Origin of the sequence: Streptomyces enissocaesilis, from assembly GCF_039533765.1 — a bacterium.
Classification (GTDB): domain Bacteria; phylum Actinomycetota; class Actinomycetes; order Streptomycetales; family Streptomycetaceae; genus Streptomyces; species Streptomyces enissocaesilis.
This window is the reverse complement of sequence record NZ_BAAAUD010000008.1, coordinates 57,672-114,796: the sequence shown is the minus strand read 5'-3', so window position 1 is coordinate 114,796 and position 57,125 is coordinate 57,672. Positions and strand designations below refer to the sequence as shown.

At 72.0% G+C, this 57,125-nt stretch carries 47 protein-coding genes and 4 pseudogenes (2 of these 51 cut by a window edge); 19 read left to right on the top strand and 32 right to left on the bottom strand.

Annotated elements, in window-relative coordinates; all coding sequences use genetic code 11:
• On the bottom strand, positions 1 to 39 hold the start of the coding sequence (locus ABD374_RS02805) for an acetoacetate--CoA ligase (protein ID WP_344490009.1). The gene continues 1,938 nt to the left of window position 1, outside the view; the window shows 39 of its 1,977 coding nt (coding positions 1-39); its start codon is at positions 37 to 39; the stop codon falls past the left edge of the window.
• Between the two features lie 216 nt (positions 40 to 255).
• Between ABD374_RS02805 and ABD374_RS02800 the strand changes: the two genes are divergently transcribed.
• Positions 256 to 2,613, top strand: a complete 2,358-nt coding sequence (locus tag ABD374_RS02800) for a glycoside hydrolase family 31 protein (protein WP_344490006.1) — start codon at positions 256 to 258, stop codon at positions 2,611 to 2,613.
• A gap of 20 nt (positions 2,614 to 2,633) precedes the next feature.
• Here ABD374_RS02800 and ABD374_RS02795 read toward each other — a convergent pair whose 3' ends face one another.
• Positions 2,634 to 3,230, bottom strand: a complete 597-nt coding sequence (locus ABD374_RS02795; RefSeq protein WP_425577114.1) for an NUDIX domain-containing protein — start codon at positions 3,228 to 3,230, stop codon at positions 2,634 to 2,636.
• On the opposite strand from ABD374_RS02795, the gene ABD374_RS02790 reads away from it, so the two are divergent.
• The 4 genes and pseudogenes from ABD374_RS02790 (at position 3,229) to glpK (ending at position 7,140) form a co-directional block, all read left to right on the top strand.
• Positions 3,229 to 4,032: a M15 family metallopeptidase gene (locus tag ABD374_RS02790; RefSeq protein WP_344490000.1), complete on the top strand. Its 804-nt coding sequence runs from the start codon at positions 3,229 to 3,231 to the stop codon at positions 4,030 to 4,032. The genes ABD374_RS02795 and ABD374_RS02790 overlap by 2 nt on opposite strands.
• A 128-nt stretch (positions 4,033 to 4,160) precedes the next feature.
• Complete coding sequence (locus tag ABD374_RS02785; protein ID WP_344489998.1) at positions 4,161 to 4,508, top strand: Mpo1-like protein; 348 nt, start codon at positions 4,161 to 4,163, stop codon at positions 4,506 to 4,508.
• Between the two features lie 339 nt (positions 4,509 to 4,847).
• Positions 4,848 to 5,567: pseudogene (locus ABD374_RS02780) on the top strand (MIP/aquaporin family protein).
• Between the two features lie 40 nt (positions 5,568 to 5,607).
• Entirely contained in the window at positions 5,608 to 7,140 is a 1,533-nt protein-coding gene (glpK, locus tag ABD374_RS02775; protein ID WP_344489995.1) for a glycerol kinase GlpK, read from the top strand.
• Positions 7,141 to 7,276: 136 nt separating this feature from the next.
• On the opposite strand, the gene ABD374_RS02770 is transcribed toward glpK, so the two are convergent.
• The 4 genes from ABD374_RS02770 to ABD374_RS02755 are packed head-to-tail and all read right to left on the bottom strand — an operon-like array spanning position 7,277 to position 11,432.
• Positions 7,277 to 7,882, bottom strand: a complete 606-nt coding sequence (locus ABD374_RS02770) for a GTP-binding protein (protein ID WP_344489992.1) — start codon at positions 7,880 to 7,882, stop codon at positions 7,277 to 7,279.
• Positions 7,863 to 8,261 (bottom strand): DUF742 domain-containing protein, encoded by a 399-nt coding sequence (locus ABD374_RS02765; RefSeq protein ID WP_344489989.1) that lies wholly within the window; start codon positions 8,259 to 8,261, stop codon positions 7,863 to 7,865. Before ABD374_RS02765 ends, ABD374_RS02770 begins: the two co-directional genes overlap by 20 nt.
• A 10-nt stretch (positions 8,262 to 8,271) precedes the next feature.
• Positions 8,272 to 8,712, bottom strand: coding sequence for a roadblock/LC7 domain-containing protein (locus ABD374_RS02760; protein WP_344489986.1), 441 nt, complete (start codon positions 8,710 to 8,712; stop codon positions 8,272 to 8,274).
• Complete coding sequence (locus ABD374_RS02755) at positions 8,709 to 11,432, bottom strand: sensor histidine kinase (RefSeq protein ID WP_344489983.1); 2,724 nt, start codon at positions 11,430 to 11,432, stop codon at positions 8,709 to 8,711. The genes ABD374_RS02760 and ABD374_RS02755 overlap by 4 nt, the downstream gene beginning before the upstream one ends.
• A gap of 422 nt (positions 11,433 to 11,854) precedes the next feature.
• Between ABD374_RS02755 and ABD374_RS02750 the strand changes: the two genes are divergently transcribed.
• A complete protein-coding gene (locus ABD374_RS02750; protein WP_344489980.1) occupies positions 11,855 to 12,346 on the top strand; it encodes a hypothetical protein in 492 nt (163 codons plus the stop codon).
• A gap of 88 nt (positions 12,347 to 12,434) precedes the next feature.
• Here the strand turns inward: ABD374_RS02750 and ABD374_RS02745 are convergent, their stop codons facing one another.
• The 4 genes from ABD374_RS02745 to ABD374_RS02730 form a co-directional block, all read right to left on the bottom strand.
• Positions 12,435 to 17,240, bottom strand: coding sequence for a hypothetical protein (locus ABD374_RS02745; protein WP_344489977.1), 4,806 nt, complete (start codon positions 17,238 to 17,240; stop codon positions 12,435 to 12,437).
• A gap of 81 nt (positions 17,241 to 17,321) precedes the next feature.
• Positions 17,322 to 18,281, bottom strand: a complete 960-nt coding sequence (locus tag ABD374_RS02740; protein WP_344489974.1) for a hypothetical protein — start codon at positions 18,279 to 18,281, stop codon at positions 17,322 to 17,324.
• Between the two features lie 256 nt (positions 18,282 to 18,537).
• The gene (locus ABD374_RS02735) at positions 18,538 to 20,064 is read right to left on the bottom strand and encodes a hypothetical protein (RefSeq protein WP_344489971.1); all 1,527 of its coding nucleotides are present in this window, start codon (positions 20,062 to 20,064) and stop codon (positions 18,538 to 18,540) included.
• 92 nt (positions 20,065 to 20,156) lie between these two features.
• Positions 20,157 to 20,870, bottom strand: a complete 714-nt coding sequence (locus tag ABD374_RS02730) for a GntR family transcriptional regulator (protein WP_344489968.1) — start codon at positions 20,868 to 20,870, stop codon at positions 20,157 to 20,159.
• Between the two features lie 174 nt (positions 20,871 to 21,044).
• Here ABD374_RS02730 and ABD374_RS02725 point away from each other — a divergent pair, with 174 nt between their 5' ends.
• The 5 genes and pseudogenes from ABD374_RS02725 (at position 21,045) to ABD374_RS02705 (ending at position 24,922) form a co-directional block, all read left to right on the top strand.
• Positions 21,045 to 22,322 carry an MFS transporter gene (locus tag ABD374_RS02725; protein ID WP_344489965.1) on the top strand — a complete coding sequence of 426 codons (1,278 nt, stop codon included), beginning with the start codon at positions 21,045 to 21,047 and terminating at the stop codon, positions 22,320 to 22,322.
• 129 nt (positions 22,323 to 22,451) lie between these two features.
• Positions 22,452 to 22,646, top strand: a pseudogene (locus ABD374_RS02720) (D-glutamate cyclase family protein); the annotation flags it as partial.
• Between the two features lie 22 nt (positions 22,647 to 22,668).
• On the top strand, positions 22,669 to 23,433 hold the full coding sequence (locus ABD374_RS02715; protein ID WP_344489962.1) for a LamB/YcsF family protein: 765 nt from the start codon (positions 22,669 to 22,671) through the stop codon (positions 23,431 to 23,433).
• Between the two features lie 5 nt (positions 23,434 to 23,438).
• Positions 23,439 to 24,056, top strand: coding sequence for a 5-oxoprolinase subunit B family protein (locus tag ABD374_RS02710; protein ID WP_344490030.1), 618 nt, complete (start codon positions 23,439 to 23,441; stop codon positions 24,054 to 24,056).
• Entirely contained in the window at positions 24,053 to 24,922 is an 870-nt protein-coding gene (locus ABD374_RS02705; RefSeq protein ID WP_344489959.1) for a 5-oxoprolinase subunit C family protein, read from the top strand. The genes ABD374_RS02710 and ABD374_RS02705 overlap by 4 nt, the downstream gene beginning before the upstream one ends.
• Positions 24,923 to 24,960: 38 nt before the next feature.
• On the opposite strand, the gene ABD374_RS02700 is transcribed toward ABD374_RS02705, so the two are convergent.
• The 3 genes from ABD374_RS02700 to ABD374_RS02690 all read right to left on the bottom strand — a co-directional run bounded on the left by ABD374_RS02700 (position 24,961) and on the right by ABD374_RS02690 (position 31,183).
• Positions 24,961 to 28,569: a hydantoinase B/oxoprolinase family protein gene (locus ABD374_RS02700; protein WP_344489956.1), complete on the bottom strand. Its 3,609-nt coding sequence runs from the start codon at positions 28,567 to 28,569 to the stop codon at positions 24,961 to 24,963.
• Between the two features lie 547 nt (positions 28,570 to 29,116).
• Entirely contained in the window at positions 29,117 to 30,535 is a 1,419-nt protein-coding gene (locus ABD374_RS02695; RefSeq protein WP_344489953.1) for a HEAT repeat domain-containing protein, read from the bottom strand.
• Between the two features lie 255 nt (positions 30,536 to 30,790).
• Positions 30,791 to 31,183 carry an ankyrin repeat domain-containing protein gene (locus ABD374_RS02690; protein ID WP_344489950.1) on the bottom strand — a complete coding sequence of 131 codons (393 nt, stop codon included), beginning with the start codon at positions 31,181 to 31,183 and terminating at the stop codon, positions 30,791 to 30,793.
• A gap of 262 nt (positions 31,184 to 31,445) precedes the next feature.
• On the opposite strand from ABD374_RS02690, the gene ABD374_RS02685 reads away from it, so the two are divergent.
• Both ABD374_RS02685 and ABD374_RS02680 read left to right on the top strand, forming a co-directional pair.
• Entirely contained in the window at positions 31,446 to 31,640 is a 195-nt protein-coding gene (locus ABD374_RS02685) for a hypothetical protein (RefSeq protein WP_344489947.1), read from the top strand.
• A gap of 37 nt (positions 31,641 to 31,677) precedes the next feature.
• The gene (locus ABD374_RS02680) at positions 31,678 to 33,258 is read left to right on the top strand and encodes a hypothetical protein (RefSeq protein ID WP_344489944.1); all 1,581 of its coding nucleotides are present in this window, start codon (positions 31,678 to 31,680) and stop codon (positions 33,256 to 33,258) included.
• A gap of 41 nt (positions 33,259 to 33,299) precedes the next feature.
• Here the strand turns inward: ABD374_RS02680 and ABD374_RS02675 are convergent, their stop codons facing one another.
• A complete protein-coding gene (locus ABD374_RS02675; protein WP_344489941.1) occupies positions 33,300 to 34,799 on the bottom strand; it encodes an SCO1417 family PLP biosynthesis transcription factor in 1,500 nt (499 codons plus the stop codon).
• Between the two features lie 110 nt (positions 34,800 to 34,909).
• Here ABD374_RS02675 and yczE point away from each other — a divergent pair, with 110 nt between their 5' ends.
• The 4 genes from yczE to ABD374_RS02655 all read left to right on the top strand — a co-directional run bounded on the left by yczE (position 34,910) and on the right by ABD374_RS02655 (position 38,414).
• Complete coding sequence (gene yczE, locus ABD374_RS02670) at positions 34,910 to 35,557, top strand: membrane protein YczE (protein WP_344489938.1); 648 nt, start codon at positions 34,910 to 34,912, stop codon at positions 35,555 to 35,557.
• Complete coding sequence (locus tag ABD374_RS02665) at positions 35,554 to 36,324, top strand: glycerophosphodiester phosphodiesterase family protein (RefSeq protein WP_344489935.1); 771 nt, start codon at positions 35,554 to 35,556, stop codon at positions 36,322 to 36,324. Before yczE ends, ABD374_RS02665 begins: the two co-directional genes overlap by 4 nt.
• 58 nt (positions 36,325 to 36,382) lie before the next feature.
• Entirely contained in the window at positions 36,383 to 37,774 is a 1,392-nt protein-coding gene (locus ABD374_RS02660) for an MFS transporter (RefSeq protein ID WP_344489932.1), read from the top strand.
• A 265-nt stretch (positions 37,775 to 38,039) separates the two neighbouring features.
• Positions 38,040 to 38,414 carry an RNA polymerase-binding protein RbpA gene (locus ABD374_RS02655; protein ID WP_014044757.1) on the top strand — a complete coding sequence of 125 codons (375 nt, stop codon included), beginning with the start codon at positions 38,040 to 38,042 and terminating at the stop codon, positions 38,412 to 38,414.
• Positions 38,415 to 38,587: 173 nt separating this feature from the next.
• Here ABD374_RS02655 and fxsA read toward each other — a convergent pair whose 3' ends face one another.
• From fxsA to ABD374_RS02635, 4 genes are all read right to left on the bottom strand, one after another.
• Complete coding sequence (gene fxsA / locus ABD374_RS02650; protein ID WP_344489929.1) at positions 38,588 to 39,160, bottom strand: FxsA family membrane protein; 573 nt, start codon at positions 39,158 to 39,160, stop codon at positions 38,588 to 38,590.
• A gap of 46 nt (positions 39,161 to 39,206) precedes the next feature.
• Positions 39,207 to 39,974 (bottom strand): polyprenol monophosphomannose synthase, encoded by a 768-nt coding sequence (locus ABD374_RS02645; RefSeq protein ID WP_344489926.1) that lies wholly within the window; start codon positions 39,972 to 39,974, stop codon positions 39,207 to 39,209.
• Between the two features lie 560 nt (positions 39,975 to 40,534).
• Positions 40,535 to 42,181: an amidohydrolase gene (locus ABD374_RS02640; RefSeq protein WP_344489923.1), complete on the bottom strand. Its 1,647-nt coding sequence runs from the start codon at positions 42,179 to 42,181 to the stop codon at positions 40,535 to 40,537.
• Positions 42,182 to 42,237: 56 nt separating this feature from the next.
• Entirely contained in the window at positions 42,238 to 42,678 is a 441-nt protein-coding gene (locus ABD374_RS02635; protein ID WP_344489920.1) for an Lrp/AsnC family transcriptional regulator, read from the bottom strand.
• 204 nt (positions 42,679 to 42,882) lie between these two features.
• On the opposite strand from ABD374_RS02635, the gene ABD374_RS02630 reads away from it, so the two are divergent.
• Entirely contained in the window at positions 42,883 to 43,296 is a 414-nt protein-coding gene (locus tag ABD374_RS02630; RefSeq protein WP_344489917.1) for a hypothetical protein, read from the top strand.
• Between the two features lie 367 nt (positions 43,297 to 43,663).
• Here ABD374_RS02630 and ABD374_RS02625 read toward each other — a convergent pair whose 3' ends face one another.
• From ABD374_RS02625 to ABD374_RS02580, 11 genes and pseudogenes are all read right to left on the bottom strand, one after another.
• A complete protein-coding gene (locus ABD374_RS02625; RefSeq protein WP_344489915.1) occupies positions 43,664 to 44,836 on the bottom strand; it encodes an acyl-CoA dehydrogenase family protein in 1,173 nt (390 codons plus the stop codon).
• A gap of 310 nt (positions 44,837 to 45,146) precedes the next feature.
• Entirely contained in the window at positions 45,147 to 45,299 is a 153-nt protein-coding gene (locus ABD374_RS02620) for an SCO1431 family membrane protein (RefSeq protein WP_344489913.1), read from the bottom strand.
• Positions 45,300 to 45,371: 72 nt separating this feature from the next.
• A pseudogene (locus tag ABD374_RS34520) lies at positions 45,372 to 45,515 on the bottom strand (peptidase C39 family protein); the annotation flags it as partial.
• Positions 45,472 to 45,819: pseudogene (locus tag ABD374_RS02615) on the bottom strand (helix-turn-helix domain-containing protein); the annotation flags it as partial. The pseudogenes ABD374_RS02615 and ABD374_RS34520, both read right to left, overlap by 44 nt.
• Positions 45,820 to 45,938: 119 nt before the next feature.
• Positions 45,939 to 46,460 carry a transposase gene (locus tag ABD374_RS02610; RefSeq protein ID WP_344489911.1) on the bottom strand — a complete coding sequence of 174 codons (522 nt, stop codon included), beginning with the start codon at positions 46,458 to 46,460 and terminating at the stop codon, positions 45,939 to 45,941.
• On the bottom strand, positions 46,457 to 46,972 hold the full coding sequence (locus ABD374_RS02605) for a winged helix-turn-helix domain-containing protein (RefSeq protein WP_425577110.1): 516 nt from the start codon (positions 46,970 to 46,972) through the stop codon (positions 46,457 to 46,459). Before ABD374_RS02605 ends, ABD374_RS02610 begins: the two co-directional genes overlap by 4 nt.
• Positions 46,973 to 47,331: 359 nt before the next feature.
• The gene (locus ABD374_RS02600; protein ID WP_344489908.1) at positions 47,332 to 48,483 is read right to left on the bottom strand and encodes an NAD(P)/FAD-dependent oxidoreductase; all 1,152 of its coding nucleotides are present in this window, start codon (positions 48,481 to 48,483) and stop codon (positions 47,332 to 47,334) included.
• Positions 48,484 to 48,548: 65 nt separating this feature from the next.
• Positions 48,549 to 48,692, bottom strand: coding sequence for a hypothetical protein (locus ABD374_RS02595; RefSeq protein ID WP_344489905.1), 144 nt, complete (start codon positions 48,690 to 48,692; stop codon positions 48,549 to 48,551).
• Between the two features lie 14 nt (positions 48,693 to 48,706).
• Positions 48,707 to 50,170 carry a SagB family peptide dehydrogenase gene (locus ABD374_RS02590; protein WP_344489902.1) on the bottom strand — a complete coding sequence of 488 codons (1,464 nt, stop codon included), beginning with the start codon at positions 50,168 to 50,170 and terminating at the stop codon, positions 48,707 to 48,709.
• Between the two features lie 41 nt (positions 50,171 to 50,211).
• Positions 50,212 to 52,050, bottom strand: a complete 1,839-nt coding sequence (locus tag ABD374_RS02585) for a TOMM precursor leader peptide-binding protein (protein ID WP_344489899.1) — start codon at positions 52,048 to 52,050, stop codon at positions 50,212 to 50,214.
• Positions 52,043 to 53,836, bottom strand: a complete 1,794-nt coding sequence (locus ABD374_RS02580) for a hypothetical protein (RefSeq protein WP_344489895.1) — start codon at positions 53,834 to 53,836, stop codon at positions 52,043 to 52,045. Before ABD374_RS02580 ends, ABD374_RS02585 begins: the two co-directional genes overlap by 8 nt.
• A 243-nt stretch (positions 53,837 to 54,079) precedes the next feature.
• Here ABD374_RS02580 and ABD374_RS02575 point away from each other — a divergent pair, with 243 nt between their 5' ends.
• Positions 54,080 to 54,409: a hypothetical protein gene (locus ABD374_RS02575; RefSeq protein WP_344489892.1), complete on the top strand. Its 330-nt coding sequence runs from the start codon at positions 54,080 to 54,082 to the stop codon at positions 54,407 to 54,409.
• Positions 54,410 to 54,559: 150 nt separating this feature from the next.
• Here ABD374_RS02575 and ABD374_RS02570 read toward each other — a convergent pair whose 3' ends face one another.
• The 3 genes from ABD374_RS02570 to ABD374_RS02560 form a co-directional block, all read right to left on the bottom strand.
• Positions 54,560 to 54,781 carry a hypothetical protein gene (locus ABD374_RS02570; RefSeq protein WP_344489889.1) on the bottom strand — a complete coding sequence of 74 codons (222 nt, stop codon included), beginning with the start codon at positions 54,779 to 54,781 and terminating at the stop codon, positions 54,560 to 54,562.
• Positions 54,782 to 55,119: 338 nt separating this feature from the next.
• Positions 55,120 to 55,827, bottom strand: coding sequence for a ferritin-like domain-containing protein (locus ABD374_RS02565; RefSeq protein ID WP_344490024.1), 708 nt, complete (start codon positions 55,825 to 55,827; stop codon positions 55,120 to 55,122).
• A gap of 83 nt (positions 55,828 to 55,910) precedes the next feature.
• Positions 55,911 to 57,125: the 3' portion of a peptidase C39 family protein gene (locus ABD374_RS02560; protein ID WP_344490021.1), read on the bottom strand. The gene runs 159 nt beyond the window's last position; only the last 1,215 of its 1,374 coding nucleotides appear in the window; its start codon lies off the right edge, out of view; the stop codon is at positions 55,911 to 55,913.

Below are 57,125 nucleotides of genomic sequence, written 5' to 3'. Positions count from 1 at the left end.
CGGCTGCCAGAGAGGCGCGGTGTTCGCTGCTGAGGACATGGGGCGGCTCCCGGGCTGTACGCGTGGTGTGCGTGTGTCGCGCGCACGTGCGAAGGGTGTGCGCACGAGGCGGCTGAAAAGGACGATGCCACGTGATCGTCTTGCGCACCAGAGCGGGCCTCCCACAGCCGGGCGTCCGGTCATGTGCGCGTACCACGGGTGAACGGCAGTTGAACGCCCCCCGTGCGTCTGCGTCCGGATGGCAGGGTGAGCCGCATGGACGGTCGTGACCTGGTGCGCTCGGTGAAACTGGTCGGCACGGTACAGGGGCTGCGCGTCGCGCGCTCCGCGTGGCGGCGGCGTCGTACGGACGCCTGGGGACTGGAGCCGCGGGGAGCCGAGCGCGCCCGGGTGCCCGGCGCGGTGACCGGTGCGGAGCCGCAGCGGGGCGGCGGGGTGGTCCGTTTCGCCCGCTCGGAGCTGCGGGTGATGGTCGCGGCGGGCGGGGCGGTCTTCTGGGGCTGGGACGGCTCGGATCCGGAGCCCTCGTACGCGCTCGCGGGTACGTGCCCGGAGCCGGACCTCAGGGCGGAGCTGGAGCCCGACAAGGACGGCGGCTGGCAGGTGGTGTCGGAGCGGCTCACGGTCGCCGTTTCGCGGCACGGTGCCGTGGAGGTCCGTACGCCGGGGGGCGTGGTGCTCCGCCGGGAGCTGCCACCGCGCTGGTGGGAACCGGACGCCGCCGGGCCCGCGCGCTGGTTGCAGCGCAGCGAGGTGCCGGCGGACGCGCGGTTCTTCGGTCTCGGCGGGCGGTCTTCGGGGCTCCGGCTGCGGGGCGGCACGTACCGCCTGTGGAACACCGGTCCGGGCGAGAGGCGTGCCCCGGGCGACGAACCGCTCTCCGTCACCATGCCGGTGCAGTTGGTCGTCTCCGACGCGGGAACGCATCTCGTCTTCCACGACAACACGTGGGAGGGCCGGGTGACCCTGCGGGAGGGCGAGGAGGGGGCGGGGTCGGGTCATGACCGGCCGGGGACGAGTGAGCTGCGCATGGACGGCGGGCCGCTGCGCTGCTGGGTCGTGGCCGGTACTCCGGCGCGCGTGCTGCAGGGCTGGGCCGCGCTCACGGGTTCGCCCGCGCTTCCTCCGTCGTGGGGGCTCGGTGCGCAGCACGCATGGTGGGGTCCGGGCGGTGAGGGGGAGGTCCGGCGGGTCGTCGCCGGTTATCAGGAGCGGGGGCTTCCCCTGTCCGTACTGCACCTGGGGCCGGGGGCGGGGCTGGACACGGACCACCGCGACCGGTGTCAGGCCTTCGCCGCTGACCGTGAGCGTCTTCCTGGTCTTTCCCGGCTTGCCGCGGATCTCAGGGCGTCGGGGGTGCGGTTGGTTTCGACGGTCGGTCCCGCCGTCAGGGCTGAGCCCGGCGCCGCGCTGTACGACAGCGGAAAGGCCATGGGGGCGTTCGTACGGGACGCGCGGGGGAACGAGGTGCGCGGGCCGGGCAGGTCCGGGGAGCGTGTCTACCCGGATTTCACCGATCCGCGCGTGCGTGCCTGGTGGGCGTCGCTGTACGAAGAGCTGTCTGCCCGGGGCCTCAGCGGGGTGGGGCACGAGACGAACGAACCGGTGGCCTTCTCTCCCTTCGGTGATCCGTCGTTGCCGCGCTCCGCGCGGCACAGCATGGAGGGCCGCGGTGGCGATCACCGGGAGGCGCGCAATGTCTATGGGCTGGGGATGGCGCGTGCCGGCTACGAAGGACTGCGGAAAGTGCGTTCCGGGGAACGGCCGTTTCTCTTCTCGCGCTCCGGGTGGGCCGGCGTGCAGAGGTACGGCGGCATCTGTTCCGGGGGGACGGAGACGGGCTGGTCCGGCCTGCGTGCCTCGCTCTCCCTTGTGCTCGGCCTCGGGTTGTGCGGGGTGCCGTACTCGGGTTCCGATGCCGGCGGGTTCGACGGCGTGCCCTCTCCCGAGCTGTATCTGCGCTGGTTGCAGCTGAGCGCCCACCTTCCGCTGTTCCGTACACATGCGGCGGCCACCGCGGGCAGCGGGGAGCCCTGGCAGTTCGGTCCGCAGGTGCTCGAGCACGCAAAGGCCGTGTTCGCCGAAAGGGAGCGGCTGCTGCCGTACTTCGTGACGCTGTCCCATCTGGCCCGCCTCACCGGTGCGCCTTATGCGCGTCCCGTGTGGTGGGGTACGCCCGAGGACCGGGCCCTGCGGGAGTGTGAGGATGCTTTTCTTCTCGGGGACTGCCTGCTGGTCGCTCCCGTGCTGGAGCACGGTGCGGACCGCAGAGCGGTGCGGCTGCCGCGCGGGCGGTGGTACGACACGGCGACCGGTGAGGCGTACGAAGGGCAGGGCCAGGTGCTGCTCGACGCGCCCTTGTCGCGCGTCCCTGTGCTGGCGCGGGCCGGCGCCGTGATTCCCGTGCGGGGTGACGACGGCGGGCCGGCGCTCGAGGTGTGGGCACCGGCTGCCGGGCGGACCGGAGGAGGGCTGCTCGTGAGGGACGCGGGTGACGGCTGGGAGCGGGCGGAGGTCGAGCGGTTCACGACGCGGGTGGCCAGGGGCCGTGTGCTGGTGGAGCGGGAAGGCGGCGGGGAAGTGGGGCTTCCGGTGCGGGTGCGGGGCTGTTGAGACGACGTTCCCGGGAACGTTCATTTCGCGTGGCTGTAGCTTACCGCGAACCATCGGTGCACCGCTTCGGTGTGCAGGGGGAAGGCGAGCTCGGCGGGCTCGCGCAGGAGGTGCCAGCCGGTCGTTTCGTCAGTGGGCGCGGACGGCGGCAGGCCGGCGACGTCGCGTTCGGGGAGCAGTCCGAAGAGGAGAAGGTGGCCGGCCGGGGAGCTCAGCGCGTCGGCGAGACGTACTTGCTCCGCCGCGGCTTCGATGCCCGTCTCCTCGCCCAGTTCGCGTACGACGGCCTGCTGCCAGTGCTCTGCGTGGTCGACGAAACCGCCGGGCAGTGCGGTCCCGCCGCGCTGTGGCTCGATGGCACGGGTGATGACGACGAGTCCGCAGCCCTGTGTGTCGCGTGCGGGCAGCAGGGCGACGGCGACGGGCAGGGGGTTGCGGTAGGCCGTGTCGCCGCAGACGGCGCAGGTGCGGGGCCAGTCACCGGCCGGCCGGTACGGCGCTCCGCAACTGGAGCAGTGGGAGTGCCTCACGGGCTTCTTCGCGGGTAGGGACACGCGCGGACTGTATCGGACCACCCTTCCCTCCCGGGCTGTCGACCTGATAGATGGAGGGTCCATGACACGACTTGCTCCCGCGCTGCGCACCCTGGCCGCCGCCGTCGCCCTGCTCGCCGTCACAGCCGCCCCCTCCACGGCGCGGGCCGAACCCGAACCCAAGGCGCCCGGGGAGTTCGTGTCCCTGCGGTCCGTGGACCCGACGATCATTCAGGAGATGCGTTACACCACCGCGCACAATTTCATGGGCGTGCCGGTGGACGGCTACCGCCAGCCGGTCTGCATCCTCACCAGACCTGCCGCGAAGGCCCTGCACGAGGCGCAGACGGAACTGCTGGGCCGCGGCTACTCACTCAAGGTGTACGACTGCTACCGGCCGCAGCGGGCAGTCGACCACTTCGTACGGTGGGCGAAGGATCTTGAGGACGAGACGATGAAGGGGGAGTTCTATCCCCATGTCGACAAGTCACGACTGTTCGCGGACGGCTACATCGCGGAGAAGTCCGGGCACAGCCGGGGCAGCACCGTCGACCTGACGATCGTGAAACTTCCCGCGGAGGCCACCAGGCCGTACGTCCCCGGTGAAGAGCTCGTCCCCTGCTACGCGCCCAAGAATGAGCGCTTCCCGGACAACTCAGTCGACATGGGGACTGGTTTTGACTGCTTCGACACGCTGTCTCACACCGAGGACCCTCGTATCCAGGGCGTACAGCGCGCCAACCGGCAGCTGCTGAAGGGGCTGCTCGGTGAGCTCGGTTTCGTGAATCTCACCGAGGAATGGTGGCACTTCACCTACAAGCCGGAGCCGTTCCCGGACACCTACTTCGACTTCCCGGTCACCCGACGGTCGGTCGCCGGGCACTGACGCGTGGCCTCCCGGCAGGGCCGGGCGACCGGAGCCACCCCCGTGGGTCCCGGCCGTCCGCCCTGTTCTCTCCTTTCGGACGCGGTACAGCCGTATCCGGTTCTCCGCCGGGCCATTACCGTGCGCCCATGGAGCAGCGGACTTTTGATTCGTACGAGGAATTCTGGCCCTACTACGTCGCGATGCACTCCAGGGCCGCGACCCGGTGGGTCCATCTCTCCGGCACCCTCACCGGCCTCGCGGTCAGCGCGTACGGCCTGGCGCGCGGCCGGAAGCGGTATGCCGCCGCGCTGCCGCTCATCGGGTACGGCGCCGCCTGGCCCGCGCACTTCCTGATCGAGAAGAACAATCCAGCCACCTTCGGGCACCCTGTCCGGTCGCTGCGGGGCGACGTCCAGATGATCCGGACGATGCTGGCCGGCCGTGACCGGGAACTCGCGGAGACCGCCGCCAAGTGGCTCACGGAGAACCGCTGATGCCGGGGTCCGCCCTGCCGTCCGGTTCCGGGCGCAACGTTCCCGGGAGCCGTTGCTGTCCATGACCTTGACGCTCCCTCACCACCGGTGAACACTTCCCGTTGTCAGTCGGCGTCGCCGTACGACGGCTCCCGGCAACACGGAAAACGAGTCTGTTCCCGGGGTCCCCCCTGGTGCGGTTCAGGGGCCTCCCCCACGGGCGATTCCACCGGCTCGGCATGCTCGTCACGGACGCCGGACAGGGCACGGCAACCCCTGCCTCCGGCTCACCCGCCATGGGAAACGCACCCTGCACTTCAGGACCGGGGCCCGGCCCCGGGCGAGGGCCTAGGAGCCGCCATGAGCAACGGGGACATCTTTGCCGGTGAGGTCATCGGCACCGCCGTCCTGATCCTCTTCGGCGCCGGTGTGTGCGCCGCCGTCACTCTCCACCACTCCAGGGCGAAGACCTCGGGGTGGATCGTCATCTCCTTCGGGTGGGCATGGCCGTGCTGGCCGGGGCGTACACCGCCGCCCCGCTGTCCGGCGGGCACCTCAACCCCGCTGTGACCGTGGGCATCGCCGTCGACACCGACGAGTGGGGGAAGGTCTGGGTGTACGCGCTCGGGCAGATGACCGGTGCGATGCTCGGAGCCGTACTCGCCTATCTGGCCCACTACGCCCAGTTCGCCGCCAACAAGGACGAAGAGACCGCACTGCCGACGCTGGGCATCTTCTCCACCGTTCCGGAGGCGCGCAGCCCTGTCGCCAACCTCCTCACCGAGATCATCGCGACGGTCGGCCTGGTACTGCCTGGCGTTCGGGATGACCAAGGGGCTCGGGGAGTCCGGCACCCAGGTGCTGATCGTGGCGCTCCTGGTCGTCGGCATCGGTCTCTCGCTCGGCGGCCCCACGGGGTACGCCATCAATCCGGCCCGCGACCTCGGGCCGCGCATCGTCCATGCCGCGCTGCCGATCCCGAACAAGGGCACGTCCGACTGGGGGTGCGCCTGGGTGCCGGTGGCGGGGCCGCTGATCGGCGGGGTGTTGTCGGGCCTCGTCTGCAACGCAGCCTTCTGAGCACTGAGAGCTTTCAGCCGAGTTCGGACGAGGGGACGCCATGACGGAACAGACCGGGCACGCCGAGAAGTACGTCGCCGCAATCGACCAGGGCACCACCTCCAGCCGCTGCATCATCTTCGATCACAGGGGCGCGATCGTCGCCGCCGACCAGCGTGAGCACCGCCAGATCTTCCCCAGGCCGGGGTGGGTGGAACACGACGCGGCCGAGATCTGGTCCAAGGTGCAGGCCGTGGTGGCGGGCGCGCTCGCCAAGGCGGGCCTGCGTGCCGGGCAGCTCAGCGCGCTCGGTATCACCAACCAGCGCGAGACGACGGTGCTGTGGGACCGGGCAACGGGCAAGCCGGTGCACAACGCGATCGTCTGGCAGGACACGCGTACCGCCGCCCTCTGCCACGAACTGGGCGGCGCGGACGGCCAGGACCGCTTCAGGGAAGCGACCGGGCTGCCGCTCGCCAGCTACTTCTCCGGGCCCAAGGCCGCCTGGCTCCTCGACCACGTTCCCGGGCTGCGGACCCGCGCCGAGCGGGGCGACATCGCCTTCGGGACCATCGACTCGTGGCTGATCTGGAATCTCACCGGTGGCACGGACGGCGGCGTACACGTCACGGATGTGACGAACGCCGGGCGCACCATGCTGATGAACCTGCGAACGCTCCAGTGGGACCCGGCGATCCTCTCCGCGATGAACGTTCCCGAGGCCGTACTGCCGGAGATCAGGTCGTCGGCCGAGGTGTACGGGACGGCCGTCGGGCGGCTCGCGGGTGTGCCGGTCGCCTCCGCGCTCGGTGACCAGCAGGCAGCTGTCTTCGGGCAGGCCTGTTACGACGCGGGAACAGCGAAGAACACGTACGGGACAGGCAGTTTCCTGCTCCTCAACACCGGCGGCCGGCCGGTTCCCTCGAAGAACGGCCTGCTCACCACCATGGGTTACAAGATCGGCGACGAGGCGCCGGTCTACTGCCTGGAGGGATCGATCGCGATCACCGGGGCGCTGGTCCAGTGGTTCCGGGACCAGCTGGGGATCATCCGTTCCGCGGACGAGATAGAGACGCTCGCGGGAAGCGTCGACGACAACGGCGGGGCGTACGTCGTGCCGGCCTTCTCGGGGCTGTACGCGCCCCACTGGCGCTCCGACGCACGCGGTGTGATCACCGGCCTCACCAGGTACGTCACCAAGGCGCATCTGGCGCGGGCGGTCCTGGAGGCCACCAGCTGGCAGACCAGGGAGGTCGTCGACGCGATGTACCAGGACTCGGGCGTGGCGATCACGACGCTCAAGGTGGACGGCGGCATGACCGGGAACCATCTGCTGATGCAGCACCAGGCCGATGTCCTGGGTGTTCCTGTCATCCGGCCGAAGGTCTCCGAGACGACCTGCCTGGGCGCGGCGTACGCCGCCGGGCTGGCGACCGGTGTCTGGTCGGGCCTGGACGAGCTGACGTCGCACTGGCAGCGCGACGTCGAGTGGTCGCCGCGCATGGAGGCCCGGGAACGCGACCGGGAGTACCGCAACTGGCGCAAAGCCGTGGAGCGGAGCTTCGGCTGGGACGAGGAGGGCGGCCAGGGCTGACAGAGCCGGTCCGGACCCCGCGACCGCGGTCCGTACCCCTGTCGGCGGGGGTACGGGCCGCTCGGGGCCGCGTAGCACTGCGGACTGCTGCTCTGATCCGTTCCGCGGATCGCTCGGAGTCCGTTCCCGGGAAGGCTCAGGTCGTCGCGGTCTGCCGCCGGTCGGCGGAGCGGGCCAGCGCGTGCTCGACCACCGCGATGAGCACTCCCTTGACGGTCTCCCGGTCCCGCGCGTCGCACAGCAGCAGGGGCACGCCCTCGTCGAGGTCGAGGGCCGTACGCACCGTCTCCGCCGGATAACGGGTGGCGCCGTCGAAGCAGTTGACGGCGACGGCGAAGGGGATGTCCCGACGCTCGAAGTAGTCGATGCCGGCGAAACAGTCCTCCAGGCGGCGGGTGTCGGCGAGCACGACCGCGCCGAGCGCCCCCTGCGCCAGCTCGTCCCAGAGGAACCAGAAACGGTCCTGGCCGGGCGTACCGAAGAGGTAGAGCACCAGGTCTTCGCGGAGCGTGATGCGGCCGAAGTCCATGGCCACAGTGGTGGTCTTCTTGCTCTCGACGCCGGCGGTGTCGTCGACCGGGCGGCCCGCTTCGGTGAGCGCCTCCTCGGTGCGCAGTGGCCTGATCTCGCTGACCGCGCCCACCAGGGTGGTCTTGCCCACCCCGAAGCCACCCGCGACGAGGATCTTGAGCGTCACCGGTTCGACCGGTCGCTTCTTGCGGCTAGAGCGCCCGAAGACCATTGATTACCTCGCGAAGAATGCTCTCGTCCGGCAGCTCCGCCGGCGGTACGGGTCGGGTCACGTGCACCAGCTCTTCCTCGACGAGGTCGCCGACGAGGACTCTGACCACCCCCACGGGGAGGTCGAGGCCCGCGGCGAGCTCGGCGATCGACTGCGGCGTCTCGCTGCAGAGCTCGACGATCTCGACGTGCTCGGGAGCGAGCGTCTGGTCGCGCCCGGGATCGTCGGCCGCGGGCTCGGGAACGACGAGCGCGATCAGGTCGAGCCGGTGCCGGATCGCACTGCTCGTACGGCCACGCGTCATCGCGTACGGGCGCACCACCGGGCCCGCTTCGTCGTCGAACCAGTGCGGCGATCCCTGTCGGCCTGCTTCGCTCATGTCAGCCCACTCACCCTCCGGCGGGCAGACCGGAGCGGGGCGCGGTCGTCAGGTGGGCGCCGACCCGCTTGACCATCAGCGTCATCTCGTACGCGACCTGGCCGACGTCGGAATCGGAGTCCGACAGGACGGCGAGGCAGCTGCCGTCACCCGCAGCGGTGACGAAGAGGAAGGCGTCGTCCAGCTCCACCACGGTCTGCCGGACACGGCCCGCGTCGAAGTGACGGCCGACGCCCTTGGCGAGGCTGTGGAAGCCGGAGGCTACGGCGGCGAGGTGTTCGCCGTCCTCGCGTGTCAGGTCCTTGGAGGCGCCGGTGGGGAGCCCGTCGCTGGAGAGCACCAGGGCCTTGCGGATGCTGCCGACGCGGTCGACGAGTTCGTCGAGGAGCCAGTTGAGCTCCCCCGAGCCCCGGCCCGTGGTGTGGTGTGCTGTGGCGTTCGGTGCGGTCATCGACCGTCCCTCTCTGGTGTCGTTCCTGGTGCCGTCTCGCCAGGGCCCGGCCCGTCCTCGGCGTTCTGCCGACGGCCGCGCTGCCAGCCGCGTTGGAGCGAGGCCATACGGCTGCGCACTTCCTCCGCTTCGCGCTCGGCCTCCTGCGCGGTGGCCGGTGCGTCGGGCGCGGGTTCGGTGCGGTCTGCGACGGCCTCGCGCAACTGCGGGGCGAGGTTGGCCTGGCGGACACGGCGGGGCAGTCCGGCCTGCGGGAGGCCCGGAGCCTGCGGGAGGCCCGGAGCCCTGTCCTCGGTGGACGGTTCCCGTGCGGGCGGTGTGGTGGACGTGATGGGGGCGCGGTCGCGACCGCCGACACGGCGGCCGTGATCGGCGACGAGGGTCGGGGCCTTGCGGAGGGGCAGCGGAACGGGGGCTCCGGGGCGCGCGCTTTCGCCGTTCCCGGGAACGTGGTCGAAGGCCTGCTGGTGCTGTTCACCGGTGGCTTCCCGGGAACGGTCCCGGAAGCGTTCCCCGGAACGACCGCGGAAGCGTTCCCCGGAGCCTTCCCGGGCGCGGAACAGACCGCCGCGCTCGCTCTCCGTGTCCTCGATGTCGGCGACGCTGTCGAGTGAGCCGAGTGAGGCATCCTCGAGGCCCAGTGCCCCCAGAGGCGGTTCGAGTTCGACAGGGCCGTCCAGTATCGCCTGAGCGGCGAGCTCGGCAGGCAGACGCGAGAGCGTCGTCAGGGACTTGCGGCGTCCGTTGTTTCCCGCCGCCGTTCCGGACCCTGCCTCGCCGGCGGAGTGCTTGCGGTCGAGCCGGAAGCCGGTGCCGTTCGTCTCGGGCGCGTCCGTGAGCAGGGCTGCCGGAACGAAGACGACCGCGGTGGTTCCGCCGTACGGCGACTGCTGGAGCGAGACCCGGACGTTCTGGCGCTGGGCGAGCCGGCTGACCACGAAGAGGCCGAGCCGGTCGGTGTCCGACAGCTCGAACTCGGGAGTCTCGGCGAGCCGCAGGTTGGCGTCGAGGAGGGCTTCGGGCGTCATGCCGAGGCCACGGTCGTGGATTTCGAGGGTGAAGCCGTTGGCGACCCGCTCGCCGTGCACCTGCACCGCGGTGTGCGGGGGCGAGAACACCGTGGCGTTCTCCAGGAGTTCGGCGATCAGGTGGGTGAGGTCGGCGACGGCCGGGCCGCCGACACCGATGCGCGCCAGCCGGCGTACCTCGATGCGCTCGTAGTCCTCGACCTCGGCGACGGCGGCCCGTACGACGTCCATGAGCTGGACGGGCTTGCGCCACTGGCGGGACGGGGCCGCGCCCGAGAGGATCACCAGACCCTCCGCGTGGCGGCGCATGCGGGTGGTGAGGTGGTCGAGACGGAAGAGGTCGGCGAGTTCGTCGGTGTCCTCGGTGCGGCGTTCCATGGTGTCGAGGAGCGTGAGCTGGCGGTGGAGCAGAACCTGGTTGCGGCGGGCCAGGTTGACGAAGACCTCGGAGACGCCGCGCCGCATGTCGGCCTGCTTGACGGCCGATTCGACGGCCGCGCGCTGAAGGGTGTTGAGGGCCTGGCCGACCTGGCCGATCTCGTCCTTGTCGTACTCCAGACGCGGTGCCTCGGTCTCCACGTCGACCTCCTCGCCGGCGGCGAGTCTGCGCATGACGCTGGGCAGCCGTACACCGGAGACCTCGTGGGCCTCCCTGCGGAGGCGGGAGAGGTCGCGGACGAGGCCGCGGCCGATCCGTACGGACAGGACCAGCGAGACGATCAGGGCGACGAAGCCGAGCACGCCGGCGGCGCCCGCTTTGACGAAGACACCGAAAGCCACCGGGTCGACACGGTCCTGATAACGGTCGCCCGCCTCCTTGTCCTCACGGGTGAAGTGGTCGAGTACGCCGGTCGCGGCCTCGTTCCAGCTCTTCGCGGTGACGGCGCGCGGGCCCTTGGTGACACCCTCGGTGATGAGGTGTTCTTCGGCGGTACGGAGGGCCTCGGTGGCCGGGCTGTCCCAGTAGTCCGCGAAGGCCTCGCGCTCGGTCGCGGGGAGGAGTTCGAGGTTGACGTCGTACAGCAGTTCACGGTTCGCGGCCAGGGCCGAGATCTCGCGCAGCTCGGGCGGGTCGAACCGGCGGGCGACGAGGCCGGATGCGACGAGGGCGTCCTCGCGGGAGAGCATCTCGTGCGCGCGGGCGACGCCGACCAGGGCACGGCCCTGTTTGTCCAGCTCCACGTCTTCGAGGACGTGGAGGGCGGTGAGGAAGGAGTAGCAGGGATCGACGAGCCGGTTGTAGCGGTCGAGGGCCTCGCGTCTGGTGACGGTGCTGTTCTCGACGGAGCGGCGCAGCGTCTCGATGTCCGCGAAGGCCCTGAGGAGGGAGGTCAGGCGCTTGGACGCCGAGGGCCGCATGTCGTCGCGCACTTCGGGGTTCTGTGCCTGGGCCCTGATCTTCGCGACGGACTCGTCGGTGGTCTCGCGCTCACGGCGGAGGGCGGCGAGGGCGTCGGAGGCCCGGGGGTCCGCCAGATAGATCAGCGTCTGCCGCCGTTCCTGCTGGATCACCCTGACCGCGTCCTCGACGGGTCGGCCCACCTGCTCGACGGTGTGGGCCATCTCCAGCATCCGGCCTGCCTCGCGACCGGTGATCACGGTGGCGAATCCCCAGAGCGAGGTGAGGGACACGAGCGGCACCAGCAGCAACGCCACGATCTTCCTGCGGATGGACTTCCCGCGAAAGCGCATGGCCTCCCCCAGCTCGCCCCCGCCGGGCAGGGGGGTGTTCCGTCAATAAACGGCGTGAGCCTACTACTCTCACTCGCGCAACTCGAAGGCACGTCCGGGCGATTTTCGGCCGCTCCAAGGGGAGTTGATCACGAGTTGTCACGCAATTCCGGGAGCTGGCAGGCGCTGTTGTGGCGAAGGACACGCGTACGTACGGTTCCCACCCCGCCCGGGCAGATGGCTGGAATTCTACGTTCCGCGGGGATCTTCGAGGTGTGCCGTTCGTCCTGCTGTACGAGGGGCGGACCGGACGCGGCCATACATGCCACCTTCGGTTCGGGGTAACGGCGTAAAGGGGCGCAAGGCGGGCAGCCACTCGTGAAAGCGGGCGTCGCGCGCCCGAGTTGAGTGCACGCCAGGCGGTGGTGGGGAGTGAAGGTCCGATGGATACGGAAGAGCGCCGTACGGCGTCCAGGGCGTCTGCGGCGCCCGTGACGTTCGAGGTCGCCGAGGATTTCCCGGAGCCCGAAGCGGCCGGAGCTCAACGGCGGTTGTGGGTGGACGAGCCCGCGGTACGGCCGCGGCTGCCCGATCCGGTCCGTACAGCCGCCGTCCGCTCCGTCCTCATCACGTCCCTGACGCTGATCCAGGCGATGGTGGCCTATTTGTCCACGCTCGCGGGGTCGTGGCTGGCGTTTCCGATGGTGCTGAGCAGCGTGGGCAGCACCGTGGTCGCCACCTGGGGCGTCCTGGACGTATGGGTCACCCGACAGGTGTGGAACCAGCGCCACGGCGTGGTCTCGGTCCCGAGCAGTACGGCGCGCCGGCTGCGACGCGAGCGGCGGAAAGCCCGCCGGACGGCCCGCAGGTCCGCGCGGACACAGCAACGGGAGGAGCGGACCCGGCGGGGAGCGGGCCGGCTCTCCCAGGCCTGAACCCCGGGCAGGACCGGGCGGGACCCGGCAGGACCGGGATGCCTGGGGACCGGAGCCGCGCCGAGCCCGCCCCTCGCGGACGTCGCCGCTACTCGGCCCGCTCCGGCGTGCGCTTGAACATCCGCGTCGCCGTGATCTCGCCGTGCACCGTCTCGCCGTCCGGGTCCTGCTGCGGCAGGCCCGGCCTCAAGTGCTCCTCCACGCTGATGTACTTCAGCCCCGCCCTGAGGTCGGCGTCGTTGCGCAACCGGATGACCAGGGGGAACTCGGCGAGCGCGGTCGTGTCGAACAGCCCGGTCGTGTAGAGCAGCTGGACGCCGAGCGCGTCGGACACCGCCCGCTGGAGCTCCAGCAGGTAGGTGGCGTTGGCGCGGCCGATGGGATTGTCGAGGAACAGCGTCCCCGCGTGCCGGTGCTTGTCACGGCCCCGGTCGTTGCTGCGCAGCGCGGCCATCGTGCAGTAGAGCGCGATCGCGGCCGTCAGCAGCTGGCCGCCCGAGAAGACGTCGCCCATCTGCCCGACCGGCACCCGCTCGGCGCGCAGCACGGCGTCCGGCTTGAGGATCTCGACCGAGACGCCCTTCGGCTGGAGCGCGGCCTGAACACCCCGCAGCAGGAGTGACATTCCGTCCCTGCGCAGGTCCGAGTTCTTCTTGACGGCCGCGCTGGTCGCCTCGTCGATGACCTCGCCGAGCCGCTCGGTGAGCGTCACCTGGTCCGGCTCCTCGAAGCGGATCCGCAGGAACTCCTGGCCGGACCACTCGCCGAGGCCTTCCGGCAGCTGGGAGAGGCGCTGGGCCGAGCGGAGTGTCGCCAGGGCCGACTCCACGAGGCCCCGGAGCCGGTCGACGATGCTGTCGCGGTTGCGCTCCAACTGCTCCAGCTCGTCGGTCAGTACGCGCAGCCGGGGCGCGAACGCCGCCGCCCACGCCGCGGCGTGCTCGGGCAGCGCGGCGGCCGGCAGCTCGCGGATCTGCTGGCGCGCGGGGGTGCGTACCTGCTCGTACCGCGTGGAGTTGGCATGCCGTACGAGCACGTCGCTCGCCTCGCGCACCGATGCCTCGGCGGCGGACAGGTCGGCCGAGCAGCCGCGCAGCGAACGGCGGGACTCGGCGGCCGACTGCCGGGCCTCCTCCAGACTGCCCGGGTAGGGGTCGGGTCCCTCGGCGGCCTCGTCCTCCTGGTGGTAGTCCCTGAGCAGGTCGCGCAGCAGCGCCGCCGTCTCGTCGAAACCGCCCGCCGCGTCCTCGGCCGCGCGGTGCGCCCGCAGCAGTTCGGCGTGGGCCGCGCGGGCCGAGTCCAGGGCGTCGGTGCGGGAGGCGAGTTCGGAGGTGGCGGTGCGCAGCAGCGCCTGCGCGTGCTCCGCGTCGGCGGGCACGAGGTCGTCGGGCAGTTCGGTGTGCGCCGTGCCGTCCTGGGGGGCGAGGCGCTCGGCCTCACCGCGGAGCCTGCCGAGCTGCTCGCTCGCGGCGGACGCCCTCGACTCCAGCATCTGTACGAGGGATTCGGCGCGGGCGACTGCGGCCTGGCGGGACGGGCCGTCGGCGCCGTCCGTGCCCTCCAGCATCAGGGCGGCCCTGGTGCGGACCTTGTTGGAGAGCCGGTTGAGCTCGGCGAGGGCGGCGCTCTCCTCGCTCTCCGCCCTGGCCTGCTCGGCGCGCAGATCGGCGCCGACACCGACCTTCTCGTACAGCTGGGACGCGGCACGGTACGCCTCGCGCAGCGCGGGCAGCGCGATACGCGGTGCGTCCTGGTCCGGCTCCGGCGACGTCTCGGGAGCGCCGGCGATCTCGGCCCGCTCGGCGCGCAGCGTGCGCGCGGTCCGGTGGGCGTCGTCGGCGGCGCGCTGGGCGGCGCGGCGGTCCTCGTCGGCCGCCTTGGCGCGCTCCAGGCAGACCGCGGCACTGGCCTCCAGCTCCGCGGCCTCCTCGGTCAGCTCGCGCACCTTGACCTGCCAGCCGGCGCGCTCCCGCAGGCGGTACGCGAGGCCCGCGAGGGCGTCGGCGACGCGGCGGGCGCGCTGGGCGGCGTCCTGCCGTTCGTCCCTGACGCGCGCGGCCTCGGCCGCGGCCTCGTCGGCCTCGGCGCGGACCGTACGGGCCTCGGCGAGCGCGGCTTCCGCGGTCTCGGCCGCTTCGCCCGCCCTCCTGGCCGCCTCCGCCAGCTCGGCGAGCATCCCGGGCGGGCAGTCGGCGCGCCAGGAACCGAGGCGGGCCGCGAGCGTACGGTCGCCGGTCAGCCGGGCGGCGAGCCCGCGGATCTCCTCGTCGCGGGCGGATGCCCTGGCCCGCAGCGCCTGGCGCTCCTCGTCGGCCGCGTGTTCGTCGTGCATCGCCGGGTTCGGCGGTACGAGGAAGACGTCGGCGCGGCCCGACGGGGCGGCACCGGGGGCGGGTACGGGCGCCAGGAGCGCGGCGGCGGTGCCGACGGCGACCGCCGAGCGGGGCAGCAGCGCGGCGCCGACGAGGGCTTCCCGGGCCCTGACGTGCGCCTCGGGGTCGGTGATGACGACGCCGTCGACCAGCTCGGGCCGGGCCGCGAGCACGGCGGCGTGGTCGGCGGGGTCGACGGCCTGCGCCAGGTAGCGCCAGCCCGGCAGGGCGGGGATGCCGTGCTCGCCGAGGAACTCGACGGTGGCCAGGACGTCGGGGCCGGGGGGCAGCAGCCCTCCGTCGCCGAGTGCCCCGAGGATGCGCGCGTCGTCGGCGGCGGCGGTACGCAGCTCGAAGAGCTGCCGCTCGGCGGAGGTGATGCTCTGGTCGAGCAGAGTGAGGAGGTCCTCGGCGTTACGGTCCAGCTCCTCGACCGTGAGCGGGCCCTCGGCGGCGCGGCGGGGGACGCGGACGGACCGGGACTGCGCGGATGCGGACGCGGCGGGCCGGCCGAACGCGTCCGTGCGGGCGTCGGCGTCGCTGTCCGCCGGGCTCGTGCCGTCGGCGGTTGCGGGGGCCGTGCCGTCCGGGCCTGGCGCCGCAGTGGCGGCGGTGCCGTCCGGCGGTGTTCCGGCCGTGCCCCGGCGGGGCTGCGGTACGGCGGCGGCCGGATGGGACGCCGGCAGGCTGAGCAGCTCCGCCAGGCGGTCCTCCGCCGCCAGCGACTGCGCCGCGCGGCGCTCGGCTTCGTACGCGTGCTGCGCGCCCTGCGCGGCGTCCGCCGCGCGGGCCGCCGCCAGTTCGGCGCGGGCCTCCGCGCCGGCGGCCTCCTTCGCCTGCTCCCCCGTCGCACGGGCCGTTTCACGGGCCGTGTCCCAGGCGGCGACCGCCGCCTTCTCCGCGTCGGTGGCGGCCAGCGCCGCCCGCGCCGGGTCGGCGTCCGGAGCCGTGTCGTCGAGCCAGCCGGCGCGTACCGCTTCCGCCGTCTCCTGTTCGACCTCGGCGAGGCGCTGGCGCAGGTGCCCGGCCTCGCTGCGGGCGCGCTGCGCCTGGGTGGCGGCCGTGGTGGCGTCGCGGTGCGCCGCCTCGCCCGCCTCCTGGAGGGCGGCCGAGCGCTCTTCCTCCTCGGCGGCCACGCGTTCCCCGTCCTCGGCCGCCGCGTGCAGGGCCCGTACGAGCTCGCCCGCGGCCGTGGCACGGGCCGCCAGCGCCGGGGCGGCGTCCCGCTCGGCCTCGCGGATGGCGACGGCCACGCGCGCGGAGCGGTCCGCGGCGGCGCGGTGGCGCAGTACGGCCTCGGCGGCCTGCCAGGCGGCGTGCAGCGTACGGGCGTCGGCCAGCTCGCGGCGCTGCGCGCCCGCCGCCTTCTCCGCGGCGGTGAGGGCCAGCGAGGCGTGCCGGTAGGCCAGCTCGCTGGCGATGAGGGAGCTGCGGCTGCGGGCCTGCTCGGCCTCGGTGACGGTGTGCGCGGCGGCGGTGACCTGCTGGGCGAGTTCGGCGGTCCGGCCGCGCTCCTCGGCGGCGCGCGCGGAGAGCCTTCGGGCGAGCGTACGGGTCCTCCGCTCGGCGCCCGCGTGGACGTCGCGGGCGCGCACGCGCGTCCCGGCCGCCTCGACGATGCGTCCGAGCAGGTCGACGGAGCCCGCCGTGAAGTCCCGCTCGGCGGTGAGCTCGGCCCGGCGGCCGAGCTTGTTGCCGAAGCCGTGGACGAGGTCGGCGAGGCCGTCGGTGTCCCTGGTGTCGGTGACGGCACGCAGCAGCAGGTCGGTGAAGTCGGAGTCCTTCTTGACCGCGAAGAGGCCGGCCGCCTCGCCCTCGTCCGCGTTCATCTCTCGCTGGTAGCGGAAGAGCTCGGGGTCGAGGCCGAGGTCTCCGAGGTGCTCGTTCCAGCGGTCGTGGATCTCTTCCCAGTGGATGTCGAGGTGCGGGTACACCTTGCCCGCTTCGGTGATCGCGTCACGGAAGCCCTTCATGGTGCGGCGGCGGCCCTTCGCGCCCGAAGCGCCCTCGCCGGGCGTGCGGACGGCGGTGGACTCGGCGACCGGCAGCGAGTCGAGGCTGAGACCGGGGCCGGGGCGGAAGGAGTACCAGGCCTCCGCGAACCTCCGTGGGTCGTTGGACACCTGCCGCCCGCGCCACTCGCTCACCTTGCCGACGACCACGCACTCACCGGTGAGCGTGTGCTGCCACTCCAGTGCCACGTGCCCGCAGTCGTCGGCGAGCAGGAACTTGCGCAGCACGCCGGAACTCGCGCCGCCGAGCGTATTGCGGTGGCCCGGCAGCATCACCGAGAAGATCAGCTTGAGCAGGACGGACTTGCCGCCGCCGTTCTCCAGGAAGAGCACGCCGGCGGGCGCGGGCCTGCGCGGCGGGCCGACCGGGTCCTCCTCGAAGAACTCCGCCTGGGTGGGGGCGGGGTGGGGGACGGGCTTGCCGACTCCGCGCAGGTCAAGCACGGTGTCGGCGTAGCGCGCACCGGCGGGCCCGATGGAGTAGAGGCGGACCCGGGACAACTCGTACATGGCGGCGGACTCTCGTCGTAAGTCGTGAAGCGGCAGGTGTGCGATGACCGGCCGGCCGGAGACCGGCCGGGACCGGCTGGATCAGGCGTGGAAGGGGAGCCCTGCCTCGGCGGTCAGTTCGAGGTCGTCGGCGTCCGGCGGCGGCACGAGCGTCGCGCTGCCGTCGGTCACCGGCACCACGCCCAGTTCCAGCAGCTCGGCCATGGCGGCACTGCCCGCCATGTCGCGGACCTGCAGCTGGTAACGGGCGGTGGTGCGGTACGCCCCTCCGGCGTCGTCACCCGTGCGGTGCAGGAAGCCGGAGTCGGTGAGGAAGGCAACGGCCTTGCCGACGATGCCGGTGGTGGAGCCGGCCAGTCGCCGCGCGTCCTTGGTGGCGCCGGTCGCGCTGCGACGGGCGTATATCCGCCAGGCCGCTTCGAGGCCGGGGGCGTCGGTGGCCGGGTCGGTGTTGTCGCCCTCGGCGTCGGCGCGGTCCTCGAGACGGCGGCAGGCCTGCCGTACGAAGGCGTCGACGCCGTTGACCGTGATGCGGCCGATGTAGTGGTCGTCGGCGAGGTCTTCGGGGCGGGGGAACGCCAGCGCGGCGACAGCCAGGTGGGCGAGGCCGTGCAGGAACCGGTCGGCGGAGTCGGCGGAGGCACGCCGGGCGTAGTCGCCCATGCGTACGGCGAAGACGGAGTCCTCTCCGGCGGAGACCGCCATGCCGGCGCGTGTGGAGACTTCGAGGACGACGAGCCCGAGCCCGGTCGCGACGGCGTCGGCCAGCCGGGCGAAGGCGGGCTCCTCGCGGTAGCGGCGGAGGAGGTCGGCGTACTCGATGTCGCGGGCGGGCAGCAGCTTGGGCTGCAGCCCGAAGGACACGAGCCGGGCGGCGTCGGCGGCGTCGGCGGGCGTGACCGCGCCGTTCGCGACGGGCGGGGGAGGTGAAGGAGCGGTCGCGAACGTCTCGGCAGGCTCGGCGGCGGTGGCCGCGTCGTCCGCGTCACCGACGGGTCGCTCCCTCCACGCGTCGGCGTGCTCTGCGTGGTGGTCACTCACGGCTGCTGCTCCTCGGTACGGAAATTCTCGGTTTCGGGTACGGACGGGGTGGCGCGCCCGGCGCCCGGGGTACCCGGGCCTGCGGCAGCGACGGCACGGTCACCGGGCGGCGCCTGCCGGTACGGCGCACGGACAGTGCCGTGGAACACTGCTGCCGGGCCGGTGGCGGCGGAGGAGGCCGGTTCCGGACGGGCGGGTGGCGGCGGAGCCGGGGTACCGGCCCGGGGCAGGGCGGTCCGGCCTCTCGTATTCATGTTCATGCCGTCTCCTTCCGGTCCGCGGTCATCCCGGCCGCGTCCAGCAGGGCCATGCCCACGATCAGGTCGGCGCCGCCGAACTCCGGGTCGTCGAGCTCGGTGCCGTCGTCGACGGCGAACAGCAGCCGTTCCTCGCCCTGCCGGTACGCGGTGCCGACCGGCGGGCTCGCCGCGTGCACCGCGAGCAGGGCGACGAGGTACGGGAGCTCGGGGTCGCGGCGCCGGGCGTCCACCAGCAGCCCGGACAGCCTGCGCGGTGCGTCGTGCGGCAGGTCGAGCAGCTCCATCGCGCTCGCCAGCTGCTCCTCGCTGAAGCGGCTGTCGTCGGGGGTGGCGATCAGGTCGGGCTCCGGCATCTCGGCGCCCAGGTGCTCCCGCTCCACCGGCGGCGTCAGCAGTATGTCGACCAGGTCTCCGACGCGTACGGCGACGGGCGTGCGCAGCCCGGTGCCGCGCGCGAAGAAGGCGTCGGTGACCCGGATCGCCTGTTCGACCGGCAGCGGCAACAGCGGGGCGACCAGCTGGCCGTACAGATCGAGCCCCGACCGGGCCGTGGGCGTGGCGAAGGCCTGGCGGTCCTGCTCGGCGCGGAACAGCGGTCCCGCTTCCAGCAGCCGGGACTGCAGCTGCGTGTGCCTGCGGATGCAGTCCTTGACGATGTCGACGAGCTCGGCCGCGCGCCGCTTGTTCTCCGGGCCCTCGGCCTCGTCGCGCGCCTTGCGGATGTTGGTGAGGATCGCGTTCTCGTGCCGGTAGCGGTCGGCCACGTGGTCGAGCGCCTCGGCGATCATGTCGGGCACGGAGTTGAGCCAGTCGACGGCGCGCACATTGCGCCGGGTGGCCTCCAGGGTCCTGCGGAGCGTCTCGGCGTACTGCACGGTCCGGTAGCGGGCCTGCTCGGCGGCGAGCTGGGCGTCGGCGAGCCGGCCCCGGCTGATCAGGACTTCGAGCTTGACCTCGGCGGCGATCTGCGCGCTGGTGACATCCGTGTCGAGGGCGCCGACGAGGACGTTGACCGCCTCGTCGGTGGTCCGCAGGTAGACACTGCCGCCGTGTCCGGGGACCTCCTCGATGAGCTTGAAGTCGTAGTCCCTGCGCACATAGGCGCCGTCCGGGCCGAACGTGCCGTAGACCGCGCGGAAGCCGCGGTCCACGCTTCCCACGTTGATCAGGTTCTCCAGGACCCAGCGGGCGACGCGTTCGTGCTCGGCCAATGGGCGGTGCGGGGCCTGGGCGGCGACGCGCGGGAGCAGTCTGGCCACTATCTGCTCATGGTCGGCACCTGTGTCGAAGTCCATGTTGAGGGTGACCAGATCGATCGCGGCGAGGGCGACTTCCGCCATCGCGTAGACCGAGTACTCGCCTGCGAGATTCGCCTTGCGGACGTCGAGATCATGGAGCGGCGCCGTGCAGGCGAGCGCACGGAGCCGTCGCGCCAGCCCCTCGTCGGCGGCCGGGCCCTGGGCGGGCCGCGGCCCCGCGCTGAGCTGGGGCGGAACCAATTCCGTCGATGCAGGCGAAGTCACGTGGCCCAGATTAGGTCCTCGCACTGACACCGGTCGAAACGGCGCAGAAGCGACCCCTGCGGGCGGGCCGGGGCAGAGGGGCCGGCAGGCGCTCAGGCTCCCCAGTTCCCGGTCTCGATGTGACGCGCGTACACCTCGGCGAGCTGGGTGCGCGAGTCGTCGAGATAACCGGCGAGCAGTTGTTCACCGGCCGCGTTGTCGCCTGTCCGCAGGCATTCCAGAATCTGCCGGTTCCGTACGAGATAGGGCTCGTGCAGCCTGCGTGGGTCCGCCACCACGTGGAAGGCGAGGCGCAGTTCGGCCAGGACACCACGCATCAGCTCGTCGGTGCGCGGGCTGCCGGCGAGGGCGACGAGTTCGCGGTGGAAGTGGATGTTGGCCGTCGACACCCCCTTCCACTCCCATCGGCGGGCCGCCCGCTCGCCGTCGGTGACGGCCTTGTCGAGGCCGCCGAGGGGGAAGGGAGGCGCGCCCAGGCCGCGGACGACGGCACATTCGACCAGCCGTCTGGTGCGGTAGATGTCCTCGACGTCCTCGACGGCCAGGACCCGGACGAAGACGCCGCGGTTGAGCTGGTGGACGAGCAGCCGCTCATGGGTCAGCAGCCGGAACGCCTCGCGCAGGGTGTTGCGCGAGACGCCGAGCGCCTTGCCGATGCTGTCCTCCGAAAGGCGCTCCCCCGGCGGGAAATAGCCCTCGGCGACACGGGTGCGGAGGATGTCCGCGACGCGCTCCGCCGTACTGGTGCGGCCCAGCAGCGGGCGGTCGTCCGCCAGCCCTCCGGCCTCGGACTCCGTCGTGCTCACAGCACCCTCTCCCTCGGTCCTCCCGCGCCGGCCGCTCCTGCTGACGCGCGGTGTCCATCGTAGAAGCAGGAACGAGCCGACATGAGTCTTGTCGGATCGTTCAACAATCCCCTACCGTGACGTCACCGCACGGTCCCAGCGCACTCCTCCCTCCTCCCCTTCTGCGAGGTGCAGATGAGTACCACCCAGGCACAGCCGGAGCAGAACGAACTCCCCGACGACAACGGAGCGTTCGCCTGGCTGCGCGCCCTCGGGCCGCGCGGCCGCCGCGCGTTCGGCGGAGCGTTCGGCGGATACGCCCTCGACTCCTACGACTTCTTCACGCTGCCCCTGAGCATGGTCGCGATCTCCGCGTACTTCGGTCTCAGCACCGGGCAGACCGGCCTGCTCACGACCGTCACCCTGGTCGTCTCCGCGATCGGCGGCGCCATCGCGGGCATCGCCGCCGACCGCATAGGCCGGGTGAAGGCACTGATGATCACGGTGATCACCTACGCGCTGTTCACCGTCCTGTGCGGGTTCGCCCCCAACTACGAGACGCTGCTGGTCTTCCGTGCCCTCCAGGGCCTCGGTTTCGGCGGCGAGTGGGCGGTCGGCGCGATCCTGGTCGCCGAGTACTCCTCCGCCAGGCACCGCGGCCGTACGCTCGGCGTCATCCAGAGTTCCTGGGCGGTCGGCTGGGCGCTCGCGGTCATCGTCTACACGGTGGTGTTCCAGTACCTGGACCCGGACACGGCCTGGCGCGTGATGTTCTGGACCGGTGCGCTTCCCGCGCTCCTGGTGGTCTACGTACGGCGCCACGTCAGCGACGCGCCGGAAGCGGCCGAACGGCGTCTCGCGAGCAGCAACAAGGGATTGTTCACGGCGATCTTCAAGAAGGACCTGCTGCGCACCACCCTTTTCGGTGTGCTCCTGTCCACCGGCGTCCAGGGCGGCTACTACACCCTCGCCACCTGGGTGCCCACCTACCTCAAGACGGAGCGGGGCCTCAGCGTCGTCGGCACCGGCGGCTACCTGGCGTTCCTGATCTCGGGTGCGTTCATCGGTTACCTCACCGGCGGGTACCTCACCGACAGGCTGGGCCGCAAGAAGAACATCGCGCTCTTCGCGTTCCTCTCCGCCGCCTGCATCCTCGCCTATACCAACATCCCGTCCGGGGCGGACGACGTGGTGCTCGTCCTGGGCTTCCCGCTGGGGTTCTGCATGTCGGCCATCTTCAGCGGCTTCGGTTCGTTCCTCAGTGAGCTCTATCCGACGGCGGTTCGCGGGACCGGCCAGGGGTTCACGTACAACACGGGCCGCGCCGTGGGCGCGTTCTTCCCGACCCTCGTCGGCTTCCTGGCGGGAAGCTGGGGAGTCGGGGGCGCTCTCATCTTCGGTGCCATCGGTTACGGGCTCGCCGTAGTGGCGCTGTTCGGCCTTCCCGAGACGCGCGGAAGGGAGCTCCGGTGAACGGCATCACGACGGCCAGGAGCCCCCGGGAAGCACGCGATCTGCTCCGCACAGGGGTCGGCGTGACGACCGGGGGTCCGGACCACCCCGCCGGGCCCGGCACCGATCCGTGCACTGGTCTGCCCGGTCATCGGCATCATGGACCTCGGGCAGCCGGGCTTCGGCGGTACCGTCGAAGCGCAGCCCGGTGGGATTCCGGTGTTCCGGGCCTGCGGAGTGAGGCCGCAGACGGCCGTGACGGCCTCAGGTCCGCCCTTCGCGATCACCCACGCACCGGGCCGGATGTTCATCACCGACGCCCGCGACGAGCAGTTCCGTGTGGCCTGGACAGGAGACGGATCCGTACATGACCTCGGCATCGATCGACCTCAACGCCGACCTCGGGGAGGGTTTCGGGCGCTGGCGGCTGACCGACGACGAGCAGCTGCTGTCCGTCGTCACCAGTGCCAACGTCGCCTGCGGCTTCCACGCCGGTGACGCGGTGACCATGCGCCGCGTCTGCGACCTCGCCGCCGAGCGGGGGGTGCGGATCGGCGCGCAGGTCTCGTACCGCGATCTGGCAGGCTTCGGACGACGCGCGATGGACGTCCCCGCGGACGAACTCGCCGCCGAAGTCGCCTACCAGATAGGCGCACTGGAGGTGTTCGCGCGAGCGGCGGGTTCGCGCGTCTCGTACGTCAAGCCGCACGGCGCGCTCTACAACCGTGTGGTGCACGACGAGGAGCAGGCAGCCGCCGTCGTCGGCGGTGTACTGCTCGCGGGCGGACAGCGGCCGGTTCTCGGGCTGCCGGGGTCACGGTTCCTCGACATCGCCTCGAAGGCCGGGCTGCCGGTCGTCGCCGAGGCGTTCGCGGACCGCGCGTACACGGCGGAAGGAACGCTCGTTCCGCGCGGGCAGGAGGGCGCCGTCGTCACCGACGAGGTGACGGTCGTCGAACGCTCCGTCTCGATGGCCCGGTCCGGCGTCGTCACCTCGCGCTGCGGCAGGCCGGTCGGAGTGCGGGCCCGCTCGCTGTGCCTGCACGGGGACACCCCGGGCGCCGTCGAGCTTGCCCGCCGCGTACGGGAGCGCCTGGAGGACGCGGGCGTCCGTGTGGAGGCCTTCGCATGAGTGCCATGAGGGCGCTGCCGGCCGGCGACCGTGCCCTGCTGGTCGAATTCGGCAGCGGCGAGGAGGCGGAGGCGTTCCACGCCGAGCTGCTGCGCCGCCGTGCGCAGGGCACGCTCCCCGCCGTGCGGGAGATCGTGCCGGCGGCGCGCACGGTACTGCTCGACGGCCTCGACGGCCCCGGGGACTTCGCGCAGCGGCTGGCGGGCTGGGAGATCCCGCCGCTCGCGCCGGGCGTCGGGGGGGCGGTCGAGATCCCGGTGCGTTACGACGGCCCCGACCTCGCGGCGGTGGCCGAGCTGTGGGACGTACCGGAGGGCGAGGTGGGGCGGATTCACGCGGCGACCGTGTTCCGGGTGGCGTTCTGCGGGTTCGCCCCCGGGTTCGGCTATCTGACCGGCCTCGACGAGCGGTACGCCGTACCGCGCAGGGCCACGCCGCGCACGGCGGTCCCCGCGGGCGCCGTCGCGCTGGCCGGTGCGTACACGGGGGTGTATCCGCGCGTCTCCCCCGGCGGCTGGCAGCTCATCGGTTCGACGGAGGAAGTGCTGTGGGACCACACCCGGGAACCCGCCGCGCTGCTCACACCGGGGACCCGGGTGCGCTTCGTACCGGAGCGGCCGTGACGGACCGGGCTTTCGCGGTCGTACGGGCCGGGGCGCTGACGTCCGTACAGGACCAGGGGCGGCCCGGCCACGCCCATCTGGGAGTGCCGCTCTCGGGCGCGCTGGACCGGCCGGCGAGCGCTCTCGCGAACCGGTTGGTCGGCAATCCGCCGGAGGCGGCTCTCCTGGAGACGACCCTCAACGGGTGTGCGGTACGGCCGCGTTGCGCGGTCACCGTGGCGGTCACGGGTGCGCCGTGTCCCGTCACCGTGGACGGGCGGCCCGCCGCCTGGGGCGCACCGGTGCGCGTGGCGGCGGGATCCGTACTGGAGCTGGGGCATGCGGTGCGCGGCGTACGGAGCTGTCTCGCGTTCGCCGGCGGGGTCGCCGCCGAGCCCGTGCTGGGCAGCCGTTCCACCGATCTGCTGTCGGGACTCGGCCCCGCGCCGCTGACCGACGGTGCGGTGCTGCCGCTGGGGGACGAAACGGGGCCACCGGTGTACGCCGATGCCGTGCCCTGGCAGGGCCCTCCGGGGGAACTGGTGCTGCGGGCCGGCCCCGGGCCCCGGAGGGACTGGTTCACCGGGCGGGCGCTGCGCACCCTGGCCACGGCGGTCTACCGGGTCTCCTCCGCGAGCAACCGCATCGGGCTGCGTACCGACGGTCCGCCCCTGGAGCGCGCCGCGGCCGGTGAACTGCCGAGTGAGGGCATGGTGCTCGGCGCGGTGCAGGTGCCGCCCGACGGGCGCCCCGTGGTGTTCCTGGCCGACCACCCCACTACGGGCGGCTACCCGGTGATCGCCGTCGTCGGGGAACGGGATCTGGCCGCGGCGGCGCAGGCCGCACCCGGTACGCCCATCCGCTTCGTCCTGACCGGCGGGCGCTGAGAGCCCGCAGGGAAGCTCTCGGGCGTCCTCGGGCGTCCTCAGCTGCCACCAGGGCTGCCGTAGCCGCCTCCGCCGGGCGTACGGACCACCAGCGTGTCCCCCGGTCCGACTTCGACTGTGTCACACCCCTCCAGCGGCGTGACGGTGCCGTCGGCGCGCTCGACGAAGTTGCTGCCGGTCGCTCCCGGTCCGCCGCCCGCCATGCCGTACGGCGGGACGCGGCGGTGGCCGGAGAGCAGCGCCACCGTCATCGGCTCCAGGAAGCGGATCCTGCGCTCCGCGCCGCGGCCGCCCCGCCACCGGCCGGCTCCCCCGCTGCCCTCCCGCACGGAGAAGCTCTCCAGGCGCACCGGGTAGCGCCACTCCAGCACCTCGGGATCGGTGAGACGCGAGTTGGTCATGTGGGTCTGCACGGCGTCGGCCCCGTCGAACCCGTCGCCCGCCCCCGAGCCGCTCGCCACGGTTTCGTAGTACTGCACGCGGTCGTTGCCGAAGGTGACGTTGTTCATGGTTCCCGAGCCCTCGGCCTGGACACCGAGCGCGGCGTACAGCGCACCGGTCACCGCCTGCGAGGTCTCGACATTGCCTGCCACGGTCGCCGCCGGGTGGGCGGGCGCGAGCATCGAGCCCTCGGGGACCCGTACCTCCAGCGGTTCGAGGCAGCCGCTGTTGAGAGGGATCTCCTCGGCGACGAGTGTTCTGAAGACGTACAGAACGGCCGCCATGACCACCGACTTGGGGGCGTTGAAGTTCCCCGGCTGCTGCGGTGCCGTTCCGGTGAAGTCCAGCACCGCGCTGCGCGCCTCACGGTCCACCCGCAGTGCCACCTGGATCACGGCCCCGCTGTCGGTCTCGTAACGGTACGAACCGTCCCGCAGCCCGGCGACGATCCGCCGCACGGACTCCTCGGCGTTGTCCTGCACGTGCCGCATGTACGCCTGGACCACCTCCAGCCCGAACTGGTCGGTCACGCGCCGCAGTTCGGCGATTCCCTTCTCGTTGGCGGCGATCTGGGCGCGCAGGTCGGCCAGGTTGGTGTCCGGGTCGCGCGACGGATACGGGGCGGCGTCCAGCAGCTCGCGCGTCTCGTCCTCACGCAGCCTGCCGTCCCTCACGAGGAGCCAGTTGTCGAAGAGAACGCCCTCTTCGTGCACCGTACGGCTGAAGGCGGGCATGGAACCGGGGGTGATTCCGCCGATCTCGGCGTGGTGTCCGCGCGAGGCCACCAGGAAGCGCAACGGCCCTCCGTCCGCGTCGAACACGGGTGTCACCACGGTGACGTCGGGCAGGTGTGTGCCGCCGTGGTACGGATCGTTGATCGCGTACACGTCGCCGGGCCGCATGCTCCCCTCATTGCGCCGCAGCACCTCCTTGATGGACTCGCCCATCGAACCGAGGTGCACGGGAATGTGCGGAGCGTTGGCGATCAGGCCGCCGTTCGTGTCGAAGAGCGCACAGGAGAAGTCCAGCCGCTCCTTGATGTTCACGGAGTGGGCGGTGTTTTCGAGGCGTACGCCCATCTGCTCGGCGATGGCCATGAAGAGGTTGTTGAACACCTCCAGCATGACGGGATCGGCGTCCGTGCCGACCGCCGTCCTGCCGGGGCGCGGGCGCACGCGCGTGAGCAGCAGATGTCCGCGCTCTCCGGCGGCCGCCTGCCAGCCCGGGTCGACCACGGTGGTGGCGTCGTCCTCGGCGACGACGGCGGGCCCCTCTACGGTGTCCGTCGGCCGCAGGTCGTCGCGTCGGTACAGCGGGGTGTCCTGCCGGCGCCCTTCCGTGAACATCTTTACCGTCGCACGGGGTGCCGGCGATCCCGGGCGCGTGTTCTCTTCGGTGGCGTTCCGTGGAACGTGCGGTCCGGCCGTGCCCACGGCTTCCACCGAGACGGCTTCGACGACCAGCGGCTTGTCCATGGTGAAGCCGTACCGCGCGCGGTGGTCCGCCTCGAAGGCCGCGGTCATGTCCGGGACGCCGCCCAGTGCCACCGGCAGGCTCGCGTCCGTACCGGCGTAGCGGATCAGCACGCGCGCGTGGGTACTGATCGCCGCGTCCGCGATGCCGTCGGCGCGCAGTTCCGCACGGGTACGTCCGGCCAGCCGGTCGCACAGTTCGCGTACGCCCCCGAGCGACGCCTCGTCGAGCTCCGCCTCGACCGACTGCTCGCGCATGGCGGTGGCGTCGGCCAGTCCGATGCCGTACGCGGAGAGCACGCCGGCCAGCGGCGGCACGATCACCGTGCTGATGCCCAGGGCGTCGGCCACGGCACACGCGTGCTGCCCGCCGGCGCCGCCGAAGCTGGTAAGGGCGTACCGGGTGACGTCGTGACCGCGCTGCACGGAGATTTTCTTGACGGCGTTCGCCATGTTCAGGACGGCGATGTCGAGGAAGCCCGACGCGACCTCCTCGGGGCTGCGCCGTACACCGGTCGCTTCGGCGACGTCGTCGGCGAGCCGCGCGAACCCGCGGTGCACGGCCCCGGCGTCCAGGGGCTGGTCGCCGTGCGGTCCGAAGACGGCGGGGAAGTGGTCCGGCTGGACACGTCCGAGCATCACATTGGCGTCGGTGACCGTGAGCGGGCCGCCGCGCCGGTAGCAGGCGGGCCCCGGGACGGCGCCCGCCGAGTCGGGGCCGACCCGGTAGCGCCGGCCGTCGAAGTGCAGCACGGAGCCGCCGCCCGCCGCGACGGTGTGGATGTCCATCATCGGGGCGCGCATGCGTACGCCCGCGACCTGCGTGCCGAAGTCCCTTTCGAACGCGCCGGCGTAGTGCGACACGTCGGTGGAGGTGCCGCCCATGTCGAAACCGATGACGCGCTCGAACCCGGCCTGCTGCGAGGTACGGGCCATTCCGACGACGCCGCCCGCGGGGCCGGAGAGCACGGCGTCCTTGCCGCGGAAGTGTGCCGCCTCGCGCAGTCCGCCGTTGGACTGCATGAACATCAGGCGGACGCCTTGGAGTTCCTCGGCGACCTCGTCGACGTAGCGGCGAAGGACCGGTGAGAGGTACGCGTCCACGACGGTCGTGTCGCCGCGCGGCACCAGCTTGATCAGCGGACTGACCTCGTGCGAACAGCTCACCTGGGTGAATCCGAGCCGACGTGCCTCGGCCGCGACGGCGGACTCGTGCGCGGGATGCCGGTAGCCGTGCATCAGCACGACAGCGGCACTGCGGAAACCGTCGCTCCGCGCGGCGCTCAACTGCCCGGTGACGGCGGCGAGGTCCAGCGGCCGTACGGTCGCTCCGTGCGCGTCGACCCGTTCCGGGACCTCGACGACCCGCTCGTACACCGCCTCGGGCAGGGCGATGTGGCGGTCGAAGAGCCGGGGGCGGTTCTGGTAGGCGATCCGCAGGGCGTCCCGGAAGCCTTCGGTGACGACGAGCACGGTCGGCTCGCCGCGCCGTTCCAGGAGCGCGTTGGTGGCGACCGTCGTGCCCATCCTTACGGTGTCGATCCGGTCGGCCGGGACCGGCTCGTCCGCTCCGAGCTCCAGCATCAGCCGGATTCCGGCGACGGCCGCGTCCCGGTGGCGCTCCGGGTCGTGCGAGAGCAGTTTGCGGGTGACGAGCCTCCCGTCGGGGCGCCGGCCCACCACATCGGTGAAAGTGCCGCCACGGTCGATCCAGAATTCCCAGCGCCCGCTCATTCCCCCAGTCTGGCAAGGAGCGGCGCAGTCGGCGCGGATACGGCGGCGAGCGCGGCCGAGAACACCCGGGAAGCACGCGGATCGAGCCGCGCACCGGTCCCGCGTGGCCCGTGCCGTACCTCCCCGGCCGCCGGACCCAGCAGCTGCGGCAACAGGCCGGTGGACCGGTGCGCGGCCGGCCGGTGCGCGGCGCCAGAAGCCACGGGAGGGGGGTGCGCGGGTGGGCGGGGGCCGCTCGGGTTCGCGTCCCGGCGGTTCTCCGGTCGCCGGCCCCTCGGCGGCCGGCAGGGCGTGGAAACGAGCGGCGATCAGCCGGTGCCCGCGCTCGCCCGGGTGCGGCCCGCCAGGGTTCCAGAGGCCGCGGTCGGCCGTCCAGGGTCCCTCGGCGATGTGCGGGTGTACGACGCCGTAGTGCCGGCCGACGTGGACCTGTCCGGCCGAGGAACGTCCTACGGGCGTTCGGTCCCCGCGCCGGTCAGGCCGCCCCTCGTACCCACCCGGACAGCCGCCGTCACGCCCGGTCAGACGGCGGGCGCGTCGGGTCCGGTCAGAGAGCGGGCGCGTCGGGCCCGATCCTGCTGCGCACGGCGGTCTGCACCTCGGCCTCCTCGGCCGGATCGGCGGCGAGCCGCCGCAGTCTCTCCGCCACGCGCGCGTCGCCGGTCTCGGCGTGCAGCGCGGCCAGTTCCCTGGTGGTCTCCTCGCAGTCCCACAGACACTCGACGGCGAAGCCGGTGGCGTACGACGGGTCGGTGGCGGCCAGGGCCCGCGCCGCGCGGCCGCGCAGGTGCGAGGAGGCCGTCTCCCGGTAGACGTGGCGCAGTACGGGCGCCGCGGCGCAGATGCCCAGCCGCCCCGCGCCGTCCACGAGGGTCCACAGGAGCGGTGCGTCGGGCCCGTCCGCCCGTACGGTCTCCCGCAGCGCGCCGAGCACGAGCGGGGCGTCCCCGGCCTCGCCCCGGCAGGCGAGCACACCGGCGGCCGACGCCCCCAGGGCGTCGGGGCGGTGCACCCAGCCGCGGGCCCGGTCCACCGCGTCGGCGTCGCACATCCGCTCGAAGGAGGCCACAGCGGCTTCCGCGACGGTGCGGGAGGGGCTCTGCGCCGCCGCCTCGATGAGGTCGAGCGCGGCAGGATCGCGTGATGCGGCGAGGTAGTGCAGGGCGGTGCTGCGCGCGCCGTCCTGGCCGCTGCGGGCGGCCTCGACGATCGCGGACCGGTCCGCGGGTCCCGCGACGGCTGTCAGACACCGGGCGGCCGGCACATGGAGCGGCGTACCCCGGTCCAGGCCCTGCTGGGCCCAGTCGAACACCGCCTGGACGCTCCAGCCGGGACGGGGCCCGGACGGTCGCATCTGCCGCTGCCAGCGGGCGAAGGACCCCTGTTCCTGGGCCGCCCGCACGCGGGCGCCGACGCTTTCGCGCGGGTCCTCGGACCACAGCCGCCAGGGCCGGGGCTCGAAGGCGTCCCGTACGGCGGAGGCCAGTGCGGCCTCGCCCCCGGGGGTGGCGGGGAACCGGGCGAGCACGGGCAGGGCGAGGCCGCGCAGCCCCGTGTCGTCGTCGCGCAGGGCGAGCTCGTCGAGGGCCCAGGTCCAGTTGGTCCCGGTCCTGGCGTACCGCCGCAGCAGCGCCATGGCGTCGTTCCTGCCGTACGAGGCGAGGTGGCCCAGCACGGCGAGGGCGAGGCCGGTCCTGCCCTCGCCGGTGTCGACGAGGTCCTCGGGGTCGAAGAGGTGCCGCTCGATCGCTTCGAGCCCGCCGTCGAGATCCAGGTAGAGGCGCGCGTAGTACAGGGAGCGGTTCTCGACGTGCCAGTCGTGGCGGGGGTCGTCGAGGACGCAGTGGTTGAGGGCCGCGAGCGCTTCGGGGCGCGGCGCGGCGAGCGCGTGCAGCGTGCCGTCGCCGCGGCCCCGCTGCAGGAGGCCGAGCAGTGTGCCGCTCGGCGCTATGACTGGATCGAACATGGAAAGAGCCTCACATCAAGCTGTCGACGCAACCGGGATACGTGCCGTGCCTAGGCCGCGCGACACCCTGTCCGGTCGTCCGCCGTCGTCTCTTGCCCGTTGTAGACCATCTTCCTCTGCCTCTCGTCGGTGGGCCCGGAGCGGGCCCGTTCACGTTCCCGTGGTCCGGCGATTTCCGCCGGTCCCCGCGTATGTGAATCCGACGTCATGATGACCCAGCCATTTCGCCGACGCGACCACATTTACGACCCCCGGTCACCGGGCGCCGAACAGCTCCAGCAGGTCCTTCTTGTCGAACATCCGTGCCGTGTCCACGGCCGACGGCGTTCCGGCGGACGGGTCGGCGCCGCCGTCGACCAGCGCGCGGATCACCGCTTCCTCGCCCTTGAAGACGGCGCCGGCGAGCGGCGTCTGCCCCCGGTCGTTGGCCCGGTCCGGATCGGCGCCACGGCTCAACAGGGCCTGCACGGCGGTGGCGTGGCCGTGATAGGCGGCGAGCATCACGAGCGAGTCGCCCCGGTCGTTGGTGAGGTTCGCGGGCACGCCGGCGTCGACGTACGCGGCGATCGCCTCGGCCTCGCCCCGGCGCGCCAGGTCGAAGATCTTGGTAGCCAGTTCGACCACCTCGGGATCCGGGGTTTCGCTCATCGGGCGGACCGCCTTCCACTGCCGTTCACTGCTGTGACCTGTACGTACGGCATCGGAGCCGTACGAGTGAATCGTCAGGGTACTGCCCGCCCGCCGACATGACCCGGCCCGGCGGCGGCAAAGATCACGGTGAGCGGACCCACATCGGCCACTTCAGTGAAAAATCCGAAAAGTAACCCATTTGCACCTTTTGTCATATGGCTACATGCTGTGAGCCTGGAAGAACTCATGGTGACTGTCCCCTCAACCAGGAGAACCCCTCATGATCCTGTCCATCTCAGGCGTCGTACTGCTCGGCATCATCGTCTTCCTCTTCTTCCGGAAGGACGGCCTCAAGGCGTCGCACGCCCTCGTCTGCGCACTGTTCGGCTTCTATCTCGCGGGCACGGCCATCGCCCCGAGCATCAAGGCCGGGGGCGCCAGCCTCGCCGGTCTGCTGGGCGGGATCCAGTTCTGACCTGCCACAACCGCTTCAACACCACCAGGAGACCGAAGTGGCCCGGCGCCCACTCCCCCGCATTCTGAGCAGCAGCAGTGCCTCGATCACCCGCAGCCGCGAGATCGCGCGCACCGCAGCCGACAGCGCCACCGACGTCCTCCATCCGCTGATCACCGTCGTACGCGGTCTTCGGAGGCTGGCCGCCGCCGGCCGGCGCGCCTGGGCCGCTACGCCCAAGGACCGGCGTGGTCCCGCGGTGTTCCTGGCGGCGGCCCTCGTCCTGGTGGTCGCGCTCATCCCGTACGGGCCGCTGCTCGTCCTGATCACGGTGATGGCCGCGGCCGCCTGGAAAGGGCGGCAGCACACCCCCGCGCCCGGACCCGGCGAGGCCGAGAAGGACCGGCTCCGGGCCGTCTACGAAGCCCTGGTGCCGCACTTCTCGGTGGCCGAGGACCCCGACCCGCTGTTCACCCACGGCGGCGAGTGGGACAAGGCGTTCCCCGAGTACGCCTTCGACGACGGCCGGCTCGTCCGGCTCCTGGTGCGCTACCCGGCGTACTTCGCCGACGGCGACGCCTCCTCCCGGGCACGCGTCGAGCAGCTGCTGCACGCCAAGTCGGGCCGCGGCCGCGAGTACCACTTCGCGTGGGACGAGGAGGGCAACCAGCTCCTCATGACGGTGCTCCCCGCGCTGTCCACCGCCATCGCCGCCCAGCGTTTCGTCACCGCCCCGGGCGAGACCGTACTGGGCTTCACCGACGCCGGAGCGGTCCAGCGGACCGTACCGGTCACGGAGGGCGACCGGACGTACAACGCTCCCCCGGTGATCTGGCGGACGGGTCCGCGCTCCACGGAACCGCACCTGCTCGCCGTGGGACACCCGGGAAGCGGTACGACCAGCCTGCTGCGTTCGATCGCCCTGCAGGCCCTCCAGTACGGCGACGTGGTGATCGTCGAGGGCAGCGGCACCGGCGAGTACGCGTGCCTCACCGGACGCGACGGCGTACTGGCCGTCGAATGCAGCGTCGCGGGAGCGCTCGCCAGCCTGGAATGGGCCGCGCACGAGACCGAGCGGCGGCTGATCGCCGCGAACCGTGCCCGCCAGGCCGGACACCCCGCCCCGGAAGACACGAAACGCCCCCTGTGGATCCTGCTGGACCGGCCGAGCGTGTTCGGTCACCTGGCGGCCGCCGACGGGCGCCCCGACCCCCAGCAGCTGCTCCAGGTGCCACTGCGGCACGGCAGGGCGGCGAACGTGACGGTGGTGGTGGCGGAGCAGTTCGACACCGTGGAGGCCCTGAGCGAGACCGTACGCTCCCACACACGCGCGCGCGTGGTGCTCGGTCCGTCCGCCCCCGGGCAGGTGGAGTCCGTCCTGGGAGAGCCGCCGCACACGACACCGACACGCGACGCCCCACCCGGGCGCGGTTACGCACGGCTCGGCGCCGGCCCCGTGATGCGGCTCCAGGTCCCGGCGACACCCGACCCGTACGACGACGCGACGAGCGAGGCGCACCGGCAGGCCGTCACCGACCTGCTTCCCGAGCGCCTGGACATGCCGGAGGCGCGTTCCGGGGAACAGCCCCGGATCCAGCCCCCGGCGCAGGAACCGGAGCCGGTATCCGCCGAGGGCTGACCCGGAAGGCCCGGAAGGCCCGGAGAGCCGGCGGACGCGGGTCAGGCGACGAACGTACGCGGCACCTCGGTACCGGAGCCTGCTCCGCTCCCCACGAGTCTCGCGGCCGCCGCCAGCCGCACCGCCGCCTCGTCCGCCACCGGCCCCCCGACGGTGAACGGCAGCCGGACGTACCCCTCGAAGGCCCCGTCGACGCCGAAGCGCGGCCCCGAGGGGACCCGCACACCGACGCGCTCGCCCATCTCGGCGAGGCGCGAACCCGACAGCCCCCCGGTGCGGACCCAGAGCGTCAGCCCTCCGCGCGGGACGTCGAACTCCCAGTCGGGCAGCTCCCTGCGCACCGCTTCCACGAGCGCGTCGCGGTTCTCGCGTGCCTGCGTGCGGCGGATCTCCACGGCCTGTTCCCAGCCGCCCGTGCTCATCAGCCAGTTGACGGCGAGCTGTTCCAGTACGGGCGTCCCGAGGTCGGCGTACGCGCGGGCCGCCACCAGGCTGCGGATCACGTCCGGGGCCGCCCGCACCCAGCCGATGCGCATGCCCGCCCAGAATGCCTTGCTCGCGGAGCCCACCGTCAGGACCGTGCTGCCCGACGGGTCGAAGGCGCAGACCTGCCGCGGCATGGCGACGTCCGCGTCCAGGAAGAGTTCCGTCATGGTCTCGTCCACGACGAGAACGGTCCCGGCCGAGCGCGCCGCGTCGACGAGCCCGCGCCGCTGGTCCTCGTCCGCCAGGGCGCCGGTCGGGTTGTGGAAGTCCGCGACGACGTACGCGAGGCGCGGGGCGGCGTCGCGCAGCACCTGCCGCCATCGCGGCAGGTCCCAGCCCGTGAGCCCCTCGGCCATCGCGACGGGCACCAGCCGGGCACCCGCCTCGCGCATGAGCTGGAGGATGTTGGCGTACGACGGCGACTCGACAGCGATCCGTTCGCCCCGGCCCGCGAAGAGATGGCAGATGGCGTCGATCGCGCCCATGGCGCCGGTGGTGACCATGATCTGCTCGGGCATGGTCGGGATGCCGCGCTCGGTGTACCGGTCGGCGAGCATCTGCCGCAGCGCGGGCAGGCCCGCCGGATAGTCGCCGTGCGTGTGCGCGTACGGCGGCAGCTCCTCCAGCGCGCCCTGGACCGCGCGGGTGAGCCACGGCTCGGGCGCGGGCAGGGAGGCGCAGCCGAGGTCGATCACGGAGCCGAGCGACTCGGGCGGCAGGGGTTCGAGGCCGCGCGCGGGCAGCGGGTTGCCCGCGGGGACGGCGGTCCAGCTGCCCGCGCCCCTGCGCGACTCCAGGAAGCCCTCGGCGCGCAGGGCCTCGTACGCCGCGGCCACGGTGGTACGGCTGACGGCCAGGGCCACGGCCAGCTCGCGTTCGGCGGGGAGCCGCGCGGCGACCGGGACGCGCCCTTCGAGCACCAGCAGCCTTATGCCGTCGGCGAGGGCGCGGTACGCCGGCGGCTTGCGCGTGCCGGACCCCTGCGGGCGTTCCTGCTGGGCGTTGAGCTGCCTGGCGAGTTGCGCCGCGCCGACCACCGAAGTCCACTGCGCCATAGTTTCCGGTCCACCTCACTCGAATTGGCCATGGATGAAATCTTCTGCCAAGCCACACAGTGTCACGCAGCGGTTCACTGCCGCCACTGCCTCGATCCAAGGAGTGCCTCTTGTCCAGGGAACTCACCCGTCGGCTGTTGCAGCTGTACGTCGGTCTGGCGCTGTACGGAGTGAGTTCGGCGGTGCTGGTGCGCGCGGGCCTCGGCCTCGAACCCTGGGGAGTCCTGCACCAGGGCCTCGCCGAGAAGACCGGACTGACGATCGGTGTGGTCTCGATCATCGTCGGCGCCGTGGTCCTGTTGCTCTGGATCCCGATCAGGCAGCGCCCCGGGCTCGGCACCCTCTCCAATGTCGTGGTGATCGGGATCGCGATGGACGGCACGCTCGCCCTCGTGCCCGGCGTGCACGGCCCGGCCGGACAGATCCCGCTGATGCTCGCCGGCATCGTACTCAACGGCGTGGCGACGGGCCTGTACATCGCCGCCCGGTTCGGGCCCGGTCCGCGCGACGGGCTGATGACCGGACTGCACCGTGTCACCGGCCGCTCCGTCCGGCTCGTACGCACCGGGATCGAGGTGGCTGTCGTCGCCACCGGTTTCGCCCTGGGCGGCTCCCTCGGCGCAGGCACCGTCGTCTACGCCCTCGCCATCGGACCGCTCTCCCAGTTCTTCCTGCGCGTCTTCGCCGTTCCGGCGCCGGACGCCGGCACCGGGGCCGTCGGCACCGGTTCACAGGAAGGCGCGACAATCCCCCGGTGAACCGTGACCGGGTACGCCACCCCTATCTGAACCACCCCGCGCCCCTCGCGTTCGCCCACCGCGGCGGGGCGGCCGACGGCCCGGAGAACACCGCGGCGGCGTTCCGGCGCGCCCGTGACGCCGGGTACCGGTACTTCGAGACGGACGTGCACGCCACGGCGGACGGCCGGCTCGTCGCGTTCCACGACGCGGCCCTGGACCGGGTGACGGACGCGCGGGGACGCATTTCCGCGCTTCCCTGGAACGTCGTCAGCCGCGCGCGGGTGGCGGGAAACGAGCCGCTGCCCCTCTTCGAGGAACTGCTCGAGGAGTTCCCCGAAGCCCGCTGGAACGTGGACATCAAGGCCGAGTCCGCTCTCGCACCCCTGGTCGGCCTGATCCGCAGGACCGGCGGATGGGATCGTGTGTGCGTCGGATCGTTCAACGAGAACCGGGTGGCCAGGGCGCAGCGCCTCGCGGGCCCCCGCCTCGCCACTTCCCTCGGCACCACGGGCGTCCTGGGGCTGTGGTTGCGTTCACGCTCGCTGCCCGCCCCCGTGCGCCGCAGCGCGGTGTGCGCACAGGTCCCGGAGGCCCGGAGCGGCATCAGGGTGGTCGACCACCGCTTCGTGCGGACGGCGCACGCCCTCGGCCTCCAGGTCCACGTGTGGACGGTCAACGATCCGGGCCGGATGGCGGCGCTTCTCGATCTCGGCGTGGATGGCATCATGACGGATCACATCGAGACGTTGCGCACGGTGCTGACCGAGCGGAGTGCCTGGGCCTGACCCGTGCCGCCCCGTCCCCGCGAGCGCGACCGCACGGGGACGAGCGAGGGGGTGCGCGGTGAGCGCCGACACCGTGGGCCGCACCGACGGCGCGGAGGACGCGGACGGCCCGGACGGGACGGTCGGCCGCAGGCGCGAGCAACGCGGCTGGTACTTCTACGACTTCGCGTGCTCCGTCTACTCGACGAGCGTGCTCACGGTCTTCCTCGGCCCTTACCTGACGGCGGTGGCGAAGGCGGCGGCGGACGCGGACGGCTTCGTCCACCCGCTGGGCGTCCCGGTGCGGGCGGGCTCGGTGTTCGCGTACGCCGTCTCCGTGTCCGTCGTGGTGGCCGTCCTCGTCATGCCGCTGGTGGGCGCGGTCGCGGACCGTACGGGCCGCAGGAAGCCACTGCTCGCGGCCGCCGCGTACGTCGGGGCGGGCGCGACGGCGGGCATGTTCTTCCTGGACGGGGACCGCTATCTGCTCGGGGCGTTCCTGCTGATCGTCGCCAATGCCGCCCAGTCCGTCGCGATGGTGCTCTACAACGCCTACCTCCCCCAGATCGCCCGGCCGCACGAGCGCGACAAGGTCTCCTCGCGCGGCTGGGCGTTCGGCTACACGTCCGGCGCCCTCGTGCTCGTCCTCGACCTCGTCCTCTACTCGGGACACGAGAGCTTCGGGATCCCGGAGTCCGCGGCCGTCCGGATCTGTCTGGCCTCGGCGGGACTGTGGTGGGGCGCCTTCACTCTCGTGCCGCTGCGCCGGCTGCGCGACCGGAGGGCGGCGGCGAGCGGAACGAGCGGTGGCCGCGCGCCGGGCAGGACCGGCACGGGGTGGCGCCACCTGGTCGCCACCGTCAAGGACATGCGACGCCACCCGCTGACACTGTCCTTCCTGCTCGCCTATCTGGTCTACAACGACGGCGTTCAGACAGTGATCTCGCAGGCGTCGATCTACGGGTCCGAGGAACTGGGCCTCGGCCAGACGACGCTCATCACGGCCGTCCTGCTGGTACAGGTGCTCGCGGTCGCCGGCGCGCTCGGCATGGGCCGGCTGGCCCAGCGGTTCGGCGCCAGGCGCACCGTCCTCGGCTCGCTCGCGGCCTGGACGCTGACGATCGGCGCGGGCTATTTCCTGCCGGCCGGGGAGCCCGTCTGGTTCTACGCCCTGGCCTCGGCGATCGGCCTGGTCCTCGGCGGCAGCCAGGCCCTGTCCCGCTCCCTCTTCTCCCACATGGTGCCGCGCGGCAAGGAGGCGGAGTACTTCTCGGTCTACGAGATGAGCGACCGGGGCATGAGCTGGCTGGGGCCGCTGGTCTTCGGGGTCACGTACCAGCTGACCGGCAGCTACCGGGACGCGATCATCTCGCTCGTGGCCTTCTTCGCCCTGGGATTCGCCCTGCTCGTCCGGGTACCCGTGAGGCGGGCCGTGGAGGCGGCAGGAAACCCCGTGCCGGAACGAATTTAGACCTTGAAGTGAAAGGCCGGTAGTGTACGCCTTTGGCCTGCCAGGCGGACCGTTACTGCGCGCTCGGATATCGACAACGCTGGGTGACATCTGCTGCCAGAAGTGACAAACCGGGCACTGGTGGGTACCCAACTTTGGGAAAAGCAGCGGCACGACGGGCGACGCATGACCCGCAACGGGAATCTTTACCGCCGACCGGACGTTGACCGGATGACGACGACAGCGACACCTGTCCTGTGGGCGACAAGCCCGGGAGGCACGATTCATGAGTGAGCGAGCTCTCCGCGGCACGCGACTCGTGGTTACAAGCTACGAGACCGACCGCGGCATCGATCTGGCCCCGCGCCAGGCGGTGGAGTACGCATGCCCGAACGGACATCGATTTGAGATGCCGTTCTCGGTAGAGGCCGAAATTCCGCCGGAGTGGGAGTGCAAGGCGTGCGGCGCCACGGCACTCCTGGTAGACGGCGACGGGCCTGAGGAGAAGAAGGGCAAGCCCGCGCGTACGCACTGGGACATGCTCATGGAAAGGCGCACCCGCGAGGAGCTCGAAGAGGTCCTGGCCGAAAGGCTTGCGGTACTGCGATCCGGCGCCATGAACATTGCGGTGCATCCGCGGGACAGCCGCAAGTCCGCGTGACGCCCCGGCGTTGCGCCTGACGGCAGTCAGCACGACAGCAAGAGCCGCGGGGCTGTGACACAGCGATTCTGTGTCACAGCCCCGCGGCTCTTGTCGTTCCACGGGTGCCGTTCCATGTGAGTGCCACTCCGAGTGCCACTCCATGAGCGGCCGCGCCAGGAGCGGCGGGGGCGTCAGGGGGCCAGCGGCGGCCGGAGGCCGTCGTCACGCCGCGGCGCGGGCCGCGCGTCCTCCCGGACGACCTCACCCTGCACGACCTTGCCGTCCGGGCGGTGCATGCGGGCCTGCTGGAAGGCGTCACCCAGGCGGCCGGCGCCGGCCGCGCTCATTCTGCGCTCCAGGGAACGCTCGGCGTACCTGCCGAGGAACGACCGGACGGGCGGTACGAGCAGCAGCAGCCCCGCCGCGTCCGAGACCGGCCCCGGCAGCATCAGCAGCAGACCGCCGAGCATCAGGAAGCCGTTGCCGCTGCTCCCCCGCCGCTGCGCGGGCGTCTCGCCCGACTGCTGCCGCTGGAGCGTCTCGGTGAGGTTCCGGAAGGCGCGGCGGCCCGCCCGCTTGATGACCACGGAGCCGAGCACGACGCCCGCCACCAGCAACAGGAAGAGCGTGAATCCGCCCGCGGCGTCGGCCACGACGGTCAGCAGCCAGATCTCCAGCGCCAGCCAGGCGGCGACGGAGAGCGGTACGAGGGTGCGCGCACGTGAGCGCTGGGGGACTGTCGGGGGCGGTGAGCCGGTCGTCATGCCCCCAGTGTGCCTGGGCGGGCGCCTGGACGGTGTAAAGAAGGGATCAGGTGGGCCTGCGCCCGAGGAGCTTGTTCGCGCGGGAGCCGACGCCCCAAGCCGTCACGCGCCACAGCGCCTCGACGACGATGTCACGGCTCATCTTGCTGTCGCCCAGCTCGCGCTCGACGAAGGTGATGGGCACCTCGACCACGTGGTACCCCGCCTCGACCGCACGGCGGGCGAGGTCCACCTGGAAGCAGTACCCCTGGGAGGCGACCCCTTCGAGGCCGAGACCTTCCAGGGTGTGCGCGCGAAAGGCCCGGAAGCCGCCCGTGACGTCGCGGATCGGTACGCCGAGAAGCACCCGCGAGTACGTGCTGCCGCCCCGGGAGAGCACCTCGCGGTGCTTGGGCCAGTTGACGACGCGCCCGCCCGGCACCCAGCGCGAGCCGAGGACCAGGTCGGCGCCCTTGAGGGCGGTCAGCAGGCGCGGAAGCTCCTCGGGCTGGTGCGAGCCGTCCGCGTCCATTTCCACGAGTACGCCGTACCCGTGCTCGATGCCCCAGCGGAAGCCCGCCAGGTAGGCCGCGCCGAGCCCTTCCTTGCCCTTGCGGTGCAGGACGTGGACCTGGTCGTCGTCGACCGCGATCTCGTCGGCGAACTTTCCGGTGCCGTCGGGGCTGTTGTCGTCGGCGACCAGGACGTGCGCGTCGGGGACCGCGGCACGCACTCGGGAGACGATCGGCTTGATGTTCTCGGCCTCGTTGTAGGTCGGAATGATCACCAAGGCTCTGCCGAGCGGGCCGTAACGCCTCTGACCGCCGTCGTTCACTGCTTCCCCTTAATGTCCGTACACAGTTGCCCCACCATAGCGAGCGTGATCCGGCGGGCCTGCACGGATGCCCTCGGGGGGAGGCGGAAAGCCGTTCTTCGGGTCTCTGCCGGTCTCGGCGGGTCTCTGCGGGTCGGGGCCCGGCGTCCTTCGGGCCGGCCCCGGGCCCGCCGGCTGCGGGTCGGCCGAGAGCCGTTGTCTACTGAACATCCGGGCCCCACCCGGGCCCCACCTTCCCCGGGCTCCCGAGGAGCAGGGGGGACCCCGTCCGGCTGAACCTTCCCTCGCCCCCGAGGCGCGGGCGCTGAACCTGGCTCCGAGTGCCGGTGCGCCGGTGCGGCACACCGCCCCATGACCCAGCGGCGTTCGACGACTGCGTGGAGGTCTGCCGGTCGGACGTCCTGCGGTGGACCCGGCCGAACCTACCGGCCGGTGGCTGCTTTCTGTCAATAGCCGTTCGACCTGCGGTGTTCCCCCAAATCACCAGGTCAGTGCGGAAGGTACGCGGGGAACACGACGCCCCCCGGGAGCACCGATCGGCGGTACCGCGCCCGCGCACATCACCCGTTCGGCCGCACGAAGACGGTCTGTCCGCAGACCACGGTCCGCAGGCAGACGGGGAGTTCGGCGCCGGGCGCGAGGTCCGGCAGCCCGGGGGTGCCGGAGCGCGGGTCGGTCGACCAGCGGGCGACCCGGTCGTCGGGGGCCTGCACCACGAGTTCCTCGGCCCGCCAGACCGCGTAGTCGGCGGGGGCGCCGGGGACCAGGGTACCCGCGTCGTCTCGGCCGACGGCCCGCCAGCCGCCCCGCGTGTGGGCGGTGAAGGCGGCGCGTACGGAGACCCGGTGCTCGGGCGTACGGTGGAAGGCCGCCGCCCTGACCGTGCCCCACGGGTCGAGCGGGGTGACCGGGCTGTCGGACCCGAAGGCCAGCGGCACCCCGGCGCGCAGCAGAGCGGCGTACGGATTGAGCGTACGGGCCCGCTCGGCGCCCAGGCGCTGCGCGTACATGCCGTCCTCGCCGCCCCAGGCCGCGTCGAACGCGGGCTGCACGGAAGCGGTGAGGCCGAGTTCGGCGAAGGCGGCGACGGTGGCGGGGGTCAGCATCTCGGCGTGCTCGACGCGGTGGCGCGCGGCACGGATCCGGGCGAGGCCGAGCTTCTCGGCGGCGGCGCGCACCCCGTCGACGACCGAGGTGAGGGCGGCGTCGCCGATGGCGTGGAAGCCGGCCTGGAGTCCGGCTTCGGTGCAGGCGCTGACATGGGCGGCGACGGCCGCCGTGTCGAGGTGGGCGGTGCCGGTGTGGGAGGCGTCGGCGTACGGGGCGTGCAGGCAGGCGGTGTGCGAGCCGAGGGACCCGTCGACGAAGAGGTCGCCCGCCGCGCCCACCGCGCCGAGTTCGCGAACCCGTTCGGCGTCCTTCGCACCTGCGACCTGCTCGGCCCAGTAGCCGAAGACGCGCGGGCCCGGCTGCTCCGCCGCCAGTTCCAGCAGGCCGGTGAAGTCCTCCTCGTCGGAGATGTCGGGCCCCGCGCACTCGTGGACCGTGCCGATGCCGAGCGAAGCGGCGTGCGCGAGCGCCGCGCGCTGCGCCTCGGCGCGCTGCGCCGGCGTGACGGCGCCGTGCGCCGCGGCGCGTACGGCGTGGTGGGCGGCGGCGGTGAGCGGGGCGTTCGGGTGGTAGCCCGCCAGGCCGGTGATCCCGGGAACCAGGTCGAGGAGGGCGGTGGTGACGACGGCCGAGTGGACGTCGATCCGGGGCAGGTAGAGCGGACGGCCGCCGGCCGCCTCGTCGAGTTCGGCGCGGGACGGGGGCCGCTGTTCGGGCCAGCGCGTGGCGTCCCAGCCGTGCCCGAGCAGGATGCGGCCCGCCGGGGCGGCGGCGGCATGGGCCCGTACGAGCTCCAGCGCACCGGCGAGGGAGCGCGCACCGGAGAGATCGAGGCCGGTGAGGGCGAGACCGGTGGACGTGGTGTGCACGTGTGCGTCGGTGAACGCGGGCGTCACCAGAGCCCCTTCGAGGTCGATCACCTCGTCGACGCCCGGGGCGAAGGCGTCGGCCGCCCCTTCGGAGCCCACCCAGGCGACATGTCCGCGCTCGACGACCATCGCGGTGGCGAAGGGATCGGCGGGGCTGTGGACGTCTCCACCGCGCAGCAGCACGGTGCGGTGTTCGGCCTGGGGGGCGGGGGCGTTGCGCTCGGTCATGGGGACCAGTCTCGCCCCTCGCGCGGGATGTTCCGTGCGCGGGGGGCGGGCAGGGGTCAGATCTGCGGCGGGCGGGCCTCGTAGGGGGTGGAGAGGACCACGGTCGTACGCGTGGACACGCCGGCCAGGGAACGGATGCGGGTCAGCAGGTGCTCGAGTTCGAGCGGGGTGGCGACGCGCACCTTGAGGATGTAGTTCTCGTCACCGGCCACGCTGTGGCACGCCTCGATCTCGGGCACGCCCGCGAGCCGTTCCGCGATGTCGTCGGGGGCGCTGGGGTCGAACGGTTTCACCGAGATGAACGCGGTGAGCGGCAGCCCGACGGCCTCGGGGTCGACCACCGCGGCATAGCCGCGGATGACCCCCCGCTGCTCCAGCCTGCGCACGCGCTGGTGCACGGCCGAGGTGGACAGGCCCGTGGCCCTGCCCAGGTCGGTGTAGCTCATCCGCCCGTCCTTGACGAGCAAATCCACGATCTGACGATCCAGCTCCTCCATAGCGGATCAACCTATTGCCCCGGAGGGCTTCCGGCACAGCCGGGAGCGTTCAGGAAGGGCACCCGCGACGAGCATGTGATGAACGCCACACGCCTGAAGCCGTGTCCATCGGGCAGGCGCGATTACCGCGCGCGCGTGGCGGGAAGTGCTTGCTGTGGTCGAGGCCGCAGCGCCTTGTCGGCCCACCCGAGGGGGAGTGTCTCCATGCAGAGCCCGAAGCACACCGGACGTACCGAACCGGAGCCTGTCGAATCCGTCGACGACAACGAGGTCGACGATCTCGACGACTTCGACGCGTACGACACCTTTGAGATGTACCGGGTCATCTGCCCGGACTGTTCCCAGCCGATCGCGCTGCTGGCGGACGAGAACGTCCTGCCCGAGCACGCGAAGTGCCCCACTCCCTGGAACCCGTTCGGGCTCACGGCGTGCGCGGGCACCGGGCGCCCGGCGGCGGACGCCGAGCCGGCCGACGAGAGCCTGGAGGCGCAGGAGCAGGAGACGGCACTGCTGCTGACACTCCCTCAGGGGTTCGACTGGCGGACGCAGCCGTTCTCGCACGTCGGCGGTCCGGGCTCGCGTCCGCTCAAGGTGTCGCAGCTGCGGCGCGCGGCGTAGGGCCCGGACCCGCCCGGCAGGCACTTTCCCCGCCGCGTCCCGCGCTTTCCCCCGCCCCTTTCCGACAGGGGCGGGCGGTGCGGATTACCGCGTGAACGGACGCTCGAATGGGCTCGGCGATAACCCCGGCGGCTCTGCGGCTGTTGACCCGATATGACCCTGCCGTACACATCGGTCGGCGACGGGCTCCGGCGTCTCGTCCCCCCGCCTTCCGTTTCCGCAGAATCGGTTCCGCACCCCGCCGATCCGCCCCTCTACCGGGCGCTCCTGCGCCAGTGGCACAGCAAGGGCCGGACCCTGCCGGGGCGCCGCGACCCGGAGTGGTCCCGGCTCGTGACGGCCCCGGCCTGGCCGGAGTCGGGGCGGATCAGCGGGTCTCTGGACCCACGAGGTGGCGGGCGATGACCATGCGCTGAATCTGGTTCGTGCCCTCGACGATCTGGAGCACCTTCGCCTCGCGCATGAGGCGCTCGACGGGGAAGTCCAGCGTGTAGCCGTAGCCACCGAGCACCTGGACGGCGTCGGTCGTCACCCGCATCGCCGTGTCCGTGCAGAACAGCTTCGCCATCGCGGCCTCCCGCGAGAACGGCCGCCCGGCGTCCCGCAGGCGCGCCGCCGCGAGGTACAGCGACCGGCCCGCTTCGATCTGCGTCGCCATGTCGGCGAGCATGAAGCGCAGGCCCTGGAAGTCGGCGATCGGCCGGCCGAACTGCTGCCGTCCCGTGGCGTACGAAACGGCCTCGTCCAGGGCGGCCCGGGCGACACCGACCGCACAGGCCGCGATGCCGAGCCGCCCCGAGTCGAGCGCGGACAGCGCTATCGCGAAGCCCTGGCCCTCCTCGCCGATGCGGCGGGAGTCCGGGACCCGTACGCCGTCGAAGTTCAGCTGGGCGGTGGGCGAGCCCTTCATGCCCATCTTCTTCTCGGGCGCGGCGGCGCTGAGCCCTTCCGCGTCGCCGGGCACCAGGAAGGCCGAGATGCCCCGGGCGCCCTCCCCGCCCGTACGGGCGAGGACGGTGTAGAAGTCGGCGATCCCGCCGTGGGTGATCCATGCCTTCGTACCGGTGATGACCCAGCCGTCGCCGTCCCGCACCGCCTTGGTGCGCAGCGAGGCCGCGTCGGATCCGGAGGCGGGCTCGGAGAGGCAGTAGGCGCCGAGCAGGCCGCCGCCGAGCATGGCGGGCAGGTGCGCGGCCTTCTGCTCCTTGGTGCCGTAGCCGGCGAGGGCGTGGCAGGCGAGGCTGTGGACGCTGACGCCGAGGCCGACCGTGAGGCGGGCGGCGGCGAGCTCTTCGAGCACCTGGAGGTACACCTCGTACGGCTGGTCTCCGCCGCCGTACTCGGCCTCGTACACCAGGCCGAGGAGGCCGGATTCGGAGAGCAGCGTGAAGATCTCGCGCGGGAAGTGCCCGGCCTCCTCCTCGGCTGCGGCCCTGGGGGCGATCTCCCGCTGGATCATGTCGCGCACCAGCGCGAGCAGGTCCCGGGACTCCTCGGTGGGCAGCTGACGTTCCACCGGCTGCGGGGCGCGGTCGGACATTGCGGCGCTCTCCTCCCTGTCGGGCGCTGCGGCGGGCGCGCGCGCAGGGTGTGGCGGCGCCGCCGGTCTCACTGCCTGGCCGCCGGCACTCCTCCCGGATCACGGAAGTCGCAGGCAGGCGGCTGTGGCGCGTTGAGTATGCCCGATGGAATGACGTACGTCACGGGGTCGCGGACGGCGCCGGGCAGCTCGGTCGCGGTCCCTCGATCGTACGGAGTGCGGCGCCCGTCAGCGCGGCGAGCGGCTCGCGCACGGCGCCCGCGTCCCGCGGGCGCCGTGACCGTGTCCGGGCGCCGGGGCGGCGCCGACGTCACATGAGGCCGGCCTGGGTGACGAACATGGCGAGGACCACGACGAGGATCCAGCCCAGGGCGTGCTCCAGGATCTTGGGACCGTCCTCCCCGGGGCCGCCGGTGCCGGTCCTGGTCTCGATGCGGGTGATGTCGGCAGTGGTCGCAGTCATGGGATCCACAGTGCCTCCGGGACCGGCCTCCGGATAGATGACGTTCGTCACGCCTCGGGACGGCCGGCGGGGTCACCGGATGCCGACGGCCGCCAGAGCCCGCTGCTGGGCGGGGGCGGGGCGGTCGGGCCAGTAGACGTAACAGACGCCGCCTGTGCCGGATGCCACTTTCCCGCTCGCGTTGTAGCGCTTCGTAAGGAGCCAGATGGCCGTCCAGGATCACGAACGCCTTCGTCCGGGCCGCCTCCCTCGCCTCGGCCAGGGACGGTGCGAGGGCGGCCAGGACGTCGATCGCCTCGCGTATGTACCGGTATACGGTCGCGATGCCGGTGCCGAACCCGGCGGCGAGCTGGGCGTAGGTGTCACCGCACCGCGGGTGGGCCGGGGCGAGCAGGGCCTGGCGGCCGGCGGGCAACAGCCGCCACCGCGTGCCGGTCTCCCGCCGCCTCGCGGTGAGCTGTCCGGTCAGGTGCCGCAGCGTGCGGCTGGACAGGTCGATCGACGACGGATAGACAAGCACGAGAAGCTCCTGGCGGACACAGGTGATCTTGGTCGAGAACCCGTCCACCAGGAGCTTCGGCGTTACGTACAGCCCGTTGACCCCAACAGCTCGGCATCGCGGTCGGGTTGGAAAAGGCTCTATGGCAGTCGGGTGTTGGCGTTGATGCGTTGGATGCCTTGCTCGGTGGCGTCGGCGACATCGGCGAGGTGGTCGCCGGCGAGGTTGGCGAGTTCACGCTTCTTGAGCGAGGACCACAGCAGTTCCACCGGGTTCAGCTCGGGAGCACAGGCGGGTAATCGTTCCAGGGTGAGCCAGTCCTGTTCGGCGACCCAGGCCCGCATCGCCCGGCTCCAGTGGGCGGACAGGCCGTCCCAGACCAGGACCACCCGCTCGCCGCGGTAGAACACCTTCATCTGCTCCAGGACCTCGATGAGGGCGGCGGTGTCGTAGCTGCCGGGCTCGAGGTGGAAGCACAGGCGGGCCCCGCGATCGGGGTCGGTGGAGTGGTAGCCCAAGGCCCCGGCCATCGACGCGCGCTCCCAGTTCAACCGGTGCCGCAGGAGCGGAGTCCGCCCTCGGGACGAGTAGGTGCGGCGGATGTGAGGGAGCAGGGAGACGCCCGGTTCGTCGAGGAAGACGATCCAGGTACGTGTGTTCACGGCCCCTTTTTGGTGCGCGGCCCCTCGTGCGCGATCCAGCGGGCGACCTCCGGCTCGTCCCGCTCGACCGCCCGCCGCTCGGGCCGTTGCAGGCTCCATCCGAGCCGGCCGGTCAGCAACCGCCACACCGATGCCCCCGACGACACCACCTCCGTTGCCCGGGTGACGACCGCGCCGACTCGCTCCAGGGTCCACAGGTCGGCCTCGAAACCATGAGCCTGGGCACCTTGCTCCCACGCGGCCCGGACCAGCTCGACCTGGGTGTCGTCCAGCTTGGGGGGGCGTCCGGTGGCTGCCCGTCGCCGCAGGGCCGAAGCACCGCCTTGCTCCCGCACCCGCCGCCAGCGCCGCACACTCTCGGCACACACCCCCACCGCCCTCGCGATCTCCGCGTTCGAGACGCCGCCCTCGAACAACTCGACTGCCCGAACACGACACCCCTCCGCCAACTGATGCCTCGGCAAAGGAGGAAGGGAGGACCCGGCAGCCGAAGGGGAAGGTCGATAAGCCACCCCGACAGCCTCCCACCCGCACGCCCACCGAACTTACGAAAAGATCAGTGGTAACGGGCTGCCGGACCCCCGCCCATCACCGGATTCTGGCGCGAGGCGATCCTGGCCTCGCGTCGGCGGCCCTTCGGGCGGCGACGGCTGCTCGTGGAGCAATGTGACTTCGCGTCGAGAGCCTCTGTGGCCGCGGGGTGGTCGGCGGCGGCCCAACTCGTGGGACGGCCACCCCAGGTGCTGTGGCAGCCACAGCGGCCGCCCAGTCTGACTTCCCCCGGCCCGGCCCACTCGCGGCGCACAGGACACATGCCTGACGCTGGCCCGGCAGCGGTCCTGACGCGGCGGCTGGCCCAGTGGGCGATCCATCAGGGCATCCCTGCGAAGCTGCGGAAGCAACCGTTGACAAAGGCGGGGTCGTGCTGGTTTTCGATCATCCGGGAGCGGTAACGGTCGATGTCCAGGCGCGCCGCGAGCATGGCGTTCTCGTAGGCCGGGGTGAACTCTTCGCGCAGGTGGAGAGCGTACTTCGCCAGGGCGGCCTCCATCTGCACGGTGTCGTCGAGCGGGCCGTCGAGCTGTTCCACGAGCATGTCGCTTTGGGTGAAGGCATCGGTGATGCCTCGCGCGTTGATGGGGTCCTTGGTGTGCGCGGCGTCACCGACCAGCGCCCATCCCGGCCCGTGGGGTTGGCGGAAGAAGTTGGGCTGGTCCGCGCAGCAGTAGAGGCGGTCCTCCTGCCGGGCTGCGGCGAGCTGTTGGTCCAGCTCCGGAGAGGATCGTCGCAGCATCTGCCGGTAGGCCCGCTGCCGGTCGCCGTCAATGCCGGCAGGCAGGGTACGGGAGAACGCCACCGCGATGAGCGTGGCCCCGTCCTGGGTGGGGACGCAGGCCGTGCCCACACTGTGCCGGCTGTAGGTCCGCAGGCCCTGGTCGGGGAGTGCGCTCCAGTAGGAGTAGTAGGTACGAGAGAGCCGGCGGTCTTGGCGCAGGTACGGTGCGCGGACGAGGCGGGCCACGGTGGAGTTGCGGCCGTCGGCGCCGATGACCAGGTGGGCGCGCTCCAGGGCGGTGGGGCCGTGCCGGATGCCGTGGCGGACACCGGTGACCCTTCCGTCTTCCCAGTGCAGGTCCACGGCGTTGGTGCGGGGACGGAACTCGACGCCGCTGTCGACGGCGGCCTGCACCAGGAGGTGGTCCAGGGCGTAGCGGCGGGGGGCGCAGCCTCCGGTGATCGGCCCGAGGGTGGGCGCGGGTCCGGTGAGGTGGGCGCCGGGGACAGTGAAGGAGACACGGGTCAGCGAGGGAGCGCCCGTGGCGAGTACATCGTCCAGCAGGCCCCACCGGTGCAGTCGCGCGAGTCCGGGCTGGTGGATGTATTGGGTGGACAGGGTGTCGCTGGGGAAGTCGGCACGGTCCAGCAGCAGGACCCTGCGGCCGGCGCGGGCCAGCAGTCGAGCGGTGGCCGCCCCGGCGCAGCGTGCGCCTACGACGATGACGTCGTACATCTCGGTCTCCATCGGGGAGCGGTGTCGTGGGGCAGGCCCGGGACGGGTCCCGGGCCTGCCTGGTTACTGGACCGCGGTCAGCGCTTCGGCGTGGCGCTGCTCTGGCACTGGCAGGCGCAGATACGGGGGCGGACGGTCCCGGTCTTGCCGGGGGCGCCGACCGGGACGACCTTGATCTCGCCGACGGGCAGGGAGCCGAGGTCGTTGATGAGCTTGTCCATGGTGGTGTCTCCTTCTATTGGTTGGGTGATGCACGGTCGGGGCGGTGCCCCTTCCGCTCCGGTCGGCATCTGAGCGCCGACCCGCTTGGGTGGGGGCGGCCGATGAGCAGGAAGCTCAGCGACTGCCACGGTGTGCCTGCCAGGCCGAGGGCCGTGTCCGTGGCGGCGTTGGTGGCCTCGGAGTGGATGCGCGCGGCCAGTCCGAGGGCGGCGGCGGCCAGGGAGGCCCGGTGGACGCGCATACCGGTCTCGGCCTGCAGCAGGCGGTATCCCGTATCGCCGCACGTCGCCGCGTGGAGGAGCGGGGCGCCGATGGGGATGAGGACGGCTGCGGCGTCGCGCAGCGCGTGGACTGTGGGGGCCGTGAAGAGGCCGGTGTCCAGGTCGTCCCGGCCGGTGCCGGTGATCAGATTCCGGTCGGGGTCGTAGTGGTAGAGACCGGGAGTGACGCCGGTGATGTTGCGGGCGAAGAGGCCCATGCCCGTCATGGCAGGGCCGTCGGGGAGGGCGGCGGTGAGGATACGGGCCAAGTCCTCCAGCGTGAGGGGGTGCGCCTGGTAGCCGTGGAGCGGGGAGGCCCGGTGAGCGATGCCCTGGTCGAGGTCCGGGGGATTGACGCGGGGCAGGCGGAGCACGCGTCCGGTGGGCGTGGGCGGATTCTCCTGGGCGGGCGGCCGGGGGGCGGGCCGTGGTCTCCTGCCGGCTGCGTGCAGCGCGGCGAGGTGAGGCAGCAGCCGGGTGACGGGGGTGGGCGCCTGGGCGGGGCGCGCCACCGGCCGGCCGAGGTCCGGTGGCGTTCCGGGGACAGGGCGGGCGGCGGTGCTGCGGAAGACGAGGACAGCGAGCGCGCTTTCGGCTTCATGGTCCAGCCCCACCAAGGCGTCGGTGCGCTCACCGTCGAACTCCAGGTGGACCGAGGCGCTCAGGTGCAGCCTCTTGGCCAGGACCAGAGCTTGGGCGCACAGCGCGCCGACTTCCTGGCACTGCAACCGGTAGGAGAAGTCGCGGTACTTGAAACCGTTGCGCCAGAAGACCGCCGTCAGCACCAGCACCGCCTCCGCTTCGGCTTCGGTTGCAGGCAGAAGTGGCTTGCGGTGGTCACCGTCGCGCAGGGACTCCAGAGTGTGGTGGACGGCGTCGTAGTGGTGCAGTGCCGTGTCATCGGCCAGGTACGCCTCGATCGGGTACAGCGCCCCGCCCGAGGGCACGGGTCGGGCGACCCGGACGACCCCGGTTCCGGGCACGGCGGTCGGCATCGTGTTGTCGCGGTACTGCCAGTCCAGCCGGGTCAGGCCGAGCAGGTGGTACAGCAGCTCCCCTTTCCAGGCGTTGCGGCCTGCCTGCGGCAGTCGCGTGCGCTCGGCGTCGGGGTAGTGCTTGTAGCGGGGTGGTGCCGAACTCGAGTCGGCCAGCGCTGCCAGTGGGTCGCGGACGGCGGCGAGGAAGCGGCGGGTGGCCTCACCCTCCGGGGTACGCATGGGGCGGGTGTCCTTAAGGCCTGGTGCGGGCGGGGGCGCGGTCATGGGAACGGGTGGGGGTGCGGGTTGAGTTCGTCGATGCGCAGATCGCGATCGCGGTGGCCGAGCAGGCGAGGCACGTTCAGCAGCCTCGGCAGGTTGTGGGTGCGGCGGTAGCGGTGGCCGAACGTCATCGAGGCGGTGCCGGGCACGATGACCTTGGCGCCGGCGAAGCCGCCCGCCCGCAGTTCGGAACTGGTGGTGTCGACCGTGATCACGTCCAGGCCGGTGGCCAGGTAGCGGCCGATCAACTCCGTCAGGTCGTCTGCGAGGTCGAGGTGGCGCGGCCAGGGCTCGACGAGATCGCCCAGCGGGCGTCCGGGCGCATCGACGGGCAGGAAGCCCAACCGCGGCCAGGCACCGGGGTGGGCGTAGAGCGCGCTGTGGTGCTCCATCTCCTGCACCTGATCGCCGTCATCGAGCAGTCTCGCCGCTTCCCCCAGGTCAACGGGGTTGTCGAGGGAGACCAGGAGTTCCACCAGGGCTCCGCGCAGCGCCTGCTCGGGGTCCGGGTGGGCACCGGCCCCGCACAGGGCGTGGGCGCGTCCCGGGCCGCCCTCGCGGTCCAGTGCCAGGACCCAGAAGGCCGGTACGCGTTGCTCCATCGGCATCGCGAAGGCCATCACCTCGTAGCCCATGCGGTGCCGGGTCTGGGCCGCGGTCATCGGGATCCACCGGTCGGCGGCAGAGCCGAGGTCCACCTTCGGCATGGCCAGCCGGGCGTACCAGGTGAGGAGGAAGGCGTCGCGTTCGGCCACTTCCAGCAGGCCGTACAGGATGGCCTCGGTCAGGCATCCTCCTACGGCGGCGCCGTTGGAGCACTCGTAGGCCCAGCCCGGCTCGTCGTGTGTGGCGGTGTCGGAGTAGGCGTAGGTGGAGGGCACGAGAACGGGCTGCTCGGTGCGGAAGGAGTAGCCCCAGACCCAGTCCGCTTCCTGGTGGGGGTCGAAGCGGTGAAAACGGAACCCGGGCTGGTCGTAGCTGTCGTCGGGATACAGGCCCAGCGTGCACGGGTCCAGGGCCTCCTGGGCGATGTCGGCGTAAGCGGCCCGCACCGTGCCCTGACCGCGTGGGATGGTGCTGGTGTGGCGCTCCAGCGCCTCGGTGATCGCGGTCAGGCGGGCCGAGAGTACGTCGCGGGCGCGACCGTAGCCGTGACGGCTGTCGTCGCCACTGCCGGGGTGACCACGCCAGGCCGCAGCCCACGGCACCGTGCCCCCGTCCCCCACCGTCACTGAACTGAACAACCCGGTCTCGGCGTCCACGTACAGCTCGCGCAGGCTCTCCTGAAGGACCCGGACGCGAAAGCGGTCCGGGGCCGGCTTGGGCGCCGTCTCGATCCGCACCGTCGCGGGACGGGCTTGCGGTGGCGGCCCGCAGTCGGGACACAGCGGGTCGGCCAGTACCCGGTGGCGGGTGACGGCGCCGGTGGTGACCGACACGCGCAGCAGGGCACCCGAGGTGCGGGCGAACCCGGACTGAAGTTCGTGGCGGACCAGGGCTGCGGCCAGGGCCCCCACCACCGGAAGCAGACGCAATGCGTCCCTGTTCTTCCCGAAACGCTCACGCAGTTCACGCCGGGCCTCGGCGTGGGCGAGGTTGGTATCGCGACGCCGGTCCACACAGGTGGGGCATCCGGGTTCGCCCGCTTCTACGAGGGGGCCGATGAGCAGCCAGCCGGGTTCTGCCCGTACCGGCAGCCAGGAATCTCCCTGCGCACGCGCACGGGCGTACAGCTCGGGGTCTTCGGTGTCGGTAGCCACCACCCGCGTGTTCGCGGGCACCTCCGTTCCGCGCAGTGCGGTGTACAGCGGGCCGAAGCCGAGCAGGGTTTCAGTCACCGTCCACCGCCACGTACACGGTGAAGGGCAGCAGCCGGGCGACCTCGCTGTCACTCGCCAGTGGTTGCACGCGCGGTGTGCGGCCGGCCCGGGTGAGCGCCGCGGTCATCTCCTTGGCGAAGGTTTTGGCGCTCTCCAGGTCCGGGCAGTCGTCTCCGGCCCAGCGCACGGGAACATCGGCGTAGTCGGGCTGCCGCTCGGTGCGGGACTGCCAGGCCAGCAGGGCCCGCTCCAGCGCGAAGCGCATCGCGGCCACCGGAGTCGACGCACAGGCGGGCACCGCCCCGGCCACGGCGTAGGCGGGAACGCCGAGCACGCCGCCCAGGTCGTGGATCCGCACCTGCTCACCTGCGGTTTCCAGCAGCTCGACCAGGTGCGTGACCTGCGCGTCGGCCAGCGGGGCGACCGCCGGGAAGTCCGCCACGCCCACCTGGCGCAACACCGCTTCGCACTGCTGCGCCAAGCCGGCCGCGACCGCCTGGGGCCAGGACAGCCCGCCCGCCACACCGACAGGAGCCACATAGGGCGAGGATGCCGGACCGGCTGCGGCCAGCGCCTGATAGCTCGACAGTGCCGCCAGAACAGTGCGCAGCCTGGCACTGCTCCGGTCAGCGCCCCAGCCGATCACCGACGCGGCCGACGGCCAGGCAGGCAGGGCACCGAGCGGGTCCGACAGGATCGCCCGGCACACCGCCCACGGCATCTGCGCCAGGTCCTGCTCATCCAGCAGCCCGAGCACGCCGGTACGCGCATCCACGTATTCGGCCACGCGCTCCAGCAGGTCCTCGGCCGTGACCGGCTCGCACGCAGCAGCGTCGGGCAGCGAGACATCCGGACCGTCAGCCCACAGGCAGGGATGAACCAGGTGGCTGCGGGTGTCCAGGGTGCGCAAATCCACGCGCGCCAACTCCGGCCGGGCCGGCATCGGGGCCATTTCGGTGAGATGTTCGAAGCACGACAGAGCCAGTTGGGCGGCCAGCACCTCGGGCACCGCCCCGCTCAACCACTCCCCGTCCCCGCTCGGCCGGTGGGCCAGCCCGGCCAGCCGCCGCCAGTACGACAGGGCGTCGAAGAGGCCGGCCCGGCTCAGCCATGCCTCGTCACCGCGCACCCACACCTGCCCCAGGGCGGTCTGGTGCCGGGCGCACCGCGCGGCCAGGTCGAGCAGTGCGTCGTCGCGCTCACCCTCGTGGACCTGCAAGACCACATCGGTCTCGTCCCAGATCTGTGCCTGGTCCAGATCGCAGAGACTAACGCTGAGCACCGTCTGGTCCCCATCGCGGCGGGCCGCCGCGAGGCAGGCGGCAAGATCGGTGGGCACCGCGCCCGCATCGGCCACCCGAACGCTGCGCCACCCGCTGTTCAACCCTGTCCGCAGCAGTGCGGCCAGTACGGGCCCCGACCCCACCAGCAGAACCCGGGCCTCGCGCACCCGCTCGAAACGCCGCTCCGCCGAATCGAAGCCGTAGCGGATGAAGGCGATCTCCGGCGCGTAGGTCTCCACCTCATCCGGGCTCAGCCCGTGCGGTTGCTCTTCACCCACGTCCACCACGAAGCGGTGCTTTGCCAGCGCTGTCACCAGGTCCCACACCAGCGCCTGGCGTTCCGCGGACAGCGACCGCGTCAACTCCTTGAATGTGTGCTCGCCGGTGAGCAGCGGTGCCAGCCGGGACAACCACGCATAGGCGTGCTCCCCCGAGATGGTGCAAGCACCATGATCGCCCTGCACATACGCGGCGCCTTCGGAGTCCACGTACCGCACGTTCTCCAGCAGCCGCGGTCTCATGACACCTTCACGCCCAGCATGTACACGTTCCACTGCACGAAGCCCCCAAGCATTACGGCCAGACCACCGGGGCCAAGCTGACCACCAGGGATCTCTACTGAGAGTCACAAGATGAGTACACCGGGGGAAAGGCTGTTTCCCCCGGTCCACTCCACAGCACGCTAGGGGCGTTTTCGTGTCCCTGGTGGACTTCCTGCGGCAAACCACCAGATGAGGGGGCGCAGGAAGCTCCCGGGCTCAGACGTGTCTCACCGGCATGCGCTGGTGGTTCTCTGCCGGAGGGGATCGGCCCAGCACCTCGGCCAGGCCAAAACACCCAGGTCGACCAGGTCTGCGCGCGAGGACCTGGCGGACCTGGTGACCGCCGACACCCCGCTCGGACCGGAGCAGACCACCGCTCCGCTTGGGGTGCGCAGAGTTGAATTCGATGGGACGGTGCGGATCGGTTGGATCCGCCCGCCGCAGCCGGGCGAGGCCCGCTTCGGCGCCTCACGGGCCGGGGCCGCCGACGTCGCGCTCTACACCACGACCTCGGTCGGTGCGATGGTCGCCGCGCACCCTGAAGTCGACTGAAAGCAGCTGCGCCAGGTCGAGAAAGGCCGGCGCTCACCGCTCCCCGCCCGCCGCAGTGGCGAAGCAAGCCGCCCCGGCCTGCCCCGGACCGCTGTTCAGCGACGCCGCCTCTCCCGTGTCCGGCGGGAAGGGCGGCGTCGCCGTACGTGGTCAGCCGCGGCGGCGAAACAGTCCTGCGGTCATGACGGTGTGCCCTTGGCTGTCGCCGGCACAGGCGAAATCGTGGAGGTCGCTGTCCTCGCGTTCGACCTTGCCGTAGAGGATTTCGCGGTTGCCGATCCCACCCGTGGCCACGGCGCTGACGGTGGGAACGAAGGTGGTCGCGTCGGAGGTCAGCTGTGGTACCTCGCCGGTGAGGAACTCGGCCAGCATGGCGGTGGTGCCGGGAACGGCCGGCTCGGTGGCGCCTCACGTTCGAGCCGCATCGACGGACCAGAGCCGGGCCGAAAGGCCGTAGGTGGGTGCGGGTCGGCTGCGGAATGCCTCTCCGCACCCACCCCACGATCCACGGCGCACGAAAGCCTCTCGCGAGACGGACCGCTTGGGCGAGGGCACTGCAGCACTCGCAGGACGGCGCCTGTCTCGGTCACTCACGAATGGCCCCGGAGCAAAGGCACTGGCTCCCACACCGGACCAGCCGTACCCGGCGTGCCGAGGTGGCGGATCGGTGCCGGGTCCGTCGGCTCACCGGTCGCACCCGCCGGGCCGGTTCAGGTCGGCACGACGAGGAACTCGGGTCCGTAGGTGTGCGTACCGTCGCTGTCCGGCAGCGGCATCTGCGGGAGTGAACGCGCGGGGGAAGCGAGCTGGTACATCTTGCCGATCGACGCATTCGGCTCTGTGGCGGACCCGGTCTCCCACGCCTTGTCGAGGTGGCCGAGCATGGTGGTGTAGGTCTGGTTGAACGTGGTGAGCAGTGCGGCCACCTCCGGAGCGGGGTTGGGCCATGAGGCTGTCGTGAGCCGGCCCATCGGGTAGGTATCGGGAAACGCGACGGGGTCGCCGTCGCACTTCCAGTCGGTTCCCGTCCACCGCAGCTTGTGCCCGTGGTAGAGCTCGCCGAAGCGGTAGTAGTGGGCCGGGGCGTTCCCGCTGCCCGGTGACTCCGGCGTGCCTTCGCCCTGTTCCTTGATCAGTGCGATGCTCTCCTCGACGACGCCGAGGTCGGTCCTCGCCCCGAGCTTGTTCGCCGCACCGACGTTGCCGGTCAGCTGCCTGGCAGGGTCGATGGTGGGGTTGACGTCCTTGAAGGCGTCAAGGAGCGCGTGGTAGAAGGCTCCGATCGTCGGCACGCCCTCGCTGGTGAACGCCAGGGGGTGTTCCGGCATCTCGATCTCCATGAACACCTCCTTCACGTAGTCCTTCGTGAGGCCGGACAGGTAGACGCGCCGGCTCGGGCATCGCTCGATCAAGGTCACGGTGGACAAGTACGGCCACCTCACCCAGGACGGCCGGGAACGCTGCCGTCAGGTGGTCGAGGCGGTCGTGGCGCCGCACATGCTCACAGCAGGCCGAGTGACTTCAGAACCCGGTGCTGACTCGGTGCTGGGTCAACGGGCCAGTAGAGGTAGCAGACCCCGCCCGTACCGCTTCTGACCTTGCCCTTCGCGTCGTAGCGCTTCGTACGCAGCCAGATGTTCTCCCACTCGCGGCGCTTGTAGACCCGGCGGACCGCCTCGTTGTCCGGCGAGGCGGGGTCGTTCGCGATCACGTCCCCGTCGGGCGTGAAGCCGATGACGGTCATGAGGTGCCCCGCGGTGCCGTATCCCGCGCCCGTCAGCTCCTCCTCGAGGAAGGACTGCGACGTGATGACCGGGATGCCCGCGCCGATCAGCGCCTCCAGGTCGGCGAGCGAGTGGAGGCGGGTGACGACGGCGTTCATGTCCTCGTACGTCGCGGCGTACGCGGCGTTGAAGGGCCAGTTGCCGCACCCGTGGTACTGGTGGTCGAACGTGAAGCGCGCCGCGTGGCAGACCTGCGGGTCCGCGAAGGCCGGATCGACCCAGGCCAGGTCCTCGGCGGTGGGCTTGCGGCCCCAGTACTCGATGATCATCTGCGAGGAGGTGGGGCTGCACCACGCCTCGCCGCCGTTGTCGTACTCGGGGTACTGCCCGATGTGCGTGTTCTGCGAGTAGCGGGGGACGACGAGTTCCCGGGCGGCGCCGGCCAGCGAGGCGGGCACGGTGAAGCGGTCCGGGACGTCGGAGGCCATCGCGCCGAGCCGCCACACGGTGGGGGTGAGACCGGTGCCGGGCCTGCGGTGGAGGGTCAGCCTCAGCCGGTACGAGACCAGGCGCAGGCCGGTGGCGGCGTCGTCGACCGAGAGGGTGTCGGTCCAGACGCTGCTGCGGCCGTCGCCCTGTCCGTCGACGGAGGTGCGCTTGATGTCGGTGTCGCCCGCCGCCCAGCGGCCCATGACGTACCAGGGTGTCGTGGCGCCGTTCGTGTAGGTGCCGCGCAGCTCGACCGCGATCCAGGTGCCGGCCGGGGTGTGGGCGTTCCAGGAGGCGATGACCTCGGTCGCCGGGACCGTGGAGCGGTGGACCGGGGAGGTCCATGTCGCGCTCTCCCAGGTGGAGGTCGCGCCGGTGTGCGGATCGGTGTAGTCGGTACGGGCCGACGGCACGGCGATGGCCAGTCCGGGCCTGGGGGCCGCGACGACCTCGGTGCCGGCCCCGGCGCCGCCGCGCCAGTCCGCGGCGGAGGACCAGAAGCG

Coding starts and splice junctions, on each gene's coding strand:
- ABD374_RS02800 (WP_344490006.1), top strand. CDS start 256: ATGGACGGTCGTGACCTGGTGCGCTCGGTGAAACTGGTCGGCACGGTA.
- ABD374_RS02790 (WP_344490000.1), top strand. CDS start 3,229: ATGACACGACTTGCTCCCGCGCTGCGCACCCTGGCCGCCGCCGTCGCC.
- ABD374_RS02795 (WP_425577114.1), bottom strand. CDS start 3,230: ATGGACCCTCCATCTATCAGGTCGACAGCCCGGGAGGGAAGGGTGGTC.
- ABD374_RS02785 (WP_344489998.1), top strand. CDS start 4,161: ATGGAGCAGCGGACTTTTGATTCGTACGAGGAATTCTGGCCCTACTAC.
- glpK (WP_344489995.1), top strand. CDS start 5,608: ATGACGGAACAGACCGGGCACGCCGAGAAGTACGTCGCCGCAATCGAC.
- ABD374_RS02770 (WP_344489992.1), bottom strand. CDS start 7,882: ATGGTCTTCGGGCGCTCTAGCCGCAAGAAGCGACCGGTCGAACCGGTG.
- ABD374_RS02765 (WP_344489989.1), bottom strand. CDS start 8,261: ATGAGCGAAGCAGGCCGACAGGGATCGCCGCACTGGTTCGACGACGAA.
- ABD374_RS02760 (WP_344489986.1), bottom strand. CDS start 8,712: ATGACCGCACCGAACGCCACAGCACACCACACCACGGGCCGGGGCTCG.
- ABD374_RS02755 (WP_344489983.1), bottom strand. CDS start 11,432: ATGCGCTTTCGCGGGAAGTCCATCCGCAGGAAGATCGTGGCGTTGCTG.
- ABD374_RS02750 (WP_344489980.1), top strand. CDS start 11,855: ATGGATACGGAAGAGCGCCGTACGGCGTCCAGGGCGTCTGCGGCGCCC.
- ABD374_RS02745 (WP_344489977.1), bottom strand. CDS start 17,240: ATGTACGAGTTGTCCCGGGTCCGCCTCTACTCCATCGGGCCCGCCGGT.
- ABD374_RS02725 (WP_344489965.1), top strand. CDS start 21,045: ATGAGTACCACCCAGGCACAGCCGGAGCAGAACGAACTCCCCGACGAC.
- ABD374_RS02715 (WP_344489962.1), top strand. CDS start 22,669: ATGACCTCGGCATCGATCGACCTCAACGCCGACCTCGGGGAGGGTTTC.
- ABD374_RS02710 (WP_344490030.1), top strand. CDS start 23,439: ATGAGGGCGCTGCCGGCCGGCGACCGTGCCCTGCTGGTCGAATTCGGC.
- ABD374_RS02700 (WP_344489956.1), bottom strand. CDS start 28,569: ATGAGCGGGCGCTGGGAATTCTGGATCGACCGTGGCGGCACTTTCACC.
- ABD374_RS02695 (WP_344489953.1), bottom strand. CDS start 30,535: ATGTTCGATCCAGTCATAGCGCCGAGCGGCACACTGCTCGGCCTCCTG.
- ABD374_RS02690 (WP_344489950.1), bottom strand. CDS start 31,183: ATGAGCGAAACCCCGGATCCCGAGGTGGTCGAACTGGCTACCAAGATC.
- ABD374_RS02685 (WP_344489947.1), top strand. CDS start 31,446: ATGATCCTGTCCATCTCAGGCGTCGTACTGCTCGGCATCATCGTCTTC.
- ABD374_RS02675 (WP_344489941.1), bottom strand. CDS start 34,799: ATGGCGCAGTGGACTTCGGTGGTCGGCGCGGCGCAACTCGCCAGGCAG.
- ABD374_RS02655 (WP_014044757.1), top strand. CDS start 38,040: ATGAGTGAGCGAGCTCTCCGCGGCACGCGACTCGTGGTTACAAGCTAC.
- fxsA (WP_344489929.1), bottom strand. CDS start 39,160: ATGACGACCGGCTCACCGCCCCCGACAGTCCCCCAGCGCTCACGTGCG.
- ABD374_RS02640 (WP_344489923.1), bottom strand. CDS start 42,181: ATGACCGAGCGCAACGCCCCCGCCCCCCAGGCCGAACACCGCACCGTG.
- ABD374_RS02635 (WP_344489920.1), bottom strand. CDS start 42,678: ATGGAGGAGCTGGATCGTCAGATCGTGGATTTGCTCGTCAAGGACGGG.
- ABD374_RS02630 (WP_344489917.1), top strand. CDS start 42,883: ATGCAGAGCCCGAAGCACACCGGACGTACCGAACCGGAGCCTGTCGAA.
- ABD374_RS02625 (WP_344489915.1), bottom strand. CDS start 44,836: ATGTCCGACCGCGCCCCGCAGCCGGTGGAACGTCAGCTGCCCACCGAG.
- ABD374_RS02620 (WP_344489913.1), bottom strand. CDS start 45,299: ATGACTGCGACCACTGCCGACATCACCCGCATCGAGACCAGGACCGGC.
- ABD374_RS02600 (WP_344489908.1), bottom strand. CDS start 48,483: ATGGAGACCGAGATGTACGACGTCATCGTCGTAGGCGCACGCTGCGCC.
- ABD374_RS02595 (WP_344489905.1), bottom strand. CDS start 48,692: ATGGACAAGCTCATCAACGACCTCGGCTCCCTGCCCGTCGGCGAGATC.
- ABD374_RS02590 (WP_344489902.1), bottom strand. CDS start 50,170: ATGCGTACCCCGGAGGGTGAGGCCACCCGCCGCTTCCTCGCCGCCGTC.
- ABD374_RS02580 (WP_344489895.1), bottom strand. CDS start 53,836: ATGAGACCGCGGCTGCTGGAGAACGTGCGGTACGTGGACTCCGAAGGC.
- ABD374_RS02570 (WP_344489889.1), bottom strand. CDS start 54,781: ATGCTGGCCGAGTTCCTCACCGGCGAGGTACCACAGCTGACCTCCGAC.